The 56,710-nt window shown below is 64.3% G+C and carries 57 protein-coding genes, 1 tRNA gene and 1 riboswitch (2 of these 59 only partly in view); of the genes, 30 read left to right on the forward strand and 28 right to left on the reverse strand.

The features are described from left to right. Nucleotides 1-325, forward strand: partial view of a hypothetical protein gene (locus AB0876_RS31125; RefSeq protein ID WP_055114598.1) — the 3' portion only. The gene continues 236 nt to the left of window position 1, outside the view; 325 of the gene's 561 nt are visible here — the last part of the coding sequence; the start codon falls outside the window, past its left edge; the stop codon is at nt 323-325. Between the two features lie 5 nt (nt 326-330). After that, nucleotides 331-1,647 carry a Dyp-type peroxidase gene (locus tag AB0876_RS31130; protein WP_526043827.1) on the forward strand — a complete coding sequence of 439 codons (1,317 nt, stop codon included), beginning with the start codon at nt 331-333 and terminating at the stop codon, nt 1,645-1,647. Between the two features lie 8 nt (nt 1,648-1,655). Here the strand turns inward: AB0876_RS31130 and AB0876_RS31135 are convergent, their stop codons facing one another. Further along, nucleotides 1,656-2,585, reverse strand: a complete 930-nt coding sequence (locus AB0876_RS31135; protein ID WP_526043828.1) for a DUF7159 family protein — start codon at nt 2,583-2,585, stop codon at nt 1,656-1,658. Between the two features lie 174 nt (nt 2,586-2,759). Between AB0876_RS31135 and AB0876_RS31140 the strand changes: the two genes are divergently transcribed. Both AB0876_RS31140 and AB0876_RS31145 read left to right on the forward strand, forming a co-directional pair. Next, nucleotides 2,760-3,614: an SDR family oxidoreductase gene (locus tag AB0876_RS31140; RefSeq protein WP_526043875.1), complete on the forward strand. Its 855-nt coding sequence runs from the start codon at nt 2,760-2,762 to the stop codon at nt 3,612-3,614. Continuing rightward, nucleotides 3,607-4,872, forward strand: a complete 1,266-nt coding sequence (locus tag AB0876_RS31145; protein WP_526043829.1) for a spinster family MFS transporter — start codon at nt 3,607-3,609, stop codon at nt 4,870-4,872. The genes AB0876_RS31140 and AB0876_RS31145 overlap by 8 nt, the downstream gene beginning before the upstream one ends. On the opposite strand, the gene AB0876_RS31150 is transcribed toward AB0876_RS31145, so the two are convergent. Both AB0876_RS31150 and AB0876_RS31155 read right to left on the reverse strand, forming a co-directional pair. Beyond that, on the reverse strand, nt 4,869-5,264 hold the full coding sequence (locus AB0876_RS31150; protein ID WP_526043876.1) for a DUF4267 domain-containing protein: 396 nt from the start codon (nt 5,262-5,264) through the stop codon (nt 4,869-4,871). The two genes, AB0876_RS31145 and AB0876_RS31150, sit on opposite strands and share 4 nt — an antisense overlap. Next, a complete protein-coding gene (locus AB0876_RS31155; protein ID WP_463793627.1) occupies nt 5,261-5,416 on the reverse strand; it encodes a hypothetical protein in 156 nt (51 codons plus the stop codon). Before AB0876_RS31155 ends, AB0876_RS31150 begins: the two co-directional genes overlap by 4 nt. A 207-nt stretch (nt 5,417-5,623) precedes the next feature. Here AB0876_RS31155 and aceA point away from each other — a divergent pair, with 207 nt between their 5' ends. After that, nucleotides 5,624-7,903 carry an isocitrate lyase ICL2 gene (aceA, locus tag AB0876_RS31160; protein WP_491840840.1) on the forward strand — a complete coding sequence of 760 codons (2,280 nt, stop codon included), beginning with the start codon at nt 5,624-5,626 and terminating at the stop codon, nt 7,901-7,903. Between the two features lie 17 nt (nt 7,904-7,920). Here the strand turns inward: aceA and AB0876_RS31165 are convergent, their stop codons facing one another. The 4 genes from AB0876_RS31165 to AB0876_RS31180 are packed head-to-tail and all read right to left on the reverse strand — an operon-like array spanning nt 7,921 to nt 11,769. Further along, the gene (locus tag AB0876_RS31165) at nt 7,921-8,691 is read right to left on the reverse strand and encodes an SDR family NAD(P)-dependent oxidoreductase (RefSeq protein WP_526043830.1); all 771 of its coding nucleotides are present in this window, start codon (nt 8,689-8,691) and stop codon (nt 7,921-7,923) included. Then, on the reverse strand, nt 8,678-9,751 hold the full coding sequence (locus tag AB0876_RS31170; RefSeq protein ID WP_526043831.1) for a DUF7064 domain-containing protein: 1,074 nt from the start codon (nt 9,749-9,751) through the stop codon (nt 8,678-8,680). The genes AB0876_RS31165 and AB0876_RS31170 overlap by 14 nt, the downstream gene beginning before the upstream one ends. Beyond that, nucleotides 9,741-10,892 carry a sulfotransferase family protein gene (locus tag AB0876_RS31175; RefSeq protein WP_491840837.1) on the reverse strand — a complete coding sequence of 384 codons (1,152 nt, stop codon included), beginning with the start codon at nt 10,890-10,892 and terminating at the stop codon, nt 9,741-9,743. The genes AB0876_RS31170 and AB0876_RS31175 overlap by 11 nt, the downstream gene beginning before the upstream one ends. Nucleotide 10,893: 1 nt before the next feature. Next, a complete protein-coding gene (locus tag AB0876_RS31180; RefSeq protein ID WP_491840836.1) occupies nt 10,894-11,769 on the reverse strand; it encodes an SDR family NAD(P)-dependent oxidoreductase in 876 nt (291 codons plus the stop codon). A gap of 122 nt (nt 11,770-11,891) precedes the next feature. Here AB0876_RS31180 and AB0876_RS31185 point away from each other — a divergent pair, with 122 nt between their 5' ends. After that, complete coding sequence (locus AB0876_RS31185; protein ID WP_491840978.1) at nt 11,892-12,845, forward strand: LysR family transcriptional regulator; 954 nt, start codon at nt 11,892-11,894, stop codon at nt 12,843-12,845. 23 nt (nt 12,846-12,868) lie between these two features. Here the strand turns inward: AB0876_RS31185 and AB0876_RS31190 are convergent, their stop codons facing one another. The 3 genes from AB0876_RS31190 to AB0876_RS31200 form a co-directional block, all read right to left on the reverse strand. Then, nucleotides 12,869-14,266 carry an HNH endonuclease signature motif containing protein gene (locus AB0876_RS31190; RefSeq protein WP_491840835.1) on the reverse strand — a complete coding sequence of 466 codons (1,398 nt, stop codon included), beginning with the start codon at nt 14,264-14,266 and terminating at the stop codon, nt 12,869-12,871. Nucleotides 14,267-14,351: 85 nt separating this feature from the next. Further along, nucleotides 14,352-15,653 carry an acyltransferase family protein gene (locus tag AB0876_RS31195; protein WP_491840834.1) on the reverse strand — a complete coding sequence of 434 codons (1,302 nt, stop codon included), beginning with the start codon at nt 15,651-15,653 and terminating at the stop codon, nt 14,352-14,354. Between the two features lie 4 nt (nt 15,654-15,657). Continuing rightward, on the reverse strand, nt 15,658-16,902 hold the full coding sequence (locus AB0876_RS31200) for a hypothetical protein (protein WP_526043832.1): 1,245 nt from the start codon (nt 16,900-16,902) through the stop codon (nt 15,658-15,660). A gap of 169 nt (nt 16,903-17,071) precedes the next feature. Here AB0876_RS31200 and AB0876_RS31205 point away from each other — a divergent pair, with 169 nt between their 5' ends. Then, nucleotides 17,072-17,719 (forward strand): VldE C-terminal domain-containing protein, encoded by a 648-nt coding sequence (locus AB0876_RS31205; protein ID WP_463793770.1) that lies wholly within the window; start codon nt 17,072-17,074, stop codon nt 17,717-17,719. 64 nt (nt 17,720-17,783) lie between these two features. Continuing rightward, the gene (locus AB0876_RS31210) at nt 17,784-18,422 is read left to right on the forward strand and encodes a TetR/AcrR family transcriptional regulator (protein WP_463793618.1); all 639 of its coding nucleotides are present in this window, start codon (nt 17,784-17,786) and stop codon (nt 18,420-18,422) included. 1 nt (nt 18,423) lies between these two features. Here the strand turns inward: AB0876_RS31210 and AB0876_RS31215 are convergent, their stop codons facing one another. From AB0876_RS31215 to AB0876_RS31235, 5 genes are all read right to left on the reverse strand, one after another. After that, complete coding sequence (locus tag AB0876_RS31215; RefSeq protein WP_491840832.1) at nt 18,424-18,744, reverse strand: DUF732 domain-containing protein; 321 nt, start codon at nt 18,742-18,744, stop codon at nt 18,424-18,426. Between the two features lie 65 nt (nt 18,745-18,809). Next, nucleotides 18,810-20,810, reverse strand: coding sequence for a serine/threonine-protein kinase (locus AB0876_RS31220; protein ID WP_491840831.1), 2,001 nt, complete (start codon nt 20,808-20,810; stop codon nt 18,810-18,812). A gap of 1 nt (nt 20,811) precedes the next feature. After that, nucleotides 20,812-21,753, reverse strand: coding sequence for a glutamate ABC transporter substrate-binding protein (locus tag AB0876_RS31225; RefSeq protein ID WP_491840830.1), 942 nt, complete (start codon nt 21,751-21,753; stop codon nt 20,812-20,814). Next, nucleotides 21,753-23,060 (reverse strand): GlnX family signal transduction membrane protein, encoded by a 1,308-nt coding sequence (locus AB0876_RS31230; protein WP_491840829.1) that lies wholly within the window; start codon nt 23,058-23,060, stop codon nt 21,753-21,755. Before AB0876_RS31230 ends, AB0876_RS31225 begins: the two co-directional genes overlap by 1 nt. A gap of 69 nt (nt 23,061-23,129) precedes the next feature. Then, nucleotides 23,130-24,494 carry a flavin monoamine oxidase family protein gene (locus tag AB0876_RS31235; protein WP_526043833.1) on the reverse strand — a complete coding sequence of 455 codons (1,365 nt, stop codon included), beginning with the start codon at nt 24,492-24,494 and terminating at the stop codon, nt 23,130-23,132. 429 nt (nt 24,495-24,923) lie between these two features. On the opposite strand from AB0876_RS31235, the gene AB0876_RS31240 reads away from it, so the two are divergent. From AB0876_RS31240 to AB0876_RS31250, 3 genes are all read left to right on the forward strand, one after another. Next, a complete protein-coding gene (locus AB0876_RS31240; protein ID WP_491840827.1) occupies nt 24,924-25,496 on the forward strand; it encodes a VldE C-terminal domain-containing protein in 573 nt (190 codons plus the stop codon). Nucleotides 25,497-25,663: 167 nt separating this feature from the next. After that, entirely contained in the window at nt 25,664-26,110 is a 447-nt protein-coding gene (locus AB0876_RS31245; protein WP_526043834.1) for an MmpS family transport accessory protein, read from the forward strand. Beyond that, entirely contained in the window at nt 26,107-28,986 is a 2,880-nt protein-coding gene (locus tag AB0876_RS31250) for an MMPL/RND family transporter (protein ID WP_526043835.1), read from the forward strand. Before AB0876_RS31245 ends, AB0876_RS31250 begins: the two co-directional genes overlap by 4 nt. A 6-nt stretch (nt 28,987-28,992) precedes the next feature. Here AB0876_RS31250 and AB0876_RS31255 read toward each other — a convergent pair whose 3' ends face one another. Then, nucleotides 28,993-29,469 (reverse strand): hypothetical protein, encoded by a 477-nt coding sequence (locus AB0876_RS31255; protein ID WP_526043836.1) that lies wholly within the window; start codon nt 29,467-29,469, stop codon nt 28,993-28,995. A 122-nt stretch (nt 29,470-29,591) separates the two neighbouring features. After that, nucleotides 29,592-29,891 carry a hypothetical protein gene (locus AB0876_RS31260; protein ID WP_526043837.1) on the reverse strand — a complete coding sequence of 100 codons (300 nt, stop codon included), beginning with the start codon at nt 29,889-29,891 and terminating at the stop codon, nt 29,592-29,594. Nucleotides 29,892-29,951: 60 nt separating this feature from the next. Here AB0876_RS31260 and AB0876_RS31265 point away from each other — a divergent pair, with 60 nt between their 5' ends. Beyond that, on the forward strand, nt 29,952-30,815 hold the full coding sequence (locus AB0876_RS31265) for a hypothetical protein (RefSeq protein ID WP_526043838.1): 864 nt from the start codon (nt 29,952-29,954) through the stop codon (nt 30,813-30,815). After that, nucleotides 30,812-31,168: a hypothetical protein gene (locus AB0876_RS31270; protein WP_491840821.1), complete on the forward strand. Its 357-nt coding sequence runs from the start codon at nt 30,812-30,814 to the stop codon at nt 31,166-31,168. Before AB0876_RS31265 ends, AB0876_RS31270 begins: the two co-directional genes overlap by 4 nt. A 10-nt stretch (nt 31,169-31,178) precedes the next feature. On the opposite strand, the gene AB0876_RS31275 is transcribed toward AB0876_RS31270, so the two are convergent. Both AB0876_RS31275 and AB0876_RS31280 read right to left on the reverse strand, forming a co-directional pair. Continuing rightward, nucleotides 31,179-31,691 (reverse strand): UCP032817 domain-containing protein, encoded by a 513-nt coding sequence (locus tag AB0876_RS31275; RefSeq protein ID WP_491840820.1) that lies wholly within the window; start codon nt 31,689-31,691, stop codon nt 31,179-31,181. Continuing rightward, entirely contained in the window at nt 31,691-32,002 is a 312-nt protein-coding gene (locus AB0876_RS31280; RefSeq protein WP_491840819.1) for a hypothetical protein, read from the reverse strand. Before AB0876_RS31280 ends, AB0876_RS31275 begins: the two co-directional genes overlap by 1 nt. A gap of 122 nt (nt 32,003-32,124) precedes the next feature. Between AB0876_RS31280 and AB0876_RS31285 the strand changes: the two genes are divergently transcribed. The 5 genes from AB0876_RS31285 to AB0876_RS31305 all read left to right on the forward strand — a co-directional run bounded on the left by AB0876_RS31285 (nt 32,125) and on the right by AB0876_RS31305 (nt 35,992). Next, a complete protein-coding gene (locus AB0876_RS31285; RefSeq protein ID WP_491840818.1) occupies nt 32,125-32,526 on the forward strand; it encodes an ester cyclase in 402 nt (133 codons plus the stop codon). Nucleotides 32,527-32,532: 6 nt separating this feature from the next. Next, nucleotides 32,533-32,760, forward strand: coding sequence for a hypothetical protein (locus AB0876_RS31290; RefSeq protein ID WP_491840817.1), 228 nt, complete (start codon nt 32,533-32,535; stop codon nt 32,758-32,760). Nucleotides 32,761-33,165: 405 nt separating this feature from the next. Then, the gene (locus AB0876_RS31295) at nt 33,166-34,569 is read left to right on the forward strand and encodes an ApeA N-terminal domain 1-containing protein (protein ID WP_526043839.1); all 1,404 of its coding nucleotides are present in this window, start codon (nt 33,166-33,168) and stop codon (nt 34,567-34,569) included. A 560-nt stretch (nt 34,570-35,129) separates the two neighbouring features. After that, nucleotides 35,130-35,239, forward strand: a riboswitch (SAM riboswitch). Nucleotides 35,240-35,268: 29 nt separating this feature from the next. Then, nucleotides 35,269-35,634: a hypothetical protein gene (locus AB0876_RS31300; protein ID WP_526043840.1), complete on the forward strand. Its 366-nt coding sequence runs from the start codon at nt 35,269-35,271 to the stop codon at nt 35,632-35,634. 103 nt (nt 35,635-35,737) lie between these two features. Further along, on the forward strand, nt 35,738-35,992 hold the full coding sequence (locus AB0876_RS31305) for a hypothetical protein (protein ID WP_526043841.1): 255 nt from the start codon (nt 35,738-35,740) through the stop codon (nt 35,990-35,992). Nucleotides 35,993-36,080: 88 nt separating this feature from the next. On the opposite strand, the gene relB is transcribed toward AB0876_RS31305, so the two are convergent. Next, nucleotides 36,081-36,293 (reverse strand): type II toxin-antitoxin system RelB family anti-toxin, encoded by a 213-nt coding sequence (relB, locus tag AB0876_RS31310; RefSeq protein ID WP_526043842.1) that lies wholly within the window; start codon nt 36,291-36,293, stop codon nt 36,081-36,083. Nucleotides 36,294-36,420: 127 nt separating this feature from the next. Between relB and AB0876_RS31315 the strand changes: the two genes are divergently transcribed. From AB0876_RS31315 to AB0876_RS31340, 6 genes are all read left to right on the forward strand, one after another. Continuing rightward, complete coding sequence (locus AB0876_RS31315) at nt 36,421-36,732, forward strand: hypothetical protein (RefSeq protein WP_526043843.1); 312 nt, start codon at nt 36,421-36,423, stop codon at nt 36,730-36,732. A 364-nt stretch (nt 36,733-37,096) separates the two neighbouring features. Continuing rightward, on the forward strand, nt 37,097-37,633 hold the full coding sequence (locus AB0876_RS31320) for a hypothetical protein (protein ID WP_526043844.1): 537 nt from the start codon (nt 37,097-37,099) through the stop codon (nt 37,631-37,633). A gap of 47 nt (nt 37,634-37,680) precedes the next feature. Continuing rightward, nucleotides 37,681-37,815 carry a hypothetical protein gene (locus tag AB0876_RS31325; RefSeq protein ID WP_526043845.1) on the forward strand — a complete coding sequence of 45 codons (135 nt, stop codon included), beginning with the start codon at nt 37,681-37,683 and terminating at the stop codon, nt 37,813-37,815. 465 nt (nt 37,816-38,280) lie between these two features. Continuing rightward, a complete protein-coding gene (locus tag AB0876_RS31330; RefSeq protein ID WP_526043846.1) occupies nt 38,281-39,750 on the forward strand; it encodes a serine/threonine-protein kinase in 1,470 nt (489 codons plus the stop codon). 189 nt (nt 39,751-39,939) lie between these two features. Further along, the gene (locus AB0876_RS31335) at nt 39,940-41,007 is read left to right on the forward strand and encodes a hypothetical protein (RefSeq protein WP_526043847.1); all 1,068 of its coding nucleotides are present in this window, start codon (nt 39,940-39,942) and stop codon (nt 41,005-41,007) included. A 210-nt stretch (nt 41,008-41,217) separates the two neighbouring features. Beyond that, nucleotides 41,218-41,811 carry a recombinase family protein gene (locus AB0876_RS31340; RefSeq protein ID WP_526043848.1) on the forward strand — a complete coding sequence of 198 codons (594 nt, stop codon included), beginning with the start codon at nt 41,218-41,220 and terminating at the stop codon, nt 41,809-41,811. A gap of 89 nt (nt 41,812-41,900) precedes the next feature. Here AB0876_RS31340 and AB0876_RS31345 read toward each other — a convergent pair whose 3' ends face one another. Further along, entirely contained in the window at nt 41,901-42,797 is an 897-nt protein-coding gene (locus AB0876_RS31345) for a hypothetical protein (RefSeq protein WP_526043849.1), read from the reverse strand. Continuing rightward, on the reverse strand, nt 42,794-43,372 hold the full coding sequence (locus AB0876_RS31350; RefSeq protein ID WP_526043850.1) for a DUF6932 family protein: 579 nt from the start codon (nt 43,370-43,372) through the stop codon (nt 42,794-42,796). The genes AB0876_RS31345 and AB0876_RS31350 overlap by 4 nt, the downstream gene beginning before the upstream one ends. A 203-nt stretch (nt 43,373-43,575) precedes the next feature. Here AB0876_RS31350 and AB0876_RS31355 point away from each other — a divergent pair, with 203 nt between their 5' ends. The 4 genes from AB0876_RS31355 to AB0876_RS31370 are packed head-to-tail and all read left to right on the forward strand — an operon-like array spanning nt 43,576 to nt 50,880. Beyond that, a complete protein-coding gene (locus AB0876_RS31355) occupies nt 43,576-45,552 on the forward strand; it encodes an HsdM family class I SAM-dependent methyltransferase (RefSeq protein WP_526043851.1) in 1,977 nt (658 codons plus the stop codon). Beyond that, a complete protein-coding gene (locus tag AB0876_RS31360; protein ID WP_526043852.1) occupies nt 45,549-46,862 on the forward strand; it encodes a restriction endonuclease subunit S in 1,314 nt (437 codons plus the stop codon). The genes AB0876_RS31355 and AB0876_RS31360 overlap by 4 nt, the downstream gene beginning before the upstream one ends. A 2-nt stretch (nt 46,863-46,864) precedes the next feature. Beyond that, complete coding sequence (locus AB0876_RS31365) at nt 46,865-47,761, forward strand: GIY-YIG nuclease family protein (protein ID WP_526043853.1); 897 nt, start codon at nt 46,865-46,867, stop codon at nt 47,759-47,761. Then, a complete protein-coding gene (locus AB0876_RS31370) occupies nt 47,758-50,880 on the forward strand; it encodes a type I restriction endonuclease subunit R (RefSeq protein ID WP_526043854.1) in 3,123 nt (1,040 codons plus the stop codon). The genes AB0876_RS31365 and AB0876_RS31370 overlap by 4 nt, the downstream gene beginning before the upstream one ends. An 85-nt stretch (nt 50,881-50,965) precedes the next feature. Here the strand turns inward: AB0876_RS31370 and AB0876_RS31375 are convergent, their stop codons facing one another. The 4 genes from AB0876_RS31375 to AB0876_RS31390 form a co-directional block, all read right to left on the reverse strand. Continuing rightward, nucleotides 50,966-51,400, reverse strand: coding sequence for a hypothetical protein (locus tag AB0876_RS31375; RefSeq protein ID WP_526043855.1), 435 nt, complete (start codon nt 51,398-51,400; stop codon nt 50,966-50,968). Between the two features lie 275 nt (nt 51,401-51,675). Continuing rightward, entirely contained in the window at nt 51,676-53,937 is a 2,262-nt protein-coding gene (locus tag AB0876_RS31380; RefSeq protein ID WP_526043856.1) for a bifunctional DNA primase/polymerase, read from the reverse strand. Nucleotides 53,938-54,026: 89 nt separating this feature from the next. Continuing rightward, a complete protein-coding gene (locus AB0876_RS31385; protein WP_526043857.1) occupies nt 54,027-54,155 on the reverse strand; it encodes a hypothetical protein in 129 nt (42 codons plus the stop codon). Further along, nucleotides 54,155-54,373 carry a helix-turn-helix transcriptional regulator gene (locus tag AB0876_RS31390; RefSeq protein ID WP_526043858.1) on the reverse strand — a complete coding sequence of 73 codons (219 nt, stop codon included), beginning with the start codon at nt 54,371-54,373 and terminating at the stop codon, nt 54,155-54,157. The genes AB0876_RS31385 and AB0876_RS31390 overlap by 1 nt, the downstream gene beginning before the upstream one ends. Before the next feature lie 120 nt (nt 54,374-54,493). Here AB0876_RS31390 and AB0876_RS31395 point away from each other — a divergent pair, with 120 nt between their 5' ends. Then, nucleotides 54,494-55,147 carry a hypothetical protein gene (locus AB0876_RS31395; protein WP_526043859.1) on the forward strand — a complete coding sequence of 218 codons (654 nt, stop codon included), beginning with the start codon at nt 54,494-54,496 and terminating at the stop codon, nt 55,145-55,147. A gap of 12 nt (nt 55,148-55,159) precedes the next feature. After that, entirely contained in the window at nt 55,160-56,365 is a 1,206-nt protein-coding gene (locus AB0876_RS31400) for a site-specific integrase (RefSeq protein ID WP_526043860.1), read from the forward strand. 95 nt (nt 56,366-56,460) lie between these two features. On the opposite strand, the gene AB0876_RS31405 is transcribed toward AB0876_RS31400, so the two are convergent. Further along, nucleotides 56,461-56,537: transfer RNA gene (locus AB0876_RS31405), tRNA-Pro, on the reverse strand. A gap of 91 nt (nt 56,538-56,628) precedes the next feature. Continuing rightward, nucleotides 56,629-56,710, reverse strand: the 3' portion of a protein-coding gene (locus AB0876_RS31410) for an amino acid permease (protein ID WP_526043861.1). 1,295 nt of this gene lie beyond the right edge of the window; only the last 82 of its 1,377 coding nucleotides appear in the window; its start codon lies beyond the right edge, outside the window; it ends in the stop codon at nt 56,629-56,631.

The following is a 56,710-nucleotide window of genomic DNA, read 5'->3' on the forward strand; positions in this document are numbered from 1 at the left end:
GCACTACTTGCGCTGGCAACTGTTCGACGTCGGCTCGGGCCTGCATTTCCAATACCAGGGCATCTTCGACACCGACTTCGACAAGTACACCGAAGACGCCGTGCAATTGTTCAGCGCTACCGGCATCACCACGGTGTTCACCAACCTGGAGGGCTTCCCCGAGGACTGGAAGGAGAACCCGCAGGCGTTCATCGAGTTCGTCCGGGCCCACCAGGTGCCGAGCTTCCTCGAATACGGTGAGTACCCCTACGTCACCGCCGACGAGATCAAGAAGGCCCTGCGCCTCAAGTCCGCCTTCTCCACCATGCTCGACCAGATGCAATAACGGCCGTGCTCGAGTTCGAGGACATCCAGCACATCCTGCTGACCCGCACACCGGCCATCACCGGGCGCTACGAGTTCCTGACCTTCGACACCCCTGAGGGCGGCCGGGCCTGGCTCACCGAACTGCTGGACAAGGTGTCCTCGGCCGCGGATGCCAAGGCCACCATGGACGAATCCGACCGCTGGGTCACGCTGGCCTTCACCTGGACCGGACTGCGGGCACTCGGCGTCGACGAGGAGTCGCTGGCCACCTTCCCGGACGCATTCCGGGAAGGTATGGCACGGCGCGCCCCGATCCTCGGCGACACCGGCGCGGCCGCCCCCGAGCACTGGTTGGGCGGCCTGGCAGGCGACGATCTGCATGCGATCGCGATCCTGTTCTCCCGCACCGACGAGCAGTACCGTCGCTCCATCACGGAGCACGACAAGCTGCTCGACCGGACCCCCGGGGTGCGCAGCCTGTCCTACCTCGACCTGAATGCGACCCCGCCGTTCAACTACGCCCATGATCACTTCGGATACCGCGATCGGCTGTCGCAACCGGTGATGAAGGGCTCCGGCGAAGAGCCCACGCCGGGTTCCGGCGACCCGCTCGAACCCGGAGAGTTCATCCTCGGCTACCCCGATGAGGACGGACCGGTCGCGAACCTGCCCAAGCCGGATATGTTGTCGCGCAACGGCAGTTATCTGGCGTACCGCCGGCTCGAGGAACACGTCGCGCTGTTCCGCGACTACCTCCGTGAGCGGTCAGATTCGCCGGAAGCCGAGGAACTGCTGGCCGCGAAGTTCATGGGCCGGTGGCGCAGTGGTGCGCCCCTGGTGCTGGCGCCCGAGCAGGACGATCCCGAACTGGGCGCGGACCCCATGCGTAACAACGACTTCAACTACAAGGAAATGGATCCCTTCGGCTATGCGTGCCCGCTCGGGTCGCATGCGCGCCGGCTCAACCCACGCGACACCGCTCACTACATGCACCGCCGCCGGATGATCCGGCGCGGCGCCACCTATGGTCCCGCACTCCCCGACGGCGCCGCCGATGACGGGGTGGATCGCGGCATCGCGGCGTTCATCATCTGCGCCGACCTGGTGCGCCAGTTCGAGTTCGCGCAGAACGTATGGATCAACGACAAGTCGTTCCACGAACTGGGCAACGAGCACGACCCGATCTGCGGCACCCAGGACGGCACTCTCGATTTCACTGTTCCGAAACGCCCGATACGTAAAGTGCACAAGGGAATACCGGCGTTCACCACACTGCGGGGTGGGGCGTACTTCTTCCTGCCGGGCATGTCGGGACTGCGGTATCTGGCGGGCCTGCCGTAATTCGGGCCCTACGGCATCGCGCCGAGGAACCACAGGCCTGCCGGCGCCGGGCTCGGTTGGGGCACCGGGCTCGGTTGGACAGCCGGGCTCGGTTGGACGGCCGGAAGCGCCGCGGGAAATACGGGTCCGGGCAACGGGTCGGCCGCGATGTGCGGTTCGGCAGCTGGTAGAGCAGCGGGTGCGGGTAGGTGTGGCTGCGCGGCCGGAAGGTGCGGGAGGGCTGCCGGAACGACGTGGGGCACAGCGGTTTCGACCACTGAGACCGGTTCGGCGATCGGCGCCCGCTCGGCGCGTTCGGCCGCCTGGATCGAGACGTCCGGCTCGGCAGGCGACTCCGCCACCGACCGGGGAACGTCCCGCGGGGTGATGACGGTGACGAGTTGCGGCTCCGCAGCCGCGGTGACGCCGGAGTCAGCGGCGGCCGGATCCGGCACCGGTTCGACGAATTGCGAGCCGACGGTGAGTAGTCCCACCGCGACCGCCGCGGCAGTCGCGGCCATCGCCCGCACCGCGTTGTGCCTGCGTGGCGACACGGTCCGGGGCGCGGCGAGCCTCGGCGTCCTGGCGACCGCGTCGGTCGCGACCGCCAGCGCGGCAGCCCGGGCGGCGGTGCCGGATTGTCCCGGGACCATCCGCACGTCGTCGAACCCGGCGGCGGCGAGCAGCTCGAAGAGCTCGGCCACCGGGTCGTCCTCGCCGTGATCGGAGACGACGCCGGCCGCACATACGCCGATCGCCACCACCTTCTGACCACTGGCAGCCGCGATGGCCTGTGCACTGCGGGCAGCGGCCGCCGCTCGGCCGGCCAGGTCACCGGCGACGTCGACGTCGAAGGCATCGGCATCGAGCGGGGTGAGGTCTGCGGTGGGGCTGTCGCCGTCGACGAGTGCCCAGGCGATGCCGTGTGAAGTCACCGACAGCCCCAGCACTGTCTTCACCCTGCGCCCTCGATTCTTCTCGTATGACCGGCACCCGGCCGCGACGAGCGTATGACGGGTCGCAGGCATCGGCATCCGGGAGAAGGGGTCGGTAACCGGCTGGGCACCGAGAATTCACCCGGATGCTATTTTGGCCGCCGAACCAGCCCGAATCCGGGCGGCAAGGAGGCGATCATCGGCACATACGCGGTCACCGGATCCGCATCCGGCATGGGCTTGCAGGCGGCCCGACGGCTCCAGGATCTCGGGCACACCGTGATCGGTGTGGACCTCAAAGAAGGCGATGTGGTTGCCGACCTGTCCACGCCGCAGGGACGGCGGGCGGCTGCCGACGGCGTCCTGGCGGCGTGCGGCGGAGTGCTCGACGGGGCGGTGCTGGCCGCCGGGCTCGGCCCGGGCCCAGGCGCTGACCGCAACCGGTTGATCGCCGAGGTCAACTTCCTGGGCGTGGTCGAACTCCTCGAGGCCTGGCAGCCCGCACTGGCCAATGCGGACCGCGCCAAAGTCGTGGTGATTTCCAGCAATTCGACGACAACGGTGCCGGTGGTCCCCCGCCGGACCATCCGGGCGTTGTCGGCGCGCGACACCGACCGGGCGGTCCGCTCGCTGCGTCTGCTGGGCCGCAATGGGTCGGCCATCATGTACGCGGCGTCCAAGATCGCGGTGAGTCGCTGGCTGCGGGTCAATGCGGTCTCCGCGGAATGGGCCGGTGCAGGTATCCGCCTGAACGCGTTGGCCCCCGGCGCCATCCTGACTCCACTTCTGCAGGCCCAACTCGCCGATCCGCGCGAGGGTGCCGCCGTGCGGAAGTTCCCGGTACCGATCGGCGGATACGGCGACGCGGGCCATCTCGCTGACTGGATGTGTTTCATGCTGTCAGACTCGGCCGATTTCCTCTGCGGCAGTGTGATTTTCGTCGACGGCGGCTCCGACGCCTTCTTCCGCCCCCAGGAGTGGCCCACGGCGGTGCCGCTGCGCCGTCTGCCGCGATATCTGTGGCGGTTCGCCCGCGGCGTACGACATGGGTGATACGGGCCCGGCCCACGGGCGGCGGCGAGCGTGGGCCGCGGTCGCGCTGCTGACCCTGGTCGGAACCCTCAACTACGTCGACCGGTTCCTGCCCTCGGTGCTGGCCGAACCGATCAAACACGAACTTGCCCTGTCGGACACCGCGATCGGGGTGATCAACGGGTTCGGCTTCCTGATCGTGTACGCGGTCCTCGGCGTCGCGGTGGCCCGGGTTGCCGACCGCGGAGCGTTCGGCGCGGTGATCGCCGGGTGTCTGACACTGTGGGGCACCATGACCATGCTCGGCGGTGCCGTGCAGTCCGGCTTTCAGCTCGCGCTCACCCGGGTGGGCGTCGCGGTCGGCGAGGCAGGTAGCACCCCGGCCGCACATGCCTATGTGGCCCGCAACTTCCCCCCGGAGCGTCGCGCGGCACCCCTGGCGGTCATCACGTTCTCGATTCCGCTGGCCAGCGGCGCCAGCCTGATCGGCGGCGGTCTGTTGGCCGAAAACCTGGGGTGGCGAACGGCTTTCGTGGCGATCGGCGCGTTCAGCGTGGTGTTCGCCCCACTGGTGTTGTTGATCGTCGGAGCCCGCCAGTCACTGCCGGTTGCGGAACACCAGGAGCAGGACGTGACCGACAGGTGGTGGGGGCTGCTGCGCAAGCGCAGCTTCCTGGCCGTCATCGGTGGGACCGCATTTGTCTCGGCCGCCGGTTACTCGCTGACCACGTTCTCGCCGGCCTTCCTGATGCGGACGCGTTCCATGTCACTCAGTGAGGTCGGGTGGGAGTACGGCCTGGCCACCGGGCTGGCCGGGGTGCTCGGGCTGCTGATCGTGGGCCGGCTGGCCGATCGGCTGGCGGTGCGCGACCCGCGCTGGCTGCTGTGGATCGTCGTGGCGACGACGGCGTTGCTCCTGCCGGCTTCTGTGTTGGCGTTCACCGTCGAAAGCCGCCTGGCGTGCGTGTGGTTCCTGGCACTCAGCTACGTCATCGGCACGGCATACCTGGCGCCGTCCATTGCCGCCATCCACCGCCTGGTACTGCCGGCGCAACGGGCCACCGCGTCGGCGATCTTCCTGTTCTTCAACGCCATTCTCGGGTCCATCGGCCCGTTCGTCACCGGACTGATCAGTGACGCCCTGACCACCGATCTCGGCGTGCACGCGCTGGGCCGGGCGCTGTTGATCCTGGTTCCCGTGTTGCAACTGCTGGCCATGGGCTGTTATCTCGTCGCCGCCCGCTGGTACCGCAGCGACCTCATCGAGACGAACAACTAGTCCGTCGGGGTGCCCTCGGCACGCGCCCGGCGTCGGGTGGCGCCCCACAGCCCGACGGCGATGCCGACGACCGCTCCCCCGAGCCCGATGATCTGCTGTGACCGGGGCAGCTGGTCGTGTACCGCCACCCCGCCGAGCAGGTCTGCGGCGTCAGCGCCGCCGGAGGCCAAAAACCAGCCGCGGGTGTCCCTGCCGCGCAGTCCCGCCGTCAACAGCAGTCCGCCGATCAGCGCGTCGCGATATCCCATCGACCGCCACATCAGCTGCGCAGTTGCATCTGGTGTCTCCCGGGCACCCCACCACCGGTCGGCCCGCTTCGGGTCGACGAGGAACGAGACTCCCGACACGAATCGGATGGCACCGGCGGCCAGCGCGGCCCAGTCGGCCATCAGCGTTTCTTCTTCGGATCGATGACCGTCGGCGGTCCGTCGGGATGGAGCGCACCTCCCTCGTTGAGCCAGTCGGCGATCTCTGCGGCATCTTCACGCGTGACTGGTCGACGCCTACTGAACAGCGATTTCACCTTTTTGGTCAGCTTCGGCATACCCCGATGGTAGGGCGGAATCGAGACGACTACCGCGGCTTGGCGAAGCCTGCGAAACCGCTTGTCAAACTGGCTGGAATACAGAGCTTTTCGAAGCTGCCCGGACGTGGGGGCCGGCCGCCATGGCGACGATTTTTCCGCAACCGGTCCCTCGAATCGTCTCCACCGCGATAATCGAGGAAGCCGAGCTCGAAGAGGAGCAAACCCATGGCCACCATCGAAGCCAACGCAGAGACGTCACCGTTCCGGGAGGACGTCGAGGCCACGCAGGTCTACATCGACAGTCCTCGGTTCGCCGGTATCACCCGCCTGTATTCGGCGCGTCAGGTCGCCGAGCAGCGAGGCACGATCCCGTCGGACTATCCGGTGGCCCGTGAGGCCGCCACCGCGTTCTTTCCCTATCTTCGCGATCTGTTCGCCCAGAAGCTGAGCATCACCACCTTCGGGCCGTACTCGCCGGGTCAGGCAGTCGCGATGAAACGGATGGGGATCAGAGGGATCTACCTGGGTGGATGGGCCACCTCGGCCAAGGGATCCATCAGCGAGGACCCCGGGCCCGACCTCGCCAGCTACCCGCTGAGCCAGGTGCCCGACGAGGCGGCCGGGCTGGTCCGGGCACTGCTGACCGCCGACCGCAATCAGCAGTATCTGCGGCTGCGGATGACCCCCGAGCAGCGCGCAGCCACCCCGGCCGTCGACTACCGGCCGTTCATCATCGCCGATGCCGACACCGGTCACGGCGGCGATCCGCATGTGCGCAACCTGATCCGCCGCTTCGTCGAGTCCGGGGTGCCGGGTTACCACATCGAAGATCAGCGTCCCGGTACCAAGAAGTGCGGCCACCAGGGCGGCAAGGTGCTGGTGCCCTCGGATGAGCAGATCAAACGGCTCAACACCGCCCGGTTCCAGCTGGACATCATGCGAGTGCCCGGCATCATCGTCGCCCGCACCGACGCCGAGGCCGCCAATTTGATCGACAGCCGCGCCGACGAGCGTGATCAGCCTTTCCTGCTGGGGGCGACGAACCTGACGGTGCCGACGTACAAGTCGTGTTTCCTGGCCATGGTGCGCCGGTTCTACGATCTCGGCGTCACCGAACTCAACGGGCATCTGCTCTATGCGCTGCCCGCCGGCGAATATGCGACCGCCGAGGCCTGGCTGGAACGCGAGGGCCTCACGAACACCATCGCCGAAGCCGTCAAGGCTCACGTTGCCGGTGATTCGGTGGACGCCATGTTCGACAAGGTCGAGTCGGCGTTCGTCGAGGCGTGGCAGGCCGATGCCGGGCTGAACACGTACGGCGAGGCGGTCGCCGAGCTGCTGGAGTTCCGGGAAGGTGAGGGTGAGCCGGCCGCGATGAGCGCCGCCGACTGGCGTGACTTCGCCGCGCGGGCGTCGTTGTACACGGCGCAGGAGAAGGCACGCGAACTGGGCGCGGACGTGGCCTGGGACTGCGAGCGGGTCAAGACCCCCGAGGGCTACTACCAGGTGCGCGGCGGCATTCCGTACGCCATCGCGAAGTCGCTGGCGGCCGCGCCGTTCGCCGACATCCTGTGGATGGAGACCAAGACCGCCGACCTGGCCGACGCCAAGCAGTTCGCCGACGCCATCCACGCCGAGTTCCCCGATCAGATGCTGGCCTACAACCTGTCACCGTCGTTCAACTGGGACACCACCGGCATGACCGATGACGAGATGCGGGCGTTCCCTGCGGAACTCGGCAAGATGGGGTTCGTCTTCAACTTCATCACCTACGGTGGCCATCAGGTCGACGGCGTGGCATGTGAGGAGTTCGCGACCTCCCTGCAGCAGGAGGGCATGCTGGCGCTGGCGCGGCTGCAACGCAAGATGCGGCTGGTCGAATCCCCTTACCGCACACCGCAGACACTCGTCGGCGGTCCGCGCAGCGACGCGGCGCTGGCCGCCTCTTCGGGCCGTACTGCCACCACCAAGGCGATGGGCGCCGGCTCCACGCAGCACCAGCATCTGGTGCAGACCGAGGTGCCCAAGAAGCTCCTCGAGGAGTGGCTGGCGATGTGGGGCGATTACTACAAGATCGGCGAGAACCTGCGGGTGCAGCTGCGGCCCCGCCGCGCCGGATCGGACGTCCTCGACCTCGGCATCTACGGCGACGGTGACGAGCCGCTCGCCAACGTCGTCGTCGATCCCATCAAGGATCGGCATGGCCGCAACATCCTGACGGTGCGCGACCAGAACACCTTCGCCGAGAAGCTGCGCAAGAAGCGTCTGATGGACCTCATTCACGTGTGGCTGATCCATCGGTTCAAGCCGGAGATCGTCTACTACGTGACGCCGACGGAGGACAACGTCTATCAGACCGAGAAGATGAAGGCGCACGGTATCTTCAGCGATGTGTACCAGGAGGTCGGCGAGATCATCGTGGCCGACGTGAACCAGGCCCGTATCGATGAACTGCTGGCACCTGATCGTGAGGCGCTCGGACGGTTGATCCGCAAGGAGGACTAGGGCTTCGGCGGTTCAGCTCACTGCCGCATGTGTGATGCACCGCCGATGTACCAGGTCTGTCCGTTGATCCATTCGGCCTCGTCGGACAGCAGGAACGCGGTGACAGCGGCCAGGTCGGCCGGCCTGCCCAGGCGGGTGACCTTGGCGGCCATCAGGAACATCTGCTGTATCTGTTGATCGTTCTGCCGTTCCTGGGTCTCCCCCATGACCAGGCCCGGCATCACGGCGTTGCTGCGAATCCCCTTGGCCCCGTAGTTGTTCGCCACGTGCCGGGTCAGCTGATTGACCGCGGCCTTGGAGGCGTTGTACGCCACGTGCATGGGGTCGGTGCCGAGCGATCCTCCCGATGAGGTGTTGACGATGCTGCCGCCGCCGAGTTCGAGCAGATGCGGCAGCACCGCCCGGATGGTGCGGACGAAGCCGAGCAGGTTGACATCGAGGGTGCGATGCCACACCTCGAGCGGGGTGTCCAGGATCGTGGTGTCACGCCCGAGATTGTGCTCCGACAGGTCGGCGCCGACGTTGTCCAGCCCGTGGACCGCGCCGAACTCGGCGATCGCGGCGTCGACGAGGTGTCGTACGGATTCGTCGTCGGCCAGGTCGAATTCGACCGCGATCGCCGCGCCGCCCGACGCGGTGATGGTCTCGACGGTGGCTTTCGCGCCCTGCATGTTGACGTCGCCGACGACCACCGACGCGCCCTCTGCGGCCAGCCGTTTGGCGGTGCCGGCTCCGATGCCCGTTGCTCCCCCGGCGACGATGAACGTCTTGCCCTCAAGCCCGAGCATCGAGAGCGATCTTCTCGATCGGGTTGGACCGTTCGAGCATGCCGAAGGTCTCCTCACCGTCCCACCGGTAGCGCACCCCGGCCTGTTGCAGGGCCGGGAAGTTCGGGTTCTCCTTCTTCATCTCGCGCACCGAGAACGTGTTGTCGTTGTGGTGGATGTCGTGGGTCGAGAAGACCGTCTCCCCCTCGATGTGCACCCGGCCCTCTGCGGTTTCCAACACCACCGATACGTCCTCACCCAGCGCCTGCAGCTTCGTCAGCCACGGTGCCTCCACGGCACGTGCCGGCATCAGATCACCGTCGCCGGTGAAGAGATACCCCTCGTTGAAGGTGGGCTGCCCGTCATCGCGCGGCGGGTAGGCGATATAGCCGAACGCCTTGCCGCTGGGGAAAATCGCCGACTGCCAGGCATGCCCCCAGAAGCTGCCCAGCTTGCGCACGCCCTGCCTGCGGATCCGCAGACCGCTGCCGGTGAAGTCCTGACTGTCCCCGTTGATGGTCACCGATCCGCGCGCCCGGAACAGCTGCTCATAGCGGGGGCCGCCGATCAGGTCGCCCTCCACCGAGTTCTTGATCCGGTCCCCTGCTGCCTTCTGCAGTGAGCCCTGGATCCACGGAGGCACAGCCATGTTCGCCTCGACGTGGAACGCCACATCTACCAGGGGGCCATCGGAGGTGCCCGCCACCAGATCGGCCGACGACGTCTCGACGGCCTTACCTTCGTACGTCATCGTCCAGGTCTGGAACGGCTCGACGCAGCGGAAGGCCAGCCCACCCGCGCCGAGAACCGTCGGCCTGCCGTCGGGGCCCTCGGCCGGCAACGAGGGCGCCCCGTCGCGCAGGCGGTAGACCCGCCCGTCGGGGAACGCCAGATTGATCTGCATCTCATGGTTGTCCCAGTTCGCCGCGACCGCCTCGATGCCGATGCGGGGCAACCCGATCTTGCCGCGGTCGTCGACAGTCCAAAAGCTCACGGAATCCCGCATTTCCGGGTTGTCCGGACGCTGCGCGAAGACGAATTCGCGGGACGGGTCGATTCCGCCGGTGAGGTCAATTGCCATGCGGGTTCCTGTTCTCGTGAGTGGTCCAACGGGCGGCGTGTTCGGCATACCGGGCGAAGCGGGGCCGCACCTGATCCAGGTCGAGGTCGAACATCGCCGGGTCGGCGTGGGAGCTGGGCTCGCGTTCGGCGGCGGCATCAGTCCACCAGCTGTCCATCCGCTCGGCGAATTCGTCGGTCACGTGCTGTCCGAGCCAGGAGTACAGGGCGGTGACCTCGCCGATCGGGTCGGCCTGCATGGCCCGAAAATCGATGTCGTAGAACCGGTCCCTGTTGCCTTCGGCACGAAACGCCAGCGCACGGTCCATGCCGAGCGACCAGTGCTCGACGTTGAGCCTACCGATGTAGGGCCGGTCGATCTCGTCGGTGAACGTGCCGATGATGTCGGCATACAGGTCAGCCACCGAGAGAATGACGTCGGTCGGATCCCGGTGCGTCATCACGAACCTGGCGTCCGGGAACGCCTGGCCCACCGCCTCCAGCCACAGCACGTGGGACGGACACTTCAGCCGCCAGGGCCGCTCGGGTTCGCCCCACTGCAACAGCTTCATCACCCGGCGCTGATACTGCAGAGTCGTTGCCAGATCGGCCTTTTCCACGAGCCAGGTGGAGTACGTGGGCACCTGGGCGAAGGATTGGAACAGGTGCGACTTGAAGTCCAGGGCCATCAACTCGTGGCATTCCATGGGACCGTGCGTCGCTGCCGGGACGTGATGCCGCGTACCGACCATCTCTCCCTTGTCGGGGGGAATTCGGGGGTCGTCGCCCCGCACCGTCGACGGCGGTGGGCAAGGCTGCGAGGATTCCCACCGGCGCAGGTAGCGCACGTCAGGGTCCTGGGCGAGCAACATCGACAGGGCTGTGGAACCCGTGCGCGGCAATCCTATTCCGACGACGGGAGCCACGATGGGCACCTCGTCGATCTCCGGGTGGCGGCGGTACCAGTCTTCGACCTGCAGTCGCTGGGCGAGATACCCGGCGATCCTCGGATAGAGAAACGCCTCCCCGCGCGCGTTGAGGCGAGCCTCGGTCTCCAGCGACGCCAACAGGATCGTCAGGCCCTCCTCGAAGGAGTCGTCACCGAAGTCCGTCAGCCCCGTCTGCTCGATCGCACTGGCCTTGAGGTCGGTGGTCGTCGGCATCTCAGTTCATCCACTGGCCGCCGGCGACGTCGATCGTCTGCCCGCACAGGTAATCGGCTGCTTCCGACGCCAGGAACGCCACCATGTTGGCCGCCTCCTCCGGCAGCGATGCCCGGCCGAGTTGCACCTGGGTGGTGATGGCCTCCAGGATCGCGCCGCGACCCGCGAAGTGGGCCGGGGTCTTCGGATCGAGCAGGTACTCCATCATCTCCGGTTTGATCATGATGCCCGGCGCCACCCCGAGCACATTCACTCCCCGTGGCGCGACTTCATGGGCGAGGTTTCGGGTGAACCCGACAACGCCCGACTTGCACGCGTTGTACACCACCAAACCACGCTGCTGGATGCGGCCGCCGACCGAGCCGATGTTGATGATCTTGCCCGACCCTTGTGGCAGTAGGAATTCCAACGCGGCATGAGCGCCGTACATCATCATGGTCAGACTGCCCAGCACCGTGTGGTCGATGTCGGCCTTCGTGTGTTTCTCGAACGGGCCACCGACCACCATCACCGGATTGTTGACCATGATGTCCAAGCCGCCCAGCTGCTCGTGTGCGATGTGAATCGCGTCGTGCACCTGATCCCAGTCGGACATGTCGGCCTTCACCGGGTACGCCTTGACTCCCCACCGCTGCTCGATCTCGTCTGCGCGGCGTTGAACCTTCTCGAAAGTGCGCCCGATCAATGCGACATCGGCCCCGAGCCCGGCCAGGCGGTTGGCGATCGCCTGGCCCAGCCCGTCACCGCCCGCGCCGGTGACAAACGCCTTCTTGCCCGAAAGGTCCATCAACTCGGTGACGCGCTTGTCGATGATGTGTCGGGGCAGGCTGTCGAGATTCAGGGCGGCGATGGCGTCGGCATCGTCTTGGACCGTCATGGGGTTGGCTCCTCTCACCATGGCTTCGAGAGAAACGCTAGGGCCGTGGCGGAGCGCAGAGGTAATACCGATTTCGGCATCCAGTCATGCCGATATTCGATGGCTGGTATATCTCGATGGGTATGGACACCCACCGGCTCAAGTACTTCCTGCGCATCGCCGAGGAGCGGTCGATCACGCGCGCGGCCGGACTGCTCGGTATCGCCCAACCGGCCTTGAGCCGCCAACTGCAACTGCTCGAGGAAGACCTCGGCGTCGCGCTGTTCACCCGCACCCGGCGCGGTGTCGAGCTGACCGAGGCAGGCGAGCGACTTCGCGCCTCGACCGCGGGGCCGCTGCGCCAATTGGAGTTGGCCGTCCAGTACGCCGGGACACCGTTGGCCCGACTCGACCGGACGCTGCGCCTCGGCCTGCCGGAGTCGACGGTCGATGTCTTGACCGCACCCCTGCTCGGAAGCCTGGCTGCGGTATTTCCCGAAGCCACCTTCTCGGTGACCGTCGGCAGTACGGACTATCTGGTCGAGGGCATGCTCAAGGGCGCGGTCGACATCGCACTCGTCAACCCAGTCCCCGATGACCGGGTTTTCTATCGAGAGTTGTTGTCAGAAGGACTGTTCCTGGTCGGCGGACCCGAATCGGACCTCGCCGCCGCGCGCGGCGTTGGGTTCGGCGATGTCGTCGGATTGCCGCTTGTGGTGCCGCGGTCGTCGTCGGGAGTCGGTATGGCACTGCAGAATGCGGCGTTGCGAGCCAAGGTCCAATTCAGTCACCGGATCACGACCGATTCGCTTCCGGTGATGAAGAATGTGATCGAGGCGGGTTTGGTCTACGGAGTCCTGCCGCTGTCAGCGTGCCGTCGCGAAATCGACGACGGGCGTTTGCGATTCGCACCGGTTGAGGACGCGACGCTCACTCAACGGCTCGGCGTCGCCGCGACGGCACAGCTCGATCTGCCACGCGAGCTCAGTGTGAAGATCGGTGACACCATCCGCGAGGAGGTCGCGGCCCTGGTCAGGTCCGGTACCTGGGCGGCAGACTTGATGGCCACCCGGCCGTGGAATCCGATGCACGGGTGACGGGTTGAACCCCGATCCCACGGTTAGGGGTCGGCCTCCCGATCTTCTTCCGGTGGATGGAACAGGTCTTCGGGGTGCCAGTAGTGGTTGGTGCGGTCTTGGCCGGTGTCCAGCAGCGGCGGTGGGATCCATTCGACGCGACCGTCATCGCGGATGCGGGTGTGCCAACCCTTGTCGTGGACGAGCCGATTGCTCTTGGGGCAAGCCAGGGTGAGGTCGGCAATATCAGTTAATCCACCTTGGCTGAAGTCCTTTCGGCCGTGGTGGACCTGGCAACGATCGGTGGAGCACGTACAGCCGGGCCGGGTGCAGCCGCGGTCACGGTTGTGCAGCACGATCCGCTGCCCGGGGGTGGCGACGCGCTTGGACCGGCCCAGATAGAGCGGGACCTGGCGGTGATTTTCGTAGATCACCAGGTAATGGTGGGCGTGGGCGGCCATCCGGATGACATCGCCGATCGGCAATTCGGTGCCGGTGGTGGCCAGTCCGATGCCGGTCCTGGTTTCCAGTTCCCGCAAAGTTGTGGATACCACGATGGATACCGGTAGCCCGTTGTGCTCGCCCAGTTCCCCCGAGGACAGCACGTTACGGCCCATGGCGACCAGCGCATCGTGATAGCGTTCGGCGGCGGTGCGGGTGTCGGATGCAATGGCCTCGGCGGTGGGAGTGCCGGTGGTGCAGGGGTATTCGTCGGCGGGATTGCACATGCCCGGGCCGCCGTAGCGCGACAGGATCGGGAGGATGGTGGCGCGGGCTTCGGGGGTGAGTCGGCCACGGATTTCGCTGGTGCCATCGGCTTGTTGAGCCCCGATGACGATCTCACCGTGGCGACGGCATTCGGCGTCGATAGGCTCGGTGCCGTCCTGGTTGAGCAGGAACGCGATCCGATCAGCGCACTGTTTCAGGATCTCCGGACTGTTGCCGCTGGCGATGCGGGCCAGATCAGCCTCGATCTGGGCGTGGGTAGCCGCATCGAGCGGCACAGGCGGTTTGGCGAAGAACTTCTTGATCACCGCCACGTGCTCGGCGTTGATCGCACCGGCAGCCTGGGCGTCGGAGGTGGCCGGCAGTGCCGGCGCCAGCGACTCCCCGGTGACAGTGGTGTGCGGGCCCAGGACAGCGGCTTCGGTGACGCGGCGTTTGGCTTCCTTGGTGCTGATGCGCAGCCGGATGGCCATCACATCGGCCCAGCTTTTCGCACCGATCTCGGCCGGGGTGGTGCGGGTTTGGATCTCGGCCAACAGGGCGTGGTCCACCGCGGGCAAGCACCTGAGATGGTGTTCACGGCGGGACTGTAGCTCCAGAAGCTCGGGCAGGCTCAGCCCCTGATAGTGGAGGGCAGCCAGTTTCGCGCAGGCGGTGTCGTACTCGTCGTAGGCAGCCATCACCGACTCTCGATCAGAGATGGCCTTCGCAAGCATGTTCGAATTCTATCGCTGTCAACCGACAGCCGAAGAAGTTATCCACAACGCTCGATTCATCCACAGATATTGCCCCACAGGAGAATTAGGCCTTGACAACCCACCCTGCACTGGCTCGCGCAGCGACGCATGCGAGGGCGAATCCGCCGAGCGCCGACCAGCCCAGCACACCGTCGAGCCCGTTCTTGGCCATCAGCGTCAACGCGGCGCCGGCCACGCACAGCAGCACACCGGTCAGCACCGACCGCGCGCCCCGAATCTGAACGCGGCTGTCCCACCACGGCAACGGGCGATGCTCCAGCGGCGACAGCAGCCGGAAGGCGACCGCCATAAGAACAGCGAAAACCACTGCGCGCAGCGCCAGGTGGGCCCAGAAGCCAGGAGCATACGGATTGAAAGCGTCGAGACCGACGGCGTGCAGGCTGAACGCGGCGATCGCGATCACTGGGATGTGCCACAGGTACAGCGTCATGGCACCGCCGTTCCCCGTCGCCACCACGCGCCAGACCCGGGGCCTGGCCGCCCAGCGCCGGATCGGATTCGCAGCGGCGATGAACAGGCACGACATCCAGATGCAGTGCAGTGCCAGCAGCAGCGTCGGCGGCGACACGTTCGACACCCGCTCCGTTCCAGTGACAACCAGGGAGACGTCGTAAATGCCCGTGAGAGCGACGATTACCTGCGCGCTGAAAGCGACGACCGCGATCACCAGCGCCCGCAGCGCACAGATCAGGTGCCGCGCGTAGGCCACCCCGATAACGACCGGGATCAGCCAGACGACGATCAGGTTGGCGGTGCCGGCCTCCGGCGTACCGACTGCGAACCGGATGGCATCCACCACCCCGGACGCCGCGAGCAGTCCGGCGACCACCCACGCCAGCGCCCGGCCGGTGGTCAAGCGCATCAGCGCCGGAACGAACGCAAGCGCCACCAGATAGACGCCCAGAAACCACAGCAGCGCCACGCATTCGCGCCCGAGGGCTGATGCGGATGCGGCACCCATCGTCGCGCGCACCACGAGGAGGACGACCGTCCACATGGCCAGGTACCACAACACCGGCCGGCACAGTCGCTGGGCGCGGGCGAGCAGCCATTCACCCCAGGGTCGTCCGTCGCGCCAGCTGTAAGCACCCGCGGCCCCACCAGCCATGAAGAACAGCGGCATCACCTGCAGCACCCAGGTGACCGGGGCCAGCGCGGGCAAGGCGCCGAGGATGTTGCCGACCCGCACACCACTGGAGTCGATGGTCGCCAGCAGCAGTGCGCAGTGCCCGAATATCACCACGAGCAGGGCGCCCAGACGTGCCACATCGACGGCGCGGTCGCGTTCTGGTTTGGTGTCGTGGGTTGCGGCGTCTACCGACGGCACCACATCAGGGCTTGCCATGGGTTCAGTCTGCCGGGCAAGAGGGCGGTGAGGGATGCGTAGTCCTACCTTGTTTTCCCGGCCGTCGCCTTCGTGGCCACAGCATCAGGCCCGCCGCGAGCAGCAACGCCGGGGGCACGGCCCACACCACAAACCACGCCGACCGCCCCGAGCCCGCATTCAGTGTCACCTCATTCGGGGGTACCGTGCGCGCCCACGCGATGAACGCATCAGCCACGGGGAGAACACCGAACAGATAGCGCGTGGTGCGAATACCCACCGGCAGCCCGACCAGCTCGACCTGCCGAGTCAGCCGGCCGGCCAGGTCTCGGTCGCCGTTGGCTTGCGCCGCCGCCAATCCGACGGCCGAGGCACTCAGGCTCACTCCGAAGATCAATGGGCCACTGTCGACGTCTGCGTCGCCGTCGGTGCCGGACGGGTACTCCAGAATTCCGGCCAGGCCGGCCTTGTTGGTGACGAACCTGTCTGAAAACCGCTGCCACTGATCGTCTTTGATTCCGACCACGTCATCAACCGAGGGCCAGAAGGTCTGGACGATGGCTTGTGAAGACCCTCGTGGTCCGGTGAGCGCGTGGGCGCGGGCATCGACCTGGTGCGGCAGCAGGCCCGTGTCCGGATCGGCGGCGGCCAACGCCCGCTCGCGCCAGTCGGCCAGATCCTGGCGCCACGGCAGATCGAGCAGTGAGATCGCCTGGGCGAGCGCTCCCGCTGCCACGACCGAATCACACGGCCAGAATTGCCCCGGATAGCTGGCAGGGAATGGTGAATCCGTTTGCCCCAGAGCTGAATGCACGACACCGGCCCGGTCCCGCACTGCTGCACGGTCGGCATCGGAGCCCGAAGCCCGTGCGATGGCGGCAGCCAACGCAAGTGACCAGCCCGCTGCGAACATTCCGTGCTCCGGGACCATTCCGCTGCCGAATACCGCGACAGATTCCGGGGCTTCGATGGCTGCCAGCCGGGTCCTGGCCCGGGCCAGATAACCGGCGGATCGCGGGTCTGCGCCGAGCCGCGCGGCGACCTGAGCCTCCGCCAGACCGGTCAGCACCCTGGTGAAGTATTCGCCCTCCGGGAAGAGGCCCTGCATTTCGGTGTCACGGCCTGAATCCAGGGCTGAGTCGAGGAATCCGAGTTGACGTTCCGCCCGGTCAGGCAGGGGCCCGAACCCGATGTAGAGCACATGGACCAGGGACAGCAGTCCGAGCACCACCACCAGCGTCGCGGCCACCATCCGCGCCCGTGTGAGCATCCTGGCAGTGTAGGAGCCTGGATCGACGCTGCCACCGCGCAGCTACGTCGACATCAAGCTTCCCGACCGGCCCGGGTATCCCTATCCGACCGAGGGCGTGGGCTGAGAGCTGACGAACGGTAGGCGTACGGATGGCGAAGATTGCCCGCCGCGGCGCTGACAGCAGTAGATTGCTGCCGTGGGGAAACGACGGTTGGCCGGCGGCCGGGGACGCTTGCTGGCGCTTGCCGCCTCCGTCACCCTCGCTGCGGGCATGGTGTACGCGCAGAACGCCGCGCCGGAGTGTTGTGCAGAGGTCCCAGCTGCGGCACCGCCCACCAGCCAGCAACCGGCACCGGTCGCCGCGCAGGCCGAGTTGGTGGCGGCCAGTGCGCCCGTCGTAGCCCGCGATTTCCAGTTCTCCCTGCCGAAGGGCCCGGCGCCTGAGAGCGGGCTCCAGGTCAAGACGATCTGGGTGGCCCGTGCCATCGCCGTGATGTTCCCCGAGATCACCACCATCGGCGGATATCGCCAGGATGCGCTGAAGTGGCATCCCAACGGTCTCGCGATCGACGTGATGATCCCGAACTATCACTCCAAAGAAGGCATCGCCCTCGGCAATCAGATCGCCGGATTCGCATTGGCCAACGCCAAGCGCTGGGGGGTGCTGCACGTGATCTGGCGGCAGGGCCTCTATCCGGGAATCGGCGCGCCCCATTGGACCGCCGACTACGGCAACGAGACCCTCAACCACTTCGATCACGTCCACATCGCCACCGATGGTGGCGGCTATGCCACGGGCCACGAGACCTACTTCCTGGGTTCGATGTCGAAATAGCTGCGCCCCGAATCGGCCAACTAGATCCGTAGTCAAAAAGTCGGCGGCAGGTAGGGTGCTGTCGATGAAGCGCGTACAGGTGGTGCGCGGCTACGGCGGCGTCAGTGCGGCCGACCGCCGCACTGAACGGCGGGGCAAGCTGCTCGCCGCCGGACGACAGATCTGGGGCGAGTCGGGGATCACCGAGGTCACCGTACGTGCGGTCTGCAGCGCTGCCGGGCTCACGTCACGCTACTTCTACGAGCAATTCGAAACCCGAGACGCGTTGCTGTATGCCATTTCTGACGATGTGCGCGATCAGTTACTGACCGCACTGGTCAACGCCGGTGTCGGCGATCCGGGCACGCTGACCGACAAACTCCGCTCGGCCCTCACCGCATTCCTGAACATCATCGCGGCCGACCCGCACATCCACCGCATCGCCACCGGCGACGTCAGCAGCGTCGCCGGGCTGACAGAACATCGCACCCACATCCTGGAGATGATCACCGGCCTGATCGTCCAACTCGCCCCCGACGTACTGACCACGGCCGCTCCGGATCCGTCCGCGCTGCGCCGCGGGGCACAGTTCATGGTCGGCGGCGTGAACCAGATCATCGAAGCCTGGCTGGAGGATCCCACCGAAACGCCGGAGAAACTCGCGGCCGAATGCGCCGACCTCTGCGTCGCCGTGGTGCACGGGGTCACGCGGTCGGACGACTGATTCAGGTGCCCGGCGCCACCGCGACATCCGGACAGAAGTTGTGCAACGCCGCGGACACCACGAGCCTGGCCTTATCGAACGGATAGGCCGACCGGGCCTCGGCGATCTGCATCGCCAGATCATCGGGACGCATCGACGGATCTTCGTGTGCCGTCAGGCATGCCTGCTGTCCGAGCTGTAGCAGAACGTCACGGTTGGCATCGGAGACCGGCAGCCCGACCGCGGAGACCTCGGCGAGAAAGCCCTGATCATCGGCGAGTGCTGCCGGGGCCGAGACGAGCGCGGCCGCAACTGCCACCACGGGGATCATCAGCGTCTTCATGCCCGTCACTGTGGCAGATCCGGTTCGGGATCCAAGGGACCCGCGCCGCCAACAGGGCCGTGCGCTCACATCCAACTCGGCGGCCGGATCGAATTCGCCACGTCCACAAGGCGGTAGCGGTGACGCCGCCGCGGCGAGTGCCGGGCGAGTTCCCGCAGCACCTCCTCGACACCGACGCGTAGACCCCGGTTCTCGAAGGGATGGTCGAGAAGCGGTTCGTCGGAGGCCTTCACAGCGCCCGAGCGGAGCCAGTCGAGGGCGATACCGAGGACGAACGCACGGATCTGCAGTACGCGTGGCTCGGTCTCGGGCAGTCCGCCCACCCGCCGCGCGGCATCGCGCAAGTCCGCCTCGGTGATCTCCGCGCCGGGCCGCCCGTCGAGCCGCAGGACCACCGACGTGAGTTGGGCTTCACCGTAATGGCGTGAGGTCACCGGGACCTGGTCGAGCACTTCGATTGCGCCGGCGCGGTCACCGTGGCCGGCGAGCACCCGGGCCAGACCGAACGCCGCACTCACCATGGCATGGTCGGTACGCCACAAGGTTCGGTAGTCCCGTTCGGCCAACTGCCACAACCGTTCCGCATCCGGTACGTCATCTGTATCGATCAGTAGTTCGGCCGTCGCGGCGGCCGCCAACTTGGGTGCCGCTTCACCGGGAAGCAATGCGACGACACGCTCGAAGCAGGCCAGGGCCGCCTCCAGATCACCGGCCCGCAGGCCGTCGATCCCGTCGTCCCATTCGATTTGCCAGTCCTCGTCGGACTCCTCGACCGGCACCGGCCTCGGCAGGGCATCCGCGACGTCGCGGCCGCGCAGCGCAACGGTGCGCCGCCGGCCGTCGACGAACACGTCGGTGCCCCGCAACGCCAGGTCGGCGCCGAATGTGGCAGGCGGCGGGCCGAAGAGCGTCGATGTTCGCGGACACGGTGAACCCGTCTGCTCGGCGAGGATTTCGTGCAGCACGCCCCGGCACTGGTCGGCCATCTCGTCCACCGACGAGAACCGCTGCGCGGGCCGGGGGTTGGTGGCACGGACCAACAGCCGGTAGAAGGACTCGTACCGTTCGAACAGCGGTATCTCGTCGCGGCTGGGCAGTGCCTCGGCGTAGCGGTCGTTGGACAGGTCGACGGTCAGCTTGGCCAGCGTGCGGCCGACCGTGTAGACGTCGGTGGCGACAGTGGGCCCGGTCCGGACGATCTCAGGGGCCTGAAATCCTTTGGTGCCGTATATGTATCCGAACTCCTCGACGCCGGAGACCGCACCCATGTCGATCAACTCGATATTGTCCTCGGTGAGCATGATGTTCTCCGGCTTGAGATCGTTGTAGACCAGGCCGAGGGAGTGCAGGTAGGACAGCGACGGCATGACGTCGAGCAGATAGCCGAGCGCCTGCTCCACCGGCATCATCTGTCGGGCTTCTCCGCCCGAGGAAGGCTGCTGCTTCGCCAGGATGGCTTCAAGGGTCGTTCCGCCGATGTACTCCATCACGATGTAACCGACCGGCCGGCCGTCGAAGCCAGGATGTTCGACGAAGTTGTAGATCTTGACGATGCCGGGGTGATTCACCATCGCGAGGAATTGGCGTTCGGCGACAGCGATCTCCTGCGCCTGCTGCTCGCCGGGTTGGAGCAACCCCTTCAGCACCACCCAGCGGTCGCTGACATTGCGGTCGATCGCCAGATAGATCCAGCCGACACCCCCGTGCGCGATGCAGCCCTGGACGTCGTACTGACCTGCCACCAACTCGCCGGTCTCCAGCTGCGGTGAGAACGAGAACACCGTGCCGCACTGCGGACACACCCCATCGCTGGGGCCCGGGCGGCCGGCACTCCCCCGCCCCACCGGACGCCCGCAGCCCGGGCACACCCGTTTCGACTCGGCGACAACAGGATTGGTGAGAATGGCACCGGCAGGTTCGATGTCCTCCCGAACTGGGATCTCGACCAGGCCGTCGCCCACGCGCCGGCGGCCGGTGCGCAGCCGAGGACGGGTTGTCGCCCCCTCGGCCTTGACCGGTGCCGATTCGGTCACCAGGACGGCCCGCGTGCCCTCTTGCCCTGCCATGTCAGTCCCGATACCTCGGCTCCGGCGGATGTGGCGCAGCGCCGAGAACGTTGAGCCACTTGCGATACAGCGACAACCAGGTCCCGTCGCGCCTTATCCGTTCCAAGGTGCCGTTGACCGCCCGGACCAGATCCTCGCGGGACTTGTTCACCCCGATGCCGTAGGGCTCGGCCTCCAGGCTGGGGCCGGCCAGGTGCAGGTTGGGATCCTGGACCGCCATGCCGGCCAGTATCGAATCGTCGGTACTGACCGCGTCGGTCTGCCCCTGCTGCAGCGCCACCAGGCAATCGTCCCAATTCTGAACGGCGAGCAGGGTCGCTTCGGGTGCCACCCGCGCGACGGTGGCCAGCGAAGTGGTGTCCACCTGTGAACAAACCCGTTTCCCGGCCAGATCTCCCGGCCCCTCGATCGGCGAATCCTTCGGCACCAGCAACCGCTGATGCGCATCGAGATACACCGTCGAGAAGGCGATCTCCTCTGCACGAGCACACGTGATCGTCATCGCCTTCACGACGATGTCGACGGTGCCGTCCTGCACCGCGCTGATGCGCTCGGGCGAGGTCAGCAGGCGGAACTCCACCTTGCCTGGATCATCGAGCAGATCGCGGGCAACCTCGCGTGCGATGTCGACGTCGAAGCCCTGCAGCTCACCCGAAACCGGATCGCGAAAACTCATCAGGTTGGTGCTCTGGTCGATGCCGACCACCAGTCGGCCTCGCTGCCGGATCGCCTGAACCGCCGGGCCGGACACTGTCGATGGGCGCAAACTCGCTGTGGCATCGCAACTCTCGACCGGCACCCCGGGCACCTGTGACACCACGGCGGCACCGCTGGGCAGCGGTACCGTGGTGAGCGAAGCGGAGACCCGGACAAGTGGCTGAGCCGTGGCGCATCCCCCCACCACGGTCGCGGCGAGGAGGACAAGTCCGGCGACGGCCCGCATCAGTGGTACTCGCTCAGTCTCGGCGCGACACCGGTGGCAACCGCAAGTGCGGCCAGAACACTGATCGCTGCGGCGCCGGCGGGAAGCGCACTCAGCGCCGCGTAGGCGCGGGTGATCCCGTCGCGCTGCCGATCGCGCAAGCGGCCGATGTCGGCTCCCAGAGCCGCATCGAGCCTGCCGAACTGGGCCGTGGAGTGCTGCGGCCCGCCGTCCCGCGCGATCGCCACGGCCCCGGCGTAATCACCGCGGCCCAACAGTGTCCTGGCCTCGGCGTGCGATGCCTTCCAGCCCCGCAGTGCTTCTTGTGCCCCGTCGGCGGGGTGCTGGTCGAGAATCCGGCCGACATCGGTGGTGCGCTGTTCGAATCGGACGTCGGAGAGCGGGTCGGACCCGCGTTTGAGCAGTCCTAGGATCTCGTCGGCGCGGGCCTGCTGGACCAGAATCCGGGCAGTCACCGCCGATTCCAATGGCTCGCTGCCCTCGGTGCGAGCGCTGTTGACCGCATGCGTCACCACCAGCCCGGCTACTGCCAACCACACCGCGAGCACAATCATCAACACCGAGGCCACCACCAGACCCGGGTTGAGGCGGCGATGACTGCGCCTGGCGAGAAAAACCTGCGCCACCACCAACAACGCCACCACGAGCGCGGCTGCCGCGATCAACACCCACGGGGTGGCAGCCGACCGTCCCGATGCCGTGGCGGCCTCGGCCTGCGTCCGGTACAGCCGCTCGGCATCGGGCAGGATGGACTCCTGAAGCAGCGTGGACGATTCGCTGAGGTACCCGACGCCGATCGGGCGGCCCCCGCGGTTGGTCGCCCGGGCAGTCGCCATCATGCCGGTGTACACCGCCAGCTGGTTGGACAGGTCGGTGAGCAACGTCAGCGATCGGATGTCGTTGGGCGACACCCCATTCGATGCGGTGACCAGACCGGCCGACGCCTCCCCTACGGACGCGTCGTAACGCTCACGGATCTCGCGCGGTTCGACACCACCGGCCAGAAACGCGGTGGCCGCGGTGGTGTTGGCCGACGACAGCGCACTGTAGATCCGTTGCGCGGCATCGGCCAGCGGCTCGGTGTGCGACCGCAGGGTCTCCAGTTCGCGTTGCCGGCTGGACTCCATCACCGACGCCGCCACGCCCACAATCAGAATCGCCACCACCAGGACGACGGCCAGCACCGCTATCCGGCCCGGTGTGGCCCGCAGGAAATCGACGATCGGCCGATCTAGTTCCTCGGCGTCGGCAAGCACGGACTCGCCGAGTGTGAGTGTCTGCCGACTCTCCGGCTCACCGCTGTGCACTCGACATCACCTCGCCGCAGGCTGGTCCGAATTGCACGGTAACCCCCGCCAACGCGCTACGCGGGGTTATTACGCGGCCGCCACGCTCTCAGCGGCCATCACCTCCGCGGCCGCGCGCTCACCCGAGCGAACCGCGCCGTCGATCCACCCGCACATGATGGCCGAACTCTCCGTGCCGGCCCAGTGAATGCGCCCGCACGGCTCTCGGAGGGCATGGCCGAATTCGGTCAGCACACCCGGCGGCGCGTGGCTGATCATCCCGCCACCCGAGTAACGCTCCACGGTCCAGTTCTGTTCGTGGTAACTGATCGGAGAGGCGGCCTTCGGACCGAACCGGTCGATCAACTCGCCGATCACCACGGATTTGCGTTCCGCCGCATCGAGTAGCCCGAGCCGCCGGGCGGCAGGCCCTTCGGTGATGACGCACATGATCCCCGGGGTGCCGGTGTCGGTACACGCGTCGATGGTCAGCGTCGCCGGACTCCCGGGAGCCGCGGACTGCCCGCACAGTCCGTCGGCCCGCCAGAACGCCGTGTCGTAGACGACCGAGATCTTGAAGACCGCACCGCTGGGCATCCGTTGATGGAGAAACATCCGGTCGACGGGAAGCATTGGCTCATAGGTGATCTGGCTCGCCACAGCCAACGGGACAGCGACGATCGCCTGCCGCGCCCGGACTGTCATGCCGTCGGCATGGACCGTCACGCCGTCGTTCTCCTGCGTGATGAGGTGAACCGGTCGCGAAAGATGCAGCGCCTCACCCAGTTCGGTGGCCATCGGCCCGTAGACGGCCCCCATGCCACCACGCACCCGTGCATCCTGGGCCCCGCCCCGATTGGAGATGACGAAGCCGGGCCCGCCGCCAGACCCCATCTGGTGCAGCGCCCACAACAACGACACCTCGGATCCCGCCGAGGTGTAGATGCCGGCCAGCGCCATGTCGAGCATCTCGCGCGCCTGCTTGGAGCGCATATGACGGTTGATCCACTCGCCCAGGCTGATCCGGTCCCACTCGACCGCCTTCTTCGCCTCCCACGGGGCGTCGAAGGGAATCGTCTTGCACATCAGCTCCACCTCGAGCAGTCCGGCTCCGAGGTTGGCGATCGCCCACGGACTCATCGCCCACGGAATCGTGCCGGAATAGCGGTGTTGCTTGCCGTCCATGACCATCATCGCGCTGCCGTCGACGTACTCCTTGTATTCCTCGACACCGAACTCGTCCATCAGCGCTTTGATGCGGTCCTGTCCCGGTCCGATCCAGGCACCACCCCGGTCGATCCAGGTGCCGTCGGGCAGCACCTCGGTGAAGGTGCGGCCGCCGACCCGGTCGCGTGCCTCGAGCAGCGCCACGGAGCGGCCCGACTGCTTCAGCCGCCGGGCCGCGGTCAGGCCCGCGAACCCCGCACCCACTACGCAACAGTCGACATCTGTCATGGGTCGCCCTCCCCGTTTTCGACGGGCCAGATTCGCTCAAATTACGCCGTCGTCAGCGGCTCCGGAGGCACTGTTGACCGACAGGTGTGGTAAATGCCATAAATTTTGCCGCTCTGGGCACAGGTCACTCCGATCGAGACGGGCTATCGCCAGTTCTAACGTCGAATCCACCCCCTGCGATCTGCACAGCAGGATGACTGTGCAATGATGCTTGACCTGCAAATTCACGGGGGTTGGCCCTATGTTCGCCTCCAGCTCACCCCACGCCGGGGCGCGTCAAGCAATAGTTGACGTCTGACCGCCGAACTTGTTGCCATCGACAGCACCAGAGAACTTCGCGATTCCGGCGATCATCGACCCCGCCGGTAGGGTCCGGTCCTCGTGGGTAGACACCAGTTGAAAAAGGATCGGCGTCGCCGGTCTGCAGCCATGGCTGCGGTCGTCGTGCCTGCCGCCGCACTCATCGTCGTCGGCGCAGACACCGCGCCGGCCACCAAGGGCGACACCGAGGTCGTGCCGGCCGCGGCCGTCCAGCCCGCCGCCGCGCCTGCCGCCCCGGCGGTACCGGCCGAGCGCGCCGTGCGCCGGAACATGAGATTCCCCCTGCCCGCCGGCCGGGCCTCCGAAAAAGGCCTCCAAGTGGAGACCATCTTGGCCGCCCGCGCGGTCAGCGCCCGGTTCCCCCAGATTCTGAACATCGGCGGGGTCAGGGCCGATTCGATGAAGTGGCATCCGAACGGGCAGGCGATCGACGTGATGATCCCGAACTACGCCACCCCGGAAGGTAAAGCACTCGGAGACAAGATCGTGGCGTACGCCCTCGACAACGCCGATCGGTTCGGCGTGAACCACGTGATCTTCCGGCAGCAGATCTACTCCCGCGGCCGGGCTCCCAGAATGATGTCGGATCGCGGCGGCGCCACCGCCAACCACTTCGACCACGTTCACATCGCCACCAACGGTGGTGGATTCCCCACCGGGCACGAAACGTACCTGACGTAATTCCCGCGGCCCCCGCCCGAATTCCCAGCTTTCACACAGGAAAAATCCGCAGCCACAAGGTTGTGGTGTCCGGCTGCGTGCCATAACGTCAACCTAGTTGATTAGCCGTCCTAGAGGAGCTACCCCTTACCGTCCGCGCCTGGTCGATGCCTACGAAAGGGTCACGGATGCAACGGGTTTCGTTGATTCGTCGACTCGGCCAACGCTGGATGGTGCTGGTGGCGGTAGTTGTGCTGCTGGTCGCTGGGTTCGTAGTGAACCGACTGCACGGCATCTTCGCCTCCCACGACGTCACCTCCACACCCAGCGGCTCGGTGAACGACATCGTCCCGTTCAACCCCAAACATGTGGTCATCGAGGTCTTCGGTCCACCCGGCACGGTAGCCACCATCACCTACCTCGACGTCAACGCCCAACCTCAGCGTGCCGACGACGTCGCACTGCCGTGGGCCTATGACACAACCACCACGCAGCCCGCGGTGTTCGTCAACGTCCAGGCCCAGGGCGACAGCAGTTCGATCGGATGCCGGATCAAGATCGACGACGTGATCAAGGACGAGAGAACAGTGAACACCTTGAACGCCTACACCTCGTGCCTGGACAAGTCCGGATGAGCACCCACCGGGTTCCGGACCTCATCCGGCGGTTCTCAGTAGTCATCGCGCTGTTCTGGCTTGGCCTGGCGGTGGTGACCAACGTTTTCGTGCCGCAGCTCGAGACCGTCGCCGAATCGCACAACGTGTCGCTGAGCCCTCAGGACGCGCCGTCACTGCAAGCCGCCAAGCGCATCGGCAAGGTGTTCGACGAATTCGACTCCGACAGTTCGGCGATGATCGTGCTGGAGGGCGATCAACCGCTCGGTGCCGATGCGCACCACTACTACGACGGCTTGGTCCAGAAGCTCCGCCAGGACACCAAGCACGTCCAGCACATCCAGGATTTCTGGGGAGATCCGCTGACGGCGGCGGGCTCGCAAAGCACCGACGGCAAGGCGGCACTGGTGCAGGTGTACCTCGCCGGCAACCAGGGTGAGTCGCTCGCGAACGAGTCCGTCGACTCGGTGCGCAACATCGTCAACCAGACGACGCCGCCTCCGGGCGTCAAGGCCTACGTCACCGGCGCCGCTCCCCTGGTCACCGACCAGTTCGAGGTGGGTCGCCACGGAACCCTGAAAACCACGCTGATCACCATCGGGGTGATCGCCGTGATGCTGTTCTCGCTCTACCGCCGGCTCACCACGGTGTTCTTCGTGATCTTCACGGTGATGATCGAGCTGACCGCATCGCGTGGTGTCGTCGCGGTGCTGGCCAACGCCGGGATCATCGAGCTGTCAACGTATTCGACCAATCTGCTGACGCTGCTGGTCATCGCCGCCGGCACCGACTACGCGATCTTCATCCTCGGCCGGTTCCACGAAGCGCGTCATGATGGGCAGGACCGCGTCACCGCGTTCAACACGATGTACCACGGGACCGCACACATCATCCTGGGCTCGGGCCTGACGATCGCCGGGGCGGTGCTGTGCCTGACCTTCACCCGCCTCCCGTACTTCCAGAGCCTCGGAATTCCCGCCGGTACCGGCGTGCTGGTCGCCGTGGTGGCCGCTTTGACGCTGGCCCCGGCATTGCTGGTCATCGGCCGCCATTTCGGTCTGTTCGAGCCCGCCCGACCCATGCGCACCCGGGGTTGGCGACGCATCGGCACGGCGATCGTGCGGTGGCCCGGCCCCATCCTGGTAGTGACGATCGCCGTTGCCCTCATCGGACTCCTCACCCTGCCTCGTTATCAGACGAGTTACGACGCCCGGCCCTACATGCCCGCCAGCGCGCCGGCCAACGTCGGTTATGCCGCCGCCGAACGCCACTTCTCGCAAGCCCGGCTCAATCCCGAGTTGTTGATGATCGAAGCGGATCACGATCTGCGCAATTCCACGGACATGATCCTGCTGGAACGCGTCGCCAAGGCGGTGTTCCATACCGACGGCATCGCCCAGGTGCAGTCGATCACCCGCCCGCTCGGCACCCCACTGGACCACACGTCGATCCCGTTCCAGATCAGCGCCGGCAGCGCACAGCAGATCAACAACCTGCCCTTCCAGCAGGCCCGCGGTGCCGACCTGCTCAAACAGGTTGACGTGATCAACAATTCGATCGACGTCCTGCGCCAGCAGTATTCCCTGCAGCAACAGTCGGCCGCCGTCACCGACGAGCAGGCCAAGGCGTTCCAGCAGACCGTCGCCACGGCGCAGAACCTGCGCGACAAGATCGCCGACTTCGACGACCAGTTCCGCCCGCTGCGCAACTACTTCTACTGGGAACCACACTGTTTCGACATCCCGATGTGCGCGGCGTTGAGGTCGGTCTTCGACGCGCTCGATGGTATTGACGCTCTCACGGATCAGCTGGCCAGCGTCTCCGGCAGCATCTCCAAACTGGATGCGCTGCAACCGAAACTGCTCGCGCTGATCCCTCCGCAGATCGCCAGTCAACAAACCAACCGCGACCTCACACTGACCAACTACGCCACCACCTCGGGCATCAACGCCCAGACGGAAGCCGCGCTGCAGAACGCCACCGCGCTGGGCCAGGCGTACGACGCCTCGAAAACCGATGACTCCTTCTATCTGCCGCCGGAGGCGTTCACCAACCCCGAGTTCCAGCGCGGCATGAAGCTGTTCATGTCACCGGACGGCAAGGCCGCCCGCATGATCATCACCCACGACGGGGATCCCGCTACGCCCGAAGGCATTTCGCACATCGATGCTATCCGGCACGCCGCACAGGGAGCCGTCAAGGGCACACCGCTGGCCGGATCCAAGATCTACCTCGCCGGCACTGCGGCGACCTACAAGGACATCCAGGACGGCGCCAAATACGATCTGATGATCGCCGCGATCGCCGCGCTCAGCCTCATTCTGCTGGTGATGATGTTCATCACCCGCAGCATCGTCGCCGCACTCGTCATCGTGGGGACCGTGGCACTGTCGCTGGGTGCCTCGTTCGGACTCTCGGTGCTGATCTGGCAGGACCTGTTCGGCGTCGACCTGTTCTGGATCGTGTTGGCGCTGGCCGTCATCCTGCTGTTGGCGGTGGGGTCGGACTACAACCTGTTGCTGGTCTCGCGGTTCAAAGAGGAGATACATGCCGGGGTGAACACCGGCATCATCCGGTCGATGGCCGGTTCCGGCGCGGTGGTGACTTCGGCCGGTCTGGTCTTCGCCGCCACCATGGCGTCGTTCATCTTCGCCGACCTTCGAGTCCTCGGTCAGATCGGCACCACCATCGCCCTCGGCCTGCTGTTCGACACGCTGATCGTGCGGTCGTTCATGACGCCGTCCATCGCCACACTGCTCGGCCGGTGGTTCTGGTGGCCACTCCGGATCCGGCCGCGGCCGGCGAGCCAGATGCTGCAGCCGTACGGTTCGCGGGCCTCGGTTCGCCAGCTCCTGCTGTGGGAGGACGACGACGCGGCGGCTCCGTCCCAGAAGTGACGGAAGTCAGCCGCGTGCAGCAGGACTGAGCTCGTCCGCCGGTTCGTCCGTCACCTCGACGTCCCGCAGCTTCCCCTTCAGCCCCGCGACGCGGCGGAGCTGAGCGGCGATGTTCATGGAGGTCAACATCGGGATCCCCCCGATGAACGTCCGGAATGACGGGTTACCGCCGTCGCGATGCAACATGTACATGCAGCCGACGACGTAGAAGAAACCCATCGTGAAAAGAACGGCCGGCATCGCATAGGCAAGCGGTGATCGAGCGTCGTTCACCAGTTCGGTCGCGTAGTCGAACTCATCCCGCGACATCGGTTCACGCTTGCGCAGTTTGGCGAGCACCGCCTTGTGGGCGCCGACCTTCTCGCCCAGCGACGCGGGGGTTCTCTTCTCCAGCCGGCTGACGTACACGAACACGCATGCCGCGAACGTCACTGCCATGACGCCGGCAAGGATCGTCAGGTCGCCCCAGATGCCGAGATCCACTCGTCGCTCCCCTACCTGCCATCGCACAACGCCGGATTACCTAGAACCACTAACGACGCTACCGCAGGCTCGACCCGTCAAAGCAGTACCAACAGGACTTTCGCAGGAAAGTCGGCCGACCCCTATTCGGCGTCGCTGAGGGCCTCCAGTCGCTGGCCCACCCGGGCCAGCGCCTCGTCGAACACATCGACCTTTTCACCGCGTTTCTCGTTGGCCGGCTGAGCAGCGCCACGGCCACCTTCGGCCTCGACGCGGGCCGCCCCCTGGCGGCGCAACAAGCTGAAGTTCTTCTCACGCGCTTGCCTGAGCCGACTCTGCAGATCCTTCAGCGCCTTCTCGTCCATGCGGGCCAGAGCCTCGGGATGACTCTCGGCGATCAACGAATCTTCCTGCGGGGTCAGGTTCACATGATGGTTGCTCACCATTGATTCATAGCCCGCAGCGGCGCGGCTGAAAAGTGATTCGCCCCGCACCATCCGAACTTGTCGCCCGCCGTCCCCGTCGGGTTCATCTTTGCCACCGGTGAAATTGCAGATCTTCCGGCGCGCCGGAACCCTCATCGAGAGCAACGGCGCGATGATGCAGATGTGGTTGATGATGCGAATGTGACCAACGCTGTGCCGGCGCCCCCGACATCCGCCCCGGAGGCCGACGAGGTACGCACTGAACCCGAAACAGTTGCCAGTGCGCAGGCTCCGCAGCAGCGCGTCTGGACGATGCCCAAATCCCCCGTCACGCGCGAGCAAGCCGATGAGGTGGGACGGATCGCGCGCAAGGCTGTCACCGCCATCATGGGGTTCATCGCCGGCCTTGCTCGATATGTCGCCCGGACCGTTCGGCAGCTGGCCCTGGCGATCGATGCCGTGCCACCGGCCGTGCGCGTGCTGGCCCTGACGGGCATCTTCACACTTCTTGGCATCGTCGGCGCGATCGCGCTGCAGGGCACTGTCGCCGTGGTGTGCATCGTCGTCGTGGTCCCGCTGTGCTCGATCACCCTCGGCGTGCTGGGACACCGCTGGTACAGCGGACTAAGTGCGCAGCCCGCGCCGAGCGCGGCGGTCCCCGCCGTGCCAGCCCCGGTGTCGGACCTGCAGCGGTCGATCGAATACGTCGACAAGAAACTCACACTCGCCCTCAACGCTTTTGGCGCCGAGCGTCAACAACACGCGATGATCGCCCTCTTCCAGGCCAAGACCGCTGTCGAGCTCACGCTCGGCACCGAGCAGGACACGGCGAGCCACGTCGACGCGTTGCTGGCTGTGGACGACCATGACTCGCGGCCGCGCATCCGGGCCGGCTCGGCGGCAAAATCCCTGCGGGAAAACACTTCCCTGGCCGCATCATGACGGAGCCCACCCTCTCCGGCCAGGTCGCCCTCATCGAGGATGACTACACGTTGGTGATCAATCGTGGGGCTGAGGCGGGTGTGACGCCTGGCATGATTTTTGCCGTGCAGTCCGAGTCGGATCAGGTGATCACCGATCCCGAATCCGGCCGGGAATTGGGCAGACTCACGCGCGAGAAGCTTCGGGTGAAGGTGTTCGACGTGCAGCCCTTGTTCTCCCGGGCACACACGTTCGCCCGGACCGACGACTTCTACGGGCTGTTCCAGGCCACGGCCGTGGTGACGGTCTATGTCGGTGACAGCCTGGAATTGGTCGCTGGTGAGGCCGAGGTGCGTCGGGCGGCGTCCGGGTAGTTCGGGGTCGTCATCCCGACTCGGCGCCGCGCCGACCGCTCAGTGCCGCTTCGATTTCCGCGACCCGTCGCGGACTCACACCCCATGGCTCATCAAGCCCGAGACGAGAATCCAGATCCCATAGGACGCACCGCTCACCCGGCCCGGCGATCATGGACCAGGCGATGACGGTGCGGCGCAGCTGTTCATCCATACACTCGCCGGTCGCCGTGGCTCCGGGCGGCGCACCGCCGTCGGGGTGGTGGTGCAGGAACTGCCCGTAGGCGGCGTCACAGAATGCCGCGTAACGCGCGGTGCACAGAATCAGGCCGTGCCAGGCTTCGTCGACCGCGCGTGAGGGCATCCCGATGACCTGACCGTCGCGCAGCGCTACGGCGCAGCATCGAAACCACTGCCGCAGACCGGTTTCGACGAGCTCACGCGGCTGCCAAGGGCAGGTCTTGAACACGGCCTCCGGCAATTCCAGATCGGCGATCACCTGCCCGGCGGCACGTCGGGCGCCGCCCTTTCGCAGAGTGATCATCAGCAACCGCCGCCCCCGCAACCTCCGCCACCACCACAACTACTTCCACCACCGCATCCCCCGTGTCCTCCGTCGCTGAAACCGGAGTCCGCGCCGGCCGCCCAGAAGGCTGCGGCACCGCCGGCACCGGCGACAGACCCCAGCCCGCCGCGGCGGCGCGAGCCATCCCCGCTATGCCTCCGTTTGGCGATGACGAAGATCGCCAAAATCGCTACGTCGAACGCGATCACCACCAGCGGAATAATCCACCACACGATGTCCGTCCTCTCCTCGTCGACTTCCTTACCGGACAAGCGGACCACGCGTTGCATCGCTACCGATCCCAACTCCGGTGTCGTACCCGCCGCGTGGGCTGCGGGCTACGGACATCACACGGGCTGTACTCCCGACGAAATCCCTACGGCCACGGCAGAAGAGTGGGATCGTGGCAGACATGCGATCAACAGAGATCGTGCGGGCGTTCTGGGACGACGTCTGGAATGCCCACGACGCCGATGCCGTCGGCCGGTTCGCCGCGGCCGACGTCGTCGTCGAAGCCGGCGGTCAGAAAATCTCTGGACTGGACGAGGCCCAACACTGGGCGCAGCAATTCCTCGATCACGTCAACGACTTGCACGTCAACCCAGTCGAATCCTTCCAAAACGAGGATGGCACCCGCGTCACCTCCAGGTGGGTACTGACGGGGACCAACAACGGCATGCTCGGCACCGAACCCAACGGGAAACCGATCGCCATGACCGGCACAGCCGTCTGGTCTGTGGCCGACGGCAAGCTACAGCACGGATGGGTCGAACAGGCCTCATACGAGCTGTACCACTCGTTGCTCGAGAAGTAGCCCGCCGTGCAGACACGATTCGGGTGGCTGGCGAAAGCAGCGCTCGCCCTATCCGCCATCGTCGGCGCGCCGAACGCCTCGGCCGAACCGATCGCTACCTGCACCAGCGACGTCATCGATGGCGTCGAGGTCGATTACTGCGTCGGGAACCCGAACGCGAACCCGGACTCCGTCATCGGTGTGCCGGGCGTCAACGTGGATGTCGAATTCGGTGTGGGATTGGGCCTGGGCTGAGTATCAACCTGAAAGTACGTGACCGACTGCCAGCTATGCCGCCAACGAGTACGAGAAAGGCGGCCTCGGAATTCTCCGAAACCGCCTCTGACGTGCTACTACATCTGTCGGGCTGACAGGATTTGAACCTGCGACCACTTGACCCCCAGTGTCGTTTAGCGGGTCCGCCAATGTACGCCGGCGCCCCGTTGTCACACGTCAAGCCCGGTATCCGGTTCTCGCCGGACAGCCACGGATACAGGTGGATTGAAACGCGTTGCTATCCACGTTGCTATCCGCCACATCTGGTGTCTGACTGCGCGACCCGATGTCCTTACTCGGGTTCTCCCCCGGGCGACCATCATGGTTTGCCGCCGGTCGAGATGACGCGGCTGGCAGGTCAGTAGCCCGATGCATACTCGGCGGATGGATTCACCGTCGGCAGGCACGTTCTGGCAGATCGATACAACCGAACGGCGGGTGCCGGGCCAACTGCTCACCGGCGGTGACGATCGTCCGACGTTGGAGACGGATAAGGCGATCTTCATCGAGAGGCGGTTCTCGTTCACCCGGACGCCCACCGGCGGGGCGATGGTCGCCATTTCGAGCGACCCGGAGCATCACGTCGCCGACTTTCAGGAGAGGACGATCCACGGCGAACTTGCTGACGGCTCCCGGGTCACACTCGTTGGCGCGCAGGGCGGCAGCCGAAGGCTCGGGTTCCTTCGTGAGCCGAGTGAGGCACACCAACAATTCCGCGCTAGGTACGCCGTCATCGGCGAGCACATCAAGGCCGACCAGGTATACCACTCAGTCAGGTTTCAGGTTGTGTGCGCGTCTTGGTGGGGAGATGCCGAGGACGAGGCGCTAAGCCTCAGCGGCGATCACCTGCGTATCTACAATGAGGACGGCACGCGATGGTTCGAATTCACGGCCTTGGCTGGGGCGACGTTCAGCGATCTCGACTCCGGAGTGATTAACGCAGTCACGACGCTGATCGAACTGGCCACGATGAACGACGCGACGGACGCGAACGTACAGGTTCGGACCGAGGCCGAAGGGGCATGGCGGATCGTCGATCGCGGCCAACCCTCCGTCAAGAAGTCTGGCCATCCGCTGATAGGCACGCAGCACCTCACCGCTGAGAAGTTCGCGAAGTGGATTGATTTTCGTCATGAGACTCAAGGACTCGACGCCGCTGCCCTGGACGACCTTCCCGGCGTTGCAATTCAGACACACGTGCTCACGCTTGGATCGGTTGCCGAAGGACTGCACCGGCGCCTGTTTGGCCAGGATGAAAAGCGTGTAAAGGGATTGTCAAACAGTAGGATCGAGAAAATGCGCCGCCTCGCCCGTGAGGCCGCGCTCACGAGGATGACGGAGCCCGAGTTCTCCGACGAAGACCGTGACGAGTTCGGTAAAGCAATCAACGAAGCGTTCTCACACATCAACGAACAGACCTTTCGCAGCCGCATGGACGACTTGCTGACCGACGCCCGACGCTCGATCCCGAGTCTTGGCGCCGGTTTTGCAGATTGGCCCAATGCTGTGTCAACGGCGCGCAACCTCATGGCTCATCAACCGTCGCTGCCTGATGACGTTGACGCCGACCAGTTTCTGGATTTGCTCATCGCGCTGAGCTACTCCATCGCATGGGTGCTGCGGACGAACATGCTCAACAAAGCCGGATTCGATGCCCCTACAATGCAAGAGGGGTATCGCGATTCATCGTCATACGGTCATCACCTCGCGAACACGCGGATGCTGCTCGCAGGCAGCCCGTGGGCGGTTAACACCGATTTGGGCATGCGTGACAAAGAGTCCATCTAGGGCCTCGCACGATGGCCATCCCGCCGGCCCGCCCACTCGGGCAAGCCGTCTCAGTGGTCACCTATCCGTGCAGCAGACCAAACCTCAGCTATTCTTTCCGAAACGTACTGGATGTTGTTCGACCTCGCGCCAGCGGTAGTACTCGCGGGTGGGGCCGATAGCGAAAGCCTGGCGAGTGATGCGGCAGTCACGCACAGAGTCGGGCTTCAAAACTGAAGTGGTCGTTGCGACATTCGGCAGTCACGAAGTCAGCACCGATCCGAATGACCGGTGCCGCGCGGCGCGCACGCGGCACCGTAATTTTGTTGTGCTGCAGCAGTGTTGGCAGTCGCCCTATAGATGAAGTGAAATCATTGAGCGCCCGAAAAGACTCAATCCCATATCGTGTCGGTACTTCGAGCGGGGCCTTGCCCCTGGCCAGGGATTATTCGGAACTCTCTGCCGCAACCGAGTACCGGGTGAATCGTCATTAACCGCTTTTGATGCGCCACCCACAATGCTGCAATGCCCGCACGACTCGGCGGAATGTAGACAGCCCGAATGCCGTTGATCTCCATCAGCTTCAGGAGATGCCGCATCAAGCTCCGGCTAGTGGTACGCCAACCCCACGTTCATGGGTGGCCCGGATGAGGAAGCGCCGTAAACCTACCGGTGTCCGGAAGAGCGCCTCTTCGGAGGCCGAAGTTGAGGAGCCTGCCTGTGCTGTACCGCGATACCACCACCGACATCATCTGGATCGACTACGAGCTTGTCGAAGAGCTTTACGAACAGATTGTGGAGCTGGACGACGAGCAGCTCTTGAGGCGTGAGTTCGACATGCATGGTGACGCCGCGATCCGTGAGTACATCATCGAGGCATCTCTTGTCGGCATCTACACCAGCCTCGGCCCCGAGATCGCATTCCGGCGCATCAGCGACGGCGAGGTGTTCACCCCGGATGAGGTCGAGGCAGAGTTCGAGCAGGACGTTTGCGACCTGGAACCCGCTCGTCGTGCCGAGATCACCTTCGCAGAGTGGCTGAGCGAGGTCGGTTTCGCAGATTACGAGGACCAGGATGACAACTAACCCATCGACGCTCTGGCGCAGCGGCGAGTTCAACCCCCGATGACTGCCTATCCGACTCCCATTCGTCGGCACCATGGAGGAAGTCCAGGACGAGTGAGCCAATATGCCATTCAATGAGGACGAACGCAGATTGCGCGCGGAGTTAGCAGCCGAATTGGGCTTCTACCCGGCGTCTCTCGACCCTGCCGTCATCGAGCGTCATCGCCGATTGAATGCCGCACTGGATGCAGCACCGACGATCGAGCGAATCGCGCGGAAGTATGCACATCTGCGTGAGGAGCGTCGGCAGGCCGAGGTCGAGCAGCGTGGACGGCGGCAGGTTGCCGACTTGTACGAGGACGGTCTACCACGTGGATGACAGCCAGCTGCTTGCCCGTCGTCGCGCTCACGACCCGTATGTCTCACCGACAGGAGCCAAGGGCGAGTAGCTCAGGCGAACAGGAGCTCTACTCATCGAGCAGAGTCCGGGGATCGACGCCGAGAAACTCGGCGATCTTCTCCAGGGTCTGCAAGGTCAGGTTGCGTTCGCCGCGTTCCACAGAGCTGAAATATGTCCTGTGCACGCCCATGCGCTCAGCGAACGCCTCTTGGCTATAGCCCTGCTCCATGCGATGGCGACGTAGGTTGCGTCCCACGGTCCGCTGAAGCTGGCCCTCCATAGCACTGAGCTACGTTTCCGCGCCGCTACTTGAAGGTCTACAGACTTATAAGTAGCATCCTGTTTGCTGTAGACCATCTCCGTCGTACCGCTTGGTATGAATTGCGCGCCACGAAGGGTTAACCGGCTTGAGCAACTGGTTTGAGCGACGCTGGGAGGCGCGCCAGCAGCAGGATTCGGTGGCGCTGCCGAAGTCGCAGGTGCTCACGCAGGAAGAACAGCAGCGCAAGGACTTCTGGCTCGGTGTGCAGATCGGTGTCGGCGCACTCGCGGGTGTGGCCTTGGCGCAACTCCTCAACAGCGGCGGCGAATGGCAGCGTGCTGCGGCAGCAAACCAGCTAGACGCCTACGCAAACTACGTGCGCTCATACAACAATTGGCTGCGGCAGAACTGGGGCAGTCCCAATCCGCCACCACCGCCGGTGCCGCCGACCTTTTAAGAAAGGCGTCGGTCAGCCGCAAATTCTCGTGGACTCTTGCCCAGCCCGGCGCGACGCAGACTTTGTCACTTTTGTCCGCCGCAACTACACCGATACTGCAAAATTCCACGTATTCCAAAATGCTCGGTGCGACAATTAACCAATGGCAAGAATTGGTACGGTCGCTCGGCGGGCCACCACAGGCGTCGCTGTACTTGCTGCTCCCGTCTGCGCCGCATTAACTGCGGAATCGTGGTCCGACCTCAATCTGTATTGGTTCGCGGGTAGTGTCGTCGCGGTCGCGGTCGCGGCCGGCCTCCCGTCTTGGGCAGCCTGGAGAGCGCGACGCTCGGAGCTGGACGCACGCAGCGCTGCGCGGGTCGAGATGAGCTACACGCTCGACCCAATCCTGAGGAGGATTGCCAATCGAGCCGTCGACGATCCGCACAGTCTCCGTAGCGAAATTCCGGTCATGGTCGCGAATGCGGCGGCTGAACTCCTCGGTCCGGAGATGAAAACGCGATCGTGCTTTTTCGTGTGGGATGCTGGGCCGCCTCGTCGGCTGGTGCTAGAAGAATATGCAGGCCGGCCGGACCCCGTGCGCACCATGGAATTCAACGAAACCCAGGATCGCGGCGCAGACGCGATCGCTCTGGTCGAACAAGCTGGCCACCTGCTTTGTGAGAACGTCGACACCGACCCACCTCCGCACTGGAACGCCGATGGCGACTACAGCTACAAGACATTCATATCTGTCGGCGTGCGGACACGTGCATCAGAGTGGGGCATGCTCACCGTCGACGCGCCGGCACCGAAGGACCTCAACCAACTCGACGTAGATCTGCTGCGCGTCATGGGTGGGCTTATTGCCGCCGCAATGTCGATTGCGCATCAAGCTGGGACTGTCGGTGGGCAGCAGTAGACCCGAAGGGCGTACCATCGCGTTGTCGGACCTAAGGAGGCAAGACCATGACGAAGCCGTTTATTGATGTGCTTGATGAACGCGCTGAAAGGATCCTGAACGATCCGAGCGCCTACTTCGCTGAAGTGCGCGAACAGGCTCGTCAAGAGGTTAAAGACGAGATGCAGCGCGAGGATCGATAACCGACCGAGCATCGCCGGCCATACGATCGGACTGAGACGACGTTCAGTGGCCACGATTAACCACGCAAACGTATGCGCTAGAAGCGCCAGCCATGAGACAACCGTGCGGCTCCGGTTCGTTCGCCAGGCTGCAGACACATCGCGCTGTTCGTAAGCACAAGCGCTTGACACCGTATCTGACCTCCTTAAGAGCACACCCCGCCTCACCGGCGTGGCCATCCACTTGTAGACCGTTGCCGCGTAAAGTGGCCAGCTGCTCAGCCGCATACGCAGCTGGCCAGCCAAGCAGCGACACTCTCCAGGATCAGAGGTGACGAGCGACAACATTGGTGCGGTCGTTAGCGTGAGTCACGAGGACGTCCAACGGGTCAATGCCTAGACGCGTCGATATCCGCTTGTAGTCCTGTCGCTTCTAGCAGGCACGCCGTGGACAACCTAAGGGACCACGACAGCTACCATGCGCCCATGCCGCTGCGGATCGGTGAGATGTTTGCCGGGTACAGAATTCTGCGCTTGCTGGGGGCCGGAGGGATGGGTGAGGTCTATCTCGTCCAACATCCCCGGTTGCCCCGTCAAGAGGCCCTGAAGATCCTACGGCCCGACATATCCGGTGATGCTTCTTTTCGGGAGCGGTTCGTTCGCGAGGCCGACCTCGCGTCTGGTCTACGCCATCCCCACATCGTCGCGATTCACGACCGAGGCGAACACGAAGGTCATCTCTGGATCGCGATGGACTTCATCGAGGGCACCGACCTCAGCCACCTCCTGGGGCGTCGGTGCCCGGAAGGGATGCCTGTAGGCCACGTCTTGCCGATCGTGACCGCTGTGGCTGGTGCCCTGGACTATGCCCACAAGAAGGGCCTACTACATCGGGACGTCAAGCCCGCGAACATCATTGTCTCGGACCTTGATACGGACGACCCCAAGGTTCTTCTGGCCGACTTCGGGATCGCCCGCCCGATCGATGACACCAGTGGCATCACCACCACGAACATGACGGTCGGCACAGTGGCCTACGCAGCGCCCGAGCAGCTCATGGGCGATCCAATGGACGGCAGGGCCGACCAGTACGCCCTCGCCGCCACTACCTACCACCTGCTTACCGGGTCTCAGCTCTTCCCGAACTCGAACCCCGCCGTGGTCATCAGCCGACACCTCAATGCGCCAGCGCCTCTCCTTGCCGACATACGACCCGAACTCGCATCGCTCGACCCAGTTTTGGCTGCCGCATTGGCCAAGAACCCTGATGATCGGTTCGCCTGCGGTACCGACTTCGCCTGCGCCCTCACCGAAACTGCTGATCCGCAAACCTTGCGACTCGCCGGAGCACCTACCATCCCCGCTCCTGCAGCCCGCAGGCCCTTCGTCAAACCCGACACCGATGACGCTGCCGCTCAAGGCGACTCTGCTAGATCCGCGACGCGGAGGCTGATCGGCATATCGGTCGCAGCGGTACTGCTACTGATCGGCGTTATCTGGGTGCTGTGGCGGCCATGGCAGGACCCACAGTCCAATAGCATCGCCGCCTCGTCCAGCGATGCACCGACTACATCCACCCCGACCACGATGCCCTTTGTCCCGACTTCCGCTGCGCCGGAGCCTTCGCCTCCGATGAGTACGGCTGCGACGCCCTCAATGCCAGCGACGACTCCCGCGTCTAATCCCAACGGGCCAGGATGTTCATCGCAACGACTAGACAAGTGTGGTCAATGGACACCCGAGCAAGCCGCGTTCGCCTGCAGGGCAACTCTCGGCGGAGCGGACTACACCACAGACCTCAAGCGCATGTTGATAAATCGCTACGGCCTGAGCGAAGATAGCGCCTTCTTCCTCGGCAAAGAGGCCATGTACAGCATCAATAGTGGCGGTGCGTATATCCCTGCGCCGTCCAATGCCGAAGGCACGCACCCGTTGTGCAACGACATCGTTCCTTGACCAGACGTCCGTCCTGAGCACGGCGACCCGGTCGGGGCCGACATGGCTGTTTGACGGTACCGGCAGCCGGTGACAGCAGCGAGATGCCTTTTCCCGGTAGGGCGGCCCAGCGACGGGTACGCGCTGTGGTGGAAGGGATGGACCGACAGGAACCTCGTATGGGACTCACGACCCGATAGGTTTGTCTTGATGACATTTCCTGGTTACGTCTGGAACACGGTGTACGGCCAACGGCGGCACCCGCAGATCGCGACAGCCCTGTTTGACCTGGCCTCCGAATGGGCACGGCGCGCAATGGACCTCCCCTATCCGGACGAGACGGTGCTCGACAAGACCGTGCGGTTAGCGGCGATCGGACAAGCCGGGGAGTTGTTGATCAAATCGACGCTGGCCGGAATCACACCCGTACTCCTGGCCGAGAAAACCACGATGGCGACGCTGCTACCCCTCGCCGGAAGCGCCCGCAAGGCCGCGCAGGGAAAGTTGACTACGGCGGGTGCTGCAGAGTCGCTCAAGAGACTCAACGAAGTCCGACCCGCCAACACACCGCAAATCCAAGAGCCAAAGTTGCTGTTCGACGTGCGGAACGGCGCGACCCACATGGGGCTGGCACCCACCGACGACGACCTCGAGTCGGCGTTGACGGAGTTGGTCACGCTCGCTGATCAGGTGTTCAAAGTGCGCAATGCGCTTCTTCTGGACGGCGATTGGCAGGCGTTCTGGTCAAGCAAACACATCAAGATCGTCGAGGCGCGTCAGCGCGCGCACTACGAGTCGCTTGTGCGCGGCTTCAATGCACTCATCGCCAGTGCTCAGGCAGCCTACGCCCGACTCATCGCTGGCCTGGATCAGAACGAACGCAACCGTGTCGTTGCCGAGCTTGTTGCGCGCGTTCCTTTGCTGGAAGACACCCAGACAGTCAGGCCGCATCAATGCCCGGCCTGCCACAACCAACTATGGGTCGTGTACGACGTGGTCCGCGAGGTCGACATCGACGAATCCGACATGCCACACGGGGTTACGTTTTTCGTAAGGATCAGTGCGACGGTCGATTACGCGGAGTGCCCCGTCTGCAACCTTGTCCTTGACGGCGACGAATTAGCGCTGACAGGCATCCCGTTCACTCTCCACCTTGGGGAGGACGAAGCCACAGAAGACGAAGCAGAGGGTTGGCGGGACGCCCGAGACGCAGAGATCGAGGACCGCTGGGACGACTACCCCGGCGATGACCCTGACGACGACCCATATGAACCATGACCCACTACCGTCGCGCAGGAATGTACTGATCTCACCCCGGTGACCTTGTCAATCGGCATCAACTTTGACCCCACTCCGCTCCCCGTCGCGAATCAGACCACATACGAGACATCACCGAAGCCGGGATTGGCCGGCGGACGCGCCCAGGTCGTGGTGTCTCGAAAGTTAGTCTCAGAAATATCTGTCTCGAAAGTGGCGTTGGGACCATTTATGAGCCAGCGCAACGCCGAGTCGGCGTCCATCGGCACCCGGATCGGATACACCCGGGTCAGCACCGTTACCCAGACTTTGGACCAGCAGAACGAGGCTTTGGCCACCGCCGGGGTGACCAAGGTGTTCTCGGACGTCATGTCGGGTGCCCGCGACGACCGGCCCGGCCTGGCCGACCTGCTCGCGTACGTTCGTGACGGCGACACCGTGGTGGTCTGGAAACTCGACCGTCTGGGCCGCAACATGCTGCACATCCTGCAGACAGTCAGGGAGCTGACCGAGCGCGGTGTGACCCTGGTGTCGGTCACCGACGGCATCGATTCATCGACCCCAGCTGGTCGCATGATGATCGGCGTCCTAGGGTCGCTGGCCGAGTACGAACGCGAGCTGATCAAGGAGCGAACTGCCCTTAAGCGGGCCGCATCTCGCGCCAACGGGACCAAGTTCGGAAGGCCTCGCAAGGTTGACGACGCTGAGCACATCGCCACGGCGATGCGGATGAAGGCCGACGGCCACACTGCCAAGGACATCGCCAAGTACCTCGGGGTAAGTCGAGCGACGCTCTACCGGTACCTCGATCACGAAGGTGGGTGAGCAGGCCGGGTGTGGACGGTGGTCGCCTTCCCGCCGATACCTGGTTGGTCGAGAGCCGCCTGGCAACCGGCTCCGGCGCTTGAACGCGGTCAGTGTGGGAGTTGATCCGCTGCGATGCCGACCCACACATGTTTGTCCGCAGTCCGGTTACCGGTCTGATCCGCCTGGTGTTCGGTCATGACGGACACGGCCAGTGGCTGGCCAACCATGACCTCACCACCAACAAGAACACCTGATGGCACCTGCACAATTTTCGCCTTCGCCCGCTGTCTCTCCACCCGCATCTCGATGGCGTTGCCTTCAAGATCCACGCTCACTACACGCCCCGACAAAACTTGAGGGGAGGACACCGCCGATCTTTCGAATAGTGCCCTTGCTCGGATTCGGCCCTTACGGGACAGAGTTGAGTTCAACCGACTCCCGGTGCTCCCCGCTGCAGTTATCTGGAGGTCAAGGTTCTGGTCGTTCAGCTCGGACGTAAGCAGTCGAAGTTGTTGGAGGAAGTCGGGTCGTTCGTCTGCAAACGCGCTATCGTCAGCCTCGTTTTCAAGGGCGTCGTGCACTTTGAGAACGTGCGCGACCGCCGACTCAAACTCGTCGACTACGGCAACGTCGAGCTGGTCCGGGCGTACGGCAACAAAGCGGGGCACCATGTGCATGATCGCGCTGCCCTCGCTGACACCGACCCAATCAATGTCTGCGATACGGGTTGCCGCTGTTGAGCTGAGCGCCTCTCGCACCTCGCTTTGGAAACGGTCCGCCACGTGCAAGACATCGGACGGCAATCGTCCACCCTCCGTCGATGGACCAATCAGCCGCAGATCCAAGTGGATTGGAAAGCGGGCGTTCGGGGTGACGTCTTGAATAGCACCCACGAAGGATCGGCGGGCAGCCTGGACGAGGTCCGAATCGTCGTCGGCATTGTTGACCACCCAATCTGGCAACTGACGATGTCGGAGGCGTGGATACCTGTCAGCCAGGCTCATAACGTCACCTCCAGATACCCTCGGGCTGGTTCAGCATCTTCGGAAAGCATCGCTTGCTTGACCGACAAGTCAGTTGTGCGTTGCCAAAAATCGTCCATCATGCCCCGAGTAGCTACGTACTCGTATTCCTCGGCCTCCAGATTCCGCAGCTTGAGGGTGGTGAATGGCTTCCATAGTACGACGAATGGTTCGACCCGGTAGGTCGACTTAATCTTGTCCCGGTGTTGATACAACGCTTTGAGCTGTCCCGCACCTGGGCGGCCACGCAGCGAGCCCAGCACGTCGCTGTCCAGAAATGGCGAGATGTCGACATCGCCGACCTCTACAGCGCCACTGGTGAAGCTCCCACCTACCCACAGCCGTTTCAGCACCTTGACCTGGAGGTCGGATTCGACGGCTTGCCAGTCGGCGAGATAGTCCACAAGACCCTCGAACACTGCGCGTCGGCTACTCGACGCAGCAAACTGAGCTGCGTCGACGAACGTCGCCTCCAACTCCTCCAATGTGCACAAGTACGTTCCAACCGGCAGATGGCCATCAACTAGGTCAGGAATCAAGCGACCAACAACCCCCATTTCCACACGCTGCAGAATCGTAGACTGCTGGCCCGGACGCTCTCGGCTTCTGAGTAACTCGAACGGTCGCGTCGCGGATCTGTACTTCATCGTTGGACTGCCTGGAGCGCGACACATCGTTCTTCGGCGCTTCGCCGCTATGAACCACGATTCGCGGTAACTTCCACCTGACTCAGTCTTGGAACCAAGGAGCCAACTGCACTATGGCGCAGACCAATGCCAACTTGATCTGGAAGATCGCCGACCTGCTGCGTGGGCCGTATCAGCCCAACCAGTACGGCGACGTGATCTTGCCGTTCACCATCCTGCGCCGCTTGGACTGCATCCTGGAACCCACTAAGGACGAGGTCCTGGCCGAGTACAAGAAGATCCAGGCCACGAAGGTCGATCCCGCCGTCATGCTGAAGGCAAAGTTCAAGCTGCCGTTCTACAACACCTCGCGGTGGAGTTTCGCCTCCCTGATTGGCGATCCAGAGGGGGTAGCCGACAACCTGATCGACTACATCGAGCATTTCTCCCCGAACGTCCGCGATGTCTTCGAGGGCTTCGGGATGCTCGACCAAATCGCAAACCTGGCCAAGTCCGACCGGCTCTACCTGATCATCAAGGAATTCGCCGCCGTCGATCTGCACCCCAGCGTCGTCACCAACCACGACATGGGCTACATCTTCGAAGAACTGATCCGGAAATTCGCCGAGTCGAACAACGCCCAGGCCGGCGATCACTTCACCCCCCGCGAAGTCATCGCCTTGATGGTCGACATCCTGTTCTCCACTCACGACGATGTGCTCACCAAACCTGGCACCGTGCGCACCATCTACGACCCCGCAGCCGGGACCGGTGGCATGCTGTCCACCGCCTACGACCACCTCATCCAGATGAACCCCAAGGCCCGCCCGGTGCTCTATGGGCAGGACGTCAATCCACGGTCGTATGCGATGTGCAAGTCCGACATGATCGTCAAGGGCCAGGACGTCGACAACATCTACCTCGGCGACACCCTGACCGACGACGGGTTTCGCACCAAGCACTTCGACTTCCTGCTGTCCAATCCCCCCTTCGGGGTGGCATGGAACACCCAGCAGAAGAAGGTCACCGACGAACATGAACAACAGGGCTTCGCCGGGCGTTTCGGCCCCGGCCTGCCCCGCGTCTCCGACGGGTCGCTGCTATTCCTGATGCACCTGATCTCCAAGATGCAGCCGGTCAAGAACGGTGAGGGCGGCAGCCGTCTGGCGATCGTCCTCAATGGCTCCCCACTGTTCACTGGCGGAGCTGGGTCCGGGGAGTCCAACATTCGTCAGTGGATCATCGAGAACGACCTGCTCGACGCGATCATCGCCCTGCCGACCGACATGTTCTACAACACCGGCATCGCCACCTACATCTGGATCTTGGACAACAACAAACCCGCCAAGCGCAGAGCCAAAGTCCAGCTCATCAATGCCGTCGACATGTTCGGCAAGATGCGCAAGTCGCTCGGGTCGAAGCGGAAGGAGCTGCGTCCGAAGGACATCGAGCGGATCTGTCACCTCTACGACAGCTTCCGTAACCAGCAGGCCACTGACGAGCACGACGCCCACTCGAAGATCTTCAAGGGCGAGGACTTCGGCTACTCCACCATCACTGTCGAACGCCCCATGCAGCTCCGGTTCACACCGACCGAGGACAAGGTCGAAGAAGTCCTTTCCCAGAAGAGCATCGACAAACTCAAGGACGGCGAGAAAGCCGCGCTCCTCAACGGACTCACCTCGCTTATCGGGTGGGAGTGGAAGGACCGCAACGAGTTCATCACCGAACTCAAGGACGCGCTCCGCAAGGCTGGGCTGGCGAAGCCGCCTGCGCCGCTGATCAAGACGATCTGGTCGACCATCGGCGAGCACGACGAAGACGCCGTCATAGTCACTGACTCCAAGGGCCAACGCGAACCCAACCCCGCCCTGAGGGACACCGAGAATGTGCCGCTGACAGAGGACATCGAGCAGTACTTCGCCCGCGAAGTAATCCCTCACGTGCCTGATGCGTGGATCGACCACGACAAAACGAAGGTCGGCTACGAAATCCCCTTCACCCGGCACTTCTATCGCTACGTGCCGCCTCGGCCCCTTCAAGACATCCAGAAGGACTTGCGGGTGCTTGTCGGTGAGATTCAGGCGATGCTGTCTGAGGTCGGCGCATGACCTGGCCGTCGTACCCGTCAACGAAACCGTCGGACGTTGAGTGGCTAGGCTCGGTGCCGAGCCACTGGGTCGTTCGAGAACTGAAGTGGAGCAGTCCAGTCCGTCGCGGTGCATCGCCACGCCCCATCGATGATCCCAAGTACTTTGATGACGACGGCGAATGGTCATGGGTTCGCATCGCTGACGTGTCCGCATCCGATGGCCTGCTCAAAGAGACTACGCAACGACTGTCCCAACTTGGCAGTTCACTTTCGGTGAAACTGAATCCGGGAAGCCTATTTGTGAGCATCGCTGGCACAGTTGGCAAGCCATGCATCACGACCATTCCGGCCTGCATCCACGATGGCTTTGTCTACTTCCCTGACCTAGACCTCAATCCTCAGTTCCTCTTTTGGATATTCGAGTCCGGCGAATGCTACAAGGGCCTGGGCAAGTTCGGCACTCAGCTCAACCTCAACACCGACACCATCGGCTCTATCCGCATGCCGGTCCCACCGCCGTCTGAACAACAGGCGATAGTGGCGTTCCTCGACTCCGAGACCACCAAGATCGACGCTTTGATCACCAAGCAGGAGCAGCTCATCGCCACCCTGTGCGAGGACCGAACTGCGACCATCACCCACGCAGTCAGCAAGGGACTGGAGGCTGATGCGTCGCCCCCAGACGACATAGCGGGTCTTGGCGGTATCCCTGCAGGATGGACTGTGAGACCGTTCCTGCGGTGTGTACAGGGCCGTGTCGACTACCGAGGGGCAACCCCCAAGAAAGTCGCCGACGGCGTATTACTCGTAACCGCTCGAAATGTACGACCGGGCTGGATCGACTATGAGGTCTCGGAGGAATACGTGGCTGCCGACGAGTACGCCGACATCATGCGCCGTGGTCTGCCGGAGATTGACGACCTGCTTTTCACGATGGAGGCTCCGCTCGGCAATGCCGCACTGGTAGATCGAACGGATATCGCGCTCGCCCAGAGGATTATCAAGTTTCGCCCTGACCGCGAGGTCGTGCGTCCGAGGTTTTTGCTGTACTCGGTCATGGGCGACTGGTTCCAGTCTCAGCTCGTCGCGCGGGCGACAGGGTCTACAGCACTCGGGCTTAAGGCGAGCAAACTGCCCGAGCTCCGCATCGCCGTACCGGACCTCGATGAACAGTCGCTCATAGTGAAGTTCCTGGATGAACAAGGGACGAGGATCGACGAGTTGGTAGCGAAGGCAATCCAGGTAATCGACACCCTGCAGGAATATCGATCGGCTCTCGTCACCGACGCGGTCACCGGAAAGATCGATGTGCGGGAGGCGGTAGCCTAGCTGTGACACGAGCGCAGACGATTCAGATCTACCTCCCCACTGGCGATCCGGCGGGATTACGGATTGCAAACCTGACAACACGCACTGTGCGTGTATTCGAGGCGCCTCGCTCACTTCTCGCGCAGTTCCTCCAGCGTCCTGAGGCCGGGCAGGTGGGTGTTTACTACTTGTTCGGACCGAATGAGGACGAGACGCCGCAGTGCTACATCGGCCAGTCCGGCAATGTAGGGACGCGGCTTCAGCAGCACACTGCGACCAAGGATTTCTGGACCAAGGCGATTGTGGCGGTCTCGCTGACCAACGAGTGGACCTCGACCCACGCGGCCTATCTCGAATGGTTGTCGTTAGCGCGAGCGAAGACCGCTGGGCGGTACACGCTACTGAATAGCAATCAGGCGTCGAACCCGTTCACCCCGGAGCCGTTGGAGGCCGACTGCCAGGAGTTCATAGACACTATCGCGGTGCTGTTGGCCACACTCGGCGCTCCGGTACTCGAATCAGTGAAGCCCATTGCATCGCGCCCTACGCAAGCGAGCACCAGCGAACCCGAATCCTTGTTCTTCCGCGAAGCCGGCTGTGATGCCACCGGCTACCAGACCTCCGAAGGATTGTTGGTGTTGGCGGGGTCCAAGGGCCGCTCCGTCGTACGCGCCTCTGCACGTCCTGGCATCGCTGCCCAGCGGAAAGTTCTGGAGGAGGAGGGAGTGATCGAAGTCGGCGAGCAGGAACTGGTGTTCCTGAAGGATCACCTCTTCGGTTCCCCGTCGGCGGCGGGATGCGTGCTTGTCGGCGGGGAGAACAACGGGCGGAAGAGTTGGCGCAACGCCGAGGGCCAGTCCATCAACGATCTGGAGCAGCTCGCGGTGGGACCGAGAACCGATGAGGCGCAGCCAGAATGACTCAGCATCATGAGTCGTCGTTCGAGGCCGAGATCTGTGAGTACCTCGCCGAGCAAGGTTGGCTGTACTCGCCGACCGATACGGGCTATGACCGTGAGCTGGCCTTGGTCACCGACGATGTGTTCGCGTGGCTGGCTGATACGCAGCCTGACCAGTTGGCGAAGCGGGTTAAGCCGGATTTGACGGGTGAGGCACTGAAGAAGGCTCGGGCCGGGGTGCTGGCGACGTTGGTGAAGCAGTTGGGGGCCGATCCGAAGGCGAACGGCGGCACGTTGTCGGTGCTGCGGCGGGGGTTCAAGGACCTCAATGCTCAGTTCTCGATGTGTCAGTTCCGGCCTAACACCACTCTCAATGAGACCACCAAGACCCGGTATGACGCGGTGCGATTGCGGGTGATGCGCCAGGTCTACTACTCAACGCAGAACGCCAACAGCATCGACCTCGTGTTCTTCGTCAACGGCATCCCGGTGGCCACAGCTGAGTTGAAGACCGACCTCAGCGTCCAAAACGTCACTGATGCGGTGCTGCAGTACAAGCATCACCGCCTGCCCAAGGGTGAACCGTTGCTACAGTTCGGCTCTCGGGCGTTGGTGCACTTCGCGGTCTCGAACTCAGAAGTCCAGATGACCACCAAGCTCGCCGGCAAGGACACCGTCTTCCTGCCGTTCAACCGAGGCGATCACGGCCACGCCGGAAACCCGGCCAATCCGCATGGCTCGCCGACGGCTTACCTGTGGCAGCAGATCCTTGACCGTGACACCTGGTTGGACATCCTCGGGCGATTCCTGCACTTACAGATCGACGAGAAGATCGACCCGGCCACCAATAAGAAGATCCGCACCCAACGGATGCTGTTCCCGCGCTACCACCAATGGGACGTAGTCACCCGTATGGTCGCAGATGCCCGCCGCAAGGGCCCGGGGCAGAAGTATCTGATTCAGCACTCCGCCGGCTCAGGGAAAACCAACTCCATTTCATGGTTGGCGCATCGCCTGTCGGTGCTGCACGACGACGCCAACAAGCCAGTGTTTGACTCCGTCATCGTCATCACCGACCGTAACGTTCTCGATGCCCAGTTGCAGGAGGCGATCCGCCAGATCGACCGCACCCCAGGGGTAGTCGCCCATATCGCCGGGCTGGGTGGAGCAAAATCCCAAGAGCTGGCTAATGCGCTGACCGGTGGGACGAAGATCATCATCGTCACCATCCAGACCTTCCCCTACGCGCTGCAACTGATCCAGGAGCAAGCCGACCTCAAAGGCAAGAGCTTCGCGATCGTCGCCGACGAAGCCCATTCCTCACAGGCCGGGGAAGCGTCCAAACGACTGAAGGCCGCACTGTCGGAAAGCGAGCGGGACGACCTCGAGGACGGCGGCACCGTCGATGCTGAGGACGTGTTGGCCGCTGAAATGACCGCGCGCGCCGAGTCGAAGAACTTGTCCTTCTTCGCGTTCACCGCAACCCCCAAGGCCAAGACCCTGGAATTGTTCGGCCACAGGTCCAGCATCCACAGCAAGCCACACCCGTTCCATCTGTACTCGATGCAGCAGGCCATCGACGAGGGCTTCATCCTCGACGTGCTGCGCAACTACACGCCGTACAAGACGGCTTTTCGGCTGACTCACAACGGGCAGATCTTCGAAACCGAAGACACCGCCGCCTCCGGCACCGTCCAGGTCTCCGGCGAACCCACCGGCGAATTGGTGGATAAGAGTGCGGCGATCAAGTCGGTGATGAACTGGGTCAAGCTGCACCCCACCAACATCAGCCAGAAGGTCGCCATCATCATCGAGCACTTCCGCGACAACGTCGCCTGGCGGCTCGACGGCAAGGCCAAGGCCATGGTGGTCACCTCCTCGCGCAGGGCAGCAGTGCGTTACAAACTGGCCTTCGACAAGTACATCGCCGAACACAAGTACACGGACATCGCCGCGCTGGTGGCCTTCTCGGGCGAGGTGACTGACTCAGACTCGGGGCTGGAGAAGGTCACCGAAACCAGCATGAATCCGGGGCTGAAGGGCCGAGACCTGCGCGATGCGTTCGCCACCGACGAATACCAGGTGATGTTGGTGGCCAACAAGTTCCAGACCGGATTCGACCAACCACTGCTGGTCGCGATGTATGTCGACAAACGGCTGTCAGGCGTGGCGGCGGTCCAGACGCTGTCTCGGCTCAACCGCACCGCACCGGGCAAGGACCAGACCTTCGTCCTGGACTTCACCAACGCCGCCGAAGACATCGTGGAGGCCTTCGAGCCCTACTACGACGCCACCACTCTGGCCGACGTCACCGACCCCAACATCGTGCACCAGACGGTCAACAAGCTCGACGCCGCCGGGATCTACCAAGAATCGGAGGTCAACGGCCTGGTCGCCGACTACCTCAAGTACGCCCAGCAGCCCGGCAAGGGCCATGAAGCACTCAACAAGTGGGTCAAGCCAGCGCGAGACGTGTTCCGGGATCGGGAACGCCAAGCTCGCGACCACGGCGACAGCCTGGCCCTCGAAGAGCTAGACCTCTTCCGCAAGGACATCGGCACGTTCCTGCGCCAGTACGACTTCCTGTCCCAGATCGTCAACTATGAAGACCCCGCCATCGAAAAGCTCTCGATCTACCTACGGCACCTCGCACCCATGATCGCCAGCGAGCAACTCCACCATGACATCGACCTGTCCGGCGTCGATTTCGACTACCTTGCCCAGCACGCCCAGCAGGCTACGGACGGCAAGCTCTCTGGCGGTGTCGTGCTGCAGCCGGCCAAAGCTGGGGGAACCGGCACTGCCCGCGATCCTGAGTTGGTCGCGCTGGAACAGGTGATCGCCCAGATCAATGACCTGTTCTCCGGCGAACACCCCGACTCCAGCGTCCGCAACGTAGTCACCCACATCAAGGACCGGCTCGAAGAAAGCGAGACCCTGCAGCAGCAGGCGCAAAACAACACCCTGGCGCAGTTCTCGGCCAGTCCTGATCTGCAGAACGAGTTCGTCGGCGCGGTGATTGGGGCCATGGCATCTTCGGAGGATCTCTCCACGCAGATTCTCAACAACCCTGAGCTATCCCAGAAGCTGCTCGGCGAGCTGGTGCCGATCATCTACCAGGGGTTGAAGCCGACGGCCTGAGTCTCCCAACGATCTGTACCCACGCCGTTCTGAGCAGCGTGCACTGCTGGCTGCGCAAATTCAGCGGCGTGTGTGGCAGTGCGAGCTATTGATGGCTCTCCAGGCGACGCTGCAGACGCGACACCGCAAATTCGTCCAAGCGTTCCACCTCCTCAGGAGCGTTGCGGCGGACAGCCTTCTGCGGGCGCGCAGTCACAAGCTCGATGGCCTCATCGAGTGGATGCTCCGGCCAGACGATCTTGTTGGACCGCTCGATCACCACCGTGGCTCCAAGAGACTCCAGCAGCTCGGCGCGCCTCTTTGCCGTCGATCGCGAGCGATAGACCTGCCGGGTGGACGGCCACACGAACTGGTCGGTGCCTACCAGCTTGATGTAGTTGCCTTCCGGTTTCCAACCAGGCGGTGCCCAGCCAGGCACCGGAACCCAGTGGTCGGGTTCTTCTTCGCCGGGATAGTACACCGGTTCGGTCGATCCTTCAGGGAACTTGATCACGCGTACACGGTAGAGATGGTCAGTCACGGGGTGTCCTTCCGTTGAAGGGTCGATGGTCGTTGGGCCGCAAGAGCGCGCCGGACGGCGAAGCACACGAGCAGATATGCAGCGGCGCTGCCGTGGAATAGCGCCATGGCTACAGGCCAAGTCACGCCACGCCTTCCGAGGTTTGCTGGCCGACTACGTCGGCACGGGTGTCAGTGCCGTGCGGTGTCGGTGTCCCCGACAACAGCCCCGACCCCCCAGAAGCCCAGCTAGACAACAGTTTCTGCCTGTCGGGAAGGTGTCGGGGTCCCCGACACCTATCCGTCACCGAGGGCGTATTTAGCACTATCGCCGTCACCTCCCACTGCACGCAATCGACCGAGGTCAACCGCCAGGTCGAATACCGCAGCAAAGTCAGACGCGATCGACGAGTCACAAGCTCGCTGAAGTTGACGACGAGTAGCGGTCCCGACGCGCTGAAGTTTGCGGTCGATGGTCTTCCAGACCCGCTGCTGTCGTTCGTCGGCAAGGTGCTCATCAATGAGCGTCTGGCGGTCGGCCTGGTCAAGCGCACGGGCGCGGTTGGCCTGTTTCTGCCGGCTGGCCAGAGCCGTCCGCATACAGGCGCGAGTGCGGTTGGACACCTCGACGAGCTGACCGGCGATGCGCCAGTCGTCCTCGGTGATGTCGCGGCGACCGTCAAGCAGCGCCAGCCCGAACGACACCTTGAGCCGGGTCAGGTTCAGGTGTCCATCGAGCGGGTCGACATCGGCGCACCCAACATTGGCCCTACGCCGCAGCGAACGGACCGCCTCGCGGACACTCGGCGGGATACCAACCATGTACGGCGTGCCAGTGATGATCGTGGGAAACGTCGGCACCACAACGTCGGCGGCAGCCGGTTCGTCGGGTTCGTCCTCGGGCGAGGTCGGGCCAAACGGGTCGACGGTCGGCACCCACAGGAACCGCTGCGGGAACCCGTCCTTTTCACGGTCGAGCAGCAAGCCAGCGTTCTCAGGCTGTGCTCCGACGCCAAGGCACAGGCGGTAGCTATGCGCAGGGACGAACGTGGTCGTGGCGCGCTGCGCGTTGGTGAACCCGAGCGCCTGACCCATGTAGCCCTTGAGCAATTCACCGATCAGGGTCGAACCCTTGCGGTCGGCCAGCGCGCCCAACGTGCCGATCTCGTTGACCTCCAGGTTCACGTGAGGCGGCGGCGAGTCTTCACCACCGAATCCCCGGAAGATCCGGGCCAGACCCTCCCCCGAACCGATCCCCACCGCCGAGGCCGGATCGTTGTGCGGCTCCCCGTCGGGCGTCACGAACCGAACCGCGTCGCGGGCAACGCCGTTGGCAGCGTCCTTGCCCTGTCCCGACCGGCCCACCGAGACGGTGAACAGGTTCAGCGACACAGCAGACCCGACGATCGGCGGTAGCTGCACCGTCGGCTCAACCAGCGTGAGGGCACGGCGTAACACCGCACCGAGAACGGCGTGCGGCGCGGCCAGTCGAGCACGCGAGAATTGCCGGATGTGGGCCAGGATCTCGCGCTGCTCCCAGAACCGATCGTCGTCGACCAGCGGTTCAGCCTCACGGTCTACATTCCGTACAGCGGGTCGGCGAGCCCTGGCCCCAAATGGGTCTCGGGTGTCGTCGTGGTCGTCGAGGAACCTCCCGGCGTTGGCGACCATGCGGGCGAACTCCGATGCGGCCTCGGCCTGCCCGTCAGGTCTGTCCGGTCCGACGGCCTCGCTGAACGCGGTGTAGAGCGACGACAGCGCGAACTCGACACCGGACTCGCCACGCGAACCGAAGCGCAACAGCGCCAGAATATGGCCGCGCACCGTGTCGTGCCGCGACGTTCCGGTGTTGAGTTCGTAAAGCGCGACACCGAGGCGCTGAGCCACCTTGTCGGTCGGCCTGCCGCCGGTCATCGCATCTGTGACGTCGTAGGCCGGTGCCCCAGACCGAGCACGACCAGGACGGGTTTCGGTCCTGACCGGATCAGACTTCAGCGCCGACAGCCAAGCCTCGGGCAGCTCTGGCAACTCTGCGGGTACGGGCACCTGACCCAGGACAGCCCCGTCGGCATCGCGCCAGACGTAGCGCGAATTGGTGTCGGGGTGCACCGACGGCCAGCAGACCAGGTAGCGGTGATGTCGCTGCAGAATCTCGATGTCGCCGATACGGAGGTCGTCGAACTTGATGCGGTCACGCAACTCGGTGCCAGCCGGTACGCGGAATAGCCGGATGCCCGAGACACCATCGTCGCGGCTGCTGGACATCACCGTCGATGGCAAGTTCCCCCAACGCGTCTCTGCCTCGTACAGGGTCTGCGCGCCGGTTTTTGTGCCATAGGCATCGACGTCGACACCGATGGTGGTGTCGTCCAGGCGTAGGCACAGGTTGGCGTTAGACGGATACCTCTGCACCCACTGCTTCAGCTGTTCTTCGGACGGCCAGTCACCCTCGCGCCCGGTGAACCCGGACGGCGGTGGAGTCTTCGACCGAGGTGGCAGCGGGAGTACACCGCGCCAGCCGCGCTGCAGGTATACATCCTGTGCATATGAGTACCCCATAGGGGTATGGTCGCCAGTAGCTCCGTTGCCGTTGTGAGCTTCCCGGGCCGGTCCGACGTTCTCCGCGTCGGACCGGTTCTCTGTAGAGGTCACGATGGCGTGGCCTCCTCCTCATGCTGGGCCCGGTGGTCGGTGACGGTGGCGCTGTTGTCGTCGACCAGGCCCAGGTCGTCGAGCGCATCGCGTGCCAGCTGGTCACAACTGGGGCGGTGGTCCATCAGTCCGCACCTCCTCCGACAGCACTGACTGACAGCCGATCCACGTACGCGTCAAGCGATTTCGCCGTGATGAACCCGCGCCGGCCAATGTTGACCTTGACGAACTCGCCACGGGCGACCAGTTCGTAGAGGGTCGAGCGCCCAATGCCGCCGAGCGCCTGACGCGCCTCGGGAATCGGCACCAACCGCCGGACCGTGGTGTTGGTGTTGGTATCCATGTTCTGCCTCACCTCAATCTGTCCACATCCGCCCGTGACCGAGCGGGTATGGCTAGAGTGCATGGATAAGTGCAGGGTTAACAACATTCCCAGTGCGTACTTTTCGGGAGGTTTGCAGTAGTGCAGCACGTACTAGGCGCGATCAAGGTGGTGTTCCGAGTGGAAGGCCGCCAGTGCGAGATGGAGATCTCGCAGGACCACGAGTTGACGAGGTACATATCGGACGAATCCGAGGTGATCGAGGGTCGCGAGGTACCGACCTGGATCGAACTCACAACATCCGGGGGTGCCGACCCCGACATGCACGTGCGCGTCGAACTGCGCGATGGGTCGCCGGTCCTCACCGAGTTGTCATGGAAGTCAGGACCGGGACACAGCGACATTCGGCAGAAACACCTGCGCCAGACCGACATTGCCAAGCTGGTCACTGATCTCGTGGTGAGCACCCTCAGGCGCACCGAGGTGTCGCATGTGCCCACCGGTCAGCCACTCGATGTCGAGGTGCTGCGGGAGCGCAAGCAGCTGGCCAAGCAGTCGGAAGTAGTGGCACGCCGGTTCGTCGAGCGTCAGCGCCTCCCCCGGACTCGTCGGGTGATGACTCCGGAGTTCCTGCAAGAGGTGGCCAAAGTCTACCGGGAGAACATCGACGGAGCACCAACCAAGACCGTCGGTGAGGTGTTCAACGTTCAGTCTCGACAGGCCTCCAAGTACGTCGACGCGGCACGGCAGCGCGGATATCTCCCTCCGACCGTGCGCGGACAAAAGAAAGCCTGAGGAGAACGAAACATGGCCAACGCCAACGGTGAAGGATCGATTTACAAGCGCATGCGCGACGGCAAGCAGACCGGCTACATCGGCGCAGTCAGCTATGTCGACGAGTCGGGCCAGCCCAAGCGTCACATGGTCTACGGCAAGACCCGCACCGACGTGCGCGACAAGATGAAGACCGTCCGTGAACGGCTCGACAACGGCGCATCGGTGAAGGACTCCAAGCGCAACCTTGCAGACTGGCTGGCGCACTGGCGGGTGACCACGCTGGCCGCGTCAGACCGCAAGGCCTCGACCAAAGAGCTGTACAGCAATCTGTCGCGTCGACACCTTGAGGTCGACCCGTTCGGCTCGATCGGGTTGGACAAGCTCAAACCGTCCGATGTCGAGGGTCTGGTGTTGGCGCTGGGGGCCAAGATGAAACCGGGCAGCGCCAGCGAGACGAACCCGAGCCCGTCCCCGGTCCGTGCGCTCTCTGATGCGACCATTCGGCAGATCTACACCGTTCTGCGGGCCGGCCTCGACGGCGCGGTACGTGACGGTCTGCTGGCCAAGAACCCGGCAGCAGCGGTGAAACGTCCCGGTGTGGCCCGCAAAGAGGCCCGACACGTCGAGGCGGTCGACGTGACCAAACTGTTGTTGTGCGCGGAGGGTCTGCGGTATCGCAACGTGCTGACGCTAGTCGCCGGTACCGGTGTGCGGCGCGGTGAGGCGGTAGCGATGCGCTGGTCCGACATTGACCTTGAGGCCCAAGTAATGGCGGTGCGCGGCACCCTCGGACGGGTCAACGGTGAGCTGATCATCACCGAACCCAAGACCGATCGGTCACGACGGTCGGTGCCATTATCGGCTCCGCTGGTGTCGATGCTCCGGGCACATCGTGCCGACCAAGACGCCGAACGTCTGGCAGCCGGTGACCAGTGGCAGGACAACAACCTGGTGTTCGCTACCGAGTCGGGCACGCCCGTGGACCCGCGCAACGTGTTGCGCACCGTCCAGATCGCAGCCCAGAAAGCAGGTATGGCCGACGTTGGCGTGCACACCTTGAGGCACAGCGCGGCGGTCGCGTGGCTCGAGGGTCAGGTGCACATCAAAGCCGTAGCTGACCTGTTGGGTCACTCCTCGATCGCGGTGACCGGTGATATCTATGGCCATACCTCGGATACCACGGCGCGCTCTGCCGTCGATGCGCTGGCTGACCAGCTCGGCATCGTCGACATCTGAGTGCCGTTGCTATCCGCGTTGCTATCCAGACCCGTTTCAATGCAATCGAGGCGGCTCCAGATTTCTCCGAAACCGCCTCTGAACTGCTAAAACTCTGGTCGGGCTGACAGGATTTGAACCTGCGACCACTTGACCCCCAGTCAAGTGCGCTACCAAGCTGCGCCACAGCCCGCGTGCTTCCGGCTTGCACCGGCAGCGAGTCGAAAGCTTACCGTAGCCGCCCGCCGTTCTCGTAATCCGCCCCACCCGTCACAGGCCAGCCCTCACTGGGCTGCGGTTTCGGCGGTCGCCGCCTCGGCTTCGTCGACGGCAATCTCAGGTGGCAGCGTCCTGAACCCGCGACTT

It is taken from the genome of Mycobacterium sp. NPDC049093 (genome assembly GCF_040704635.1).
GTDB lineage: Bacteria > Actinomycetota > Actinomycetes > Mycobacteriales > Mycobacteriaceae > Mycobacterium.

Bases quoted from the DNA above. Each gene is read 5' to 3' on its own strand.
- AB0876_RS31360 (WP_526043852.1), top strand. From the start codon at position 45,549: ATGACCTGGCCGTCGTACCCGTCAACGAAACCGTCGGACGTTGAGTGG.
- AB0876_RS31370 (WP_526043854.1), top strand. From the start codon at position 47,758: ATGACTCAGCATCATGAGTCGTCGTTCGAGGCCGAGATCTGTGAGTAC.
- AB0876_RS31275 (WP_491840820.1), bottom strand. From the start codon at position 31,691: ATGATCACTCTGCGAAAGGGCGGCGCCCGACGTGCCGCCGGGCAGGTG.
- AB0876_RS31215 (WP_491840832.1), bottom strand. From the start codon at position 18,744: ATGAAGACGCTGATGATCCCCGTGGTGGCAGTTGCGGCCGCGCTCGTC.
- AB0876_RS31200 (WP_526043832.1), bottom strand. From the start codon at position 16,902: ATGCTCACACGGGCGCGGATGGTGGCCGCGACGCTGGTGGTGGTGCTC.
- AB0876_RS31270 (WP_491840821.1), top strand. From the start codon at position 30,812: ATGACGGAGCCCACCCTCTCCGGCCAGGTCGCCCTCATCGAGGATGAC.
- AB0876_RS31245 (WP_526043834.1), top strand. From the start codon at position 25,664: ATGCAACGGGTTTCGTTGATTCGTCGACTCGGCCAACGCTGGATGGTG.
- AB0876_RS31250 (WP_526043835.1), top strand. From the start codon at position 26,107: ATGAGCACCCACCGGGTTCCGGACCTCATCCGGCGGTTCTCAGTAGTC.
- AB0876_RS31235 (WP_526043833.1), bottom strand. From the start codon at position 24,494: ATGACAGATGTCGACTGTTGCGTAGTGGGTGCGGGGTTCGCGGGCCTG.
- AB0876_RS31155 (WP_463793627.1), bottom strand. From the start codon at position 5,416: ATGCCGAAGCTGACCAAAAAGGTGAAATCGCTGTTCAGTAGGCGTCGA.
- AB0876_RS31175 (WP_491840837.1), bottom strand. From the start codon at position 10,892: ATGCCGACGACCACCGACCTCAAGGCCAGTGCGATCGAGCAGACGGGG.
- AB0876_RS31280 (WP_491840819.1), bottom strand. From the start codon at position 32,002: ATGCAACGCGTGGTCCGCTTGTCCGGTAAGGAAGTCGACGAGGAGAGG.
- AB0876_RS31180 (WP_491840836.1), bottom strand. From the start codon at position 11,769: ATGACGGTCCAAGACGATGCCGACGCCATCGCCGCCCTGAATCTCGAC.
- AB0876_RS31225 (WP_491840830.1), bottom strand. From the start codon at position 21,753: ATGCGGGCCGTCGCCGGACTTGTCCTCCTCGCCGCGACCGTGGTGGGG.
- AB0876_RS31195 (WP_491840834.1), bottom strand. From the start codon at position 15,653: ATGGCAAGCCCTGATGTGGTGCCGTCGGTAGACGCCGCAACCCACGAC.
- AB0876_RS31330 (WP_526043846.1), top strand. From the start codon at position 38,281: ATGCCGCTGCGGATCGGTGAGATGTTTGCCGGGTACAGAATTCTGCGC.
- AB0876_RS31240 (WP_491840827.1), top strand. From the start codon at position 24,924: ATGGCTGCGGTCGTCGTGCCTGCCGCCGCACTCATCGTCGTCGGCGCA.
- AB0876_RS31380 (WP_526043856.1), bottom strand. From the start codon at position 53,937: ATGGGGTACTCATATGCACAGGATGTATACCTGCAGCGCGGCTGGCGC.
- AB0876_RS31345 (WP_526043849.1), bottom strand. From the start codon at position 42,797: ATGAGCCTGGCTGACAGGTATCCACGCCTCCGACATCGTCAGTTGCCA.
- relB (WP_526043842.1), bottom strand. From the start codon at position 36,293: ATGGAGGGCCAGCTTCAGCGGACCGTGGGACGCAACCTACGTCGCCAT.
- AB0876_RS31210 (WP_463793618.1), top strand. From the start codon at position 17,784: ATGAAGCGCGTACAGGTGGTGCGCGGCTACGGCGGCGTCAGTGCGGCC.
- AB0876_RS31355 (WP_526043851.1), top strand. From the start codon at position 43,576: ATGGCGCAGACCAATGCCAACTTGATCTGGAAGATCGCCGACCTGCTG.
- AB0876_RS31145 (WP_526043829.1), top strand. From the start codon at position 3,607: ATGGGTGATACGGGCCCGGCCCACGGGCGGCGGCGAGCGTGGGCCGCG.
- AB0876_RS31335 (WP_526043847.1), top strand. From the start codon at position 39,940: ATGACATTTCCTGGTTACGTCTGGAACACGGTGTACGGCCAACGGCGG.
- AB0876_RS31385 (WP_526043857.1), bottom strand. From the start codon at position 54,155: ATGGACCACCGCCCCAGTTGTGACCAGCTGGCACGCGATGCGCTCGAC.
- AB0876_RS31165 (WP_526043830.1), bottom strand. From the start codon at position 8,691: ATGCTCGGGCTTGAGGGCAAGACGTTCATCGTCGCCGGGGGAGCAACG.
- AB0876_RS31220 (WP_491840831.1), bottom strand. From the start codon at position 20,810: ATGGCAGGGCAAGAGGGCACGCGGGCCGTCCTGGTGACCGAATCGGCA.
- AB0876_RS31320 (WP_526043844.1), top strand. From the start codon at position 37,097: ATGAGCTACACGCTCGACCCAATCCTGAGGAGGATTGCCAATCGAGCC.
- AB0876_RS31190 (WP_491840835.1), bottom strand. From the start codon at position 14,266: ATGCTTGCGAAGGCCATCTCTGATCGAGAGTCGGTGATGGCTGCCTAC.
- AB0876_RS31185 (WP_491840978.1), top strand. From the start codon at position 11,892: ATGGACACCCACCGGCTCAAGTACTTCCTGCGCATCGCCGAGGAGCGG.
- AB0876_RS31285 (WP_491840818.1), top strand. From the start codon at position 32,125: ATGCGATCAACAGAGATCGTGCGGGCGTTCTGGGACGACGTCTGGAAT.
- AB0876_RS31390 (WP_526043858.1), bottom strand. From the start codon at position 54,373: ATGGATACCAACACCAACACCACGGTCCGGCGGTTGGTGCCGATTCCC.
- AB0876_RS31325 (WP_526043845.1), top strand. From the start codon at position 37,681: ATGACGAAGCCGTTTATTGATGTGCTTGATGAACGCGCTGAAAGGATC.
- AB0876_RS31295 (WP_526043839.1), top strand. From the start codon at position 33,166: ATGGATTCACCGTCGGCAGGCACGTTCTGGCAGATCGATACAACCGAA.
- AB0876_RS31305 (WP_526043841.1), top strand. From the start codon at position 35,738: ATGCCATTCAATGAGGACGAACGCAGATTGCGCGCGGAGTTAGCAGCC.
- AB0876_RS31340 (WP_526043848.1), top strand. From the start codon at position 41,218: ATGAGCCAGCGCAACGCCGAGTCGGCGTCCATCGGCACCCGGATCGGA.
- aceA (WP_491840840.1), top strand. From the start codon at position 5,624: ATGGCCACCATCGAAGCCAACGCAGAGACGTCACCGTTCCGGGAGGAC.
- AB0876_RS31400 (WP_526043860.1), top strand. From the start codon at position 55,160: ATGGCCAACGCCAACGGTGAAGGATCGATTTACAAGCGCATGCGCGAC.
- AB0876_RS31350 (WP_526043850.1), bottom strand. From the start codon at position 43,372: ATGGGGGTTGTTGGTCGCTTGATTCCTGACCTAGTTGATGGCCATCTG.
- AB0876_RS31170 (WP_526043831.1), bottom strand. From the start codon at position 9,751: ATGGCAATTGACCTCACCGGCGGAATCGACCCGTCCCGCGAATTCGTC.